The organism is Desulfoconvexum algidum, assembly GCF_055382125.1.
The window spans coordinates 3,323,774-3,381,444 of sequence record NZ_AP042394.1 but is presented as its reverse complement, the minus strand read 5'-3'; the positions used below and the strand labels follow the sequence as shown (position 1 = coordinate 3,381,444).

General features: G+C 45.1%; 45 protein-coding genes (2 of these 45 running past the window's edge). 27 read left to right on the top strand and 18 right to left on the bottom strand.

Annotation, left to right across the window (positions count from 1 at the left end; translation table 11 throughout):
- Positions 1 to 1,326, top strand: partial view of a PAS domain-containing protein gene (locus ACZ45G_RS15490; RefSeq protein ID WP_464179688.1) — the 3' portion only. 1,281 nt of this gene lie to the left of the window's left edge; the window shows 1,326 of its 2,607 coding nt (coding positions 1,282–2,607); its start codon lies beyond the left edge, outside the window; the stop codon is at positions 1,324 to 1,326.
- Here the strand turns inward: ACZ45G_RS15490 and larB are convergent.
- Complete coding sequence (gene larB / locus ACZ45G_RS15485; protein WP_464179686.1) at positions 1,304 to 2,062, bottom strand: nickel pincer cofactor biosynthesis protein LarB; 759 nt, start codon at positions 2,060 to 2,062, stop codon at positions 1,304 to 1,306. The genes ACZ45G_RS15490 and larB overlap by 23 nt on opposite strands.
- A 9-nt stretch (positions 2,063 to 2,071) precedes the next feature.
- A complete protein-coding gene (locus ACZ45G_RS15480) occupies positions 2,072 to 3,238 on the bottom strand; it encodes a ParM/StbA family protein (RefSeq protein ID WP_464179684.1) in 1,167 nt (388 codons plus the stop codon).
- Between the two features lie 185 nt (positions 3,239 to 3,423).
- Between ACZ45G_RS15480 and cmoA the strand changes: the two genes are divergently transcribed.
- The 3 genes from cmoA to ACZ45G_RS15465 all read left to right on the top strand — a co-directional run bounded on the left by cmoA (position 3,424) and on the right by ACZ45G_RS15465 (position 6,241).
- On the top strand, positions 3,424 to 4,149 hold the full coding sequence (gene cmoA, locus ACZ45G_RS15475) for a carboxy-S-adenosyl-L-methionine synthase CmoA (protein WP_464179682.1): 726 nt from the start codon (positions 3,424 to 3,426) through the stop codon (positions 4,147 to 4,149).
- 57 nt (positions 4,150 to 4,206) lie between these two features.
- Complete coding sequence (gene cmoB / locus ACZ45G_RS15470; protein WP_464179679.1) at positions 4,207 to 5,187, top strand: tRNA 5-methoxyuridine(34)/uridine 5-oxyacetic acid(34) synthase CmoB; 981 nt, start codon at positions 4,207 to 4,209, stop codon at positions 5,185 to 5,187.
- A 304-nt stretch (positions 5,188 to 5,491) separates the two neighbouring features.
- Positions 5,492 to 6,241: a flagellin gene (locus tag ACZ45G_RS15465; protein ID WP_464179677.1), complete on the top strand. Its 750-nt coding sequence runs from the start codon at positions 5,492 to 5,494 to the stop codon at positions 6,239 to 6,241.
- A gap of 17 nt (positions 6,242 to 6,258) precedes the next feature.
- Here the strand turns inward: ACZ45G_RS15465 and ACZ45G_RS15460 are convergent, their stop codons facing one another.
- A complete protein-coding gene (locus ACZ45G_RS15460; RefSeq protein WP_464179675.1) occupies positions 6,259 to 8,526 on the bottom strand; it encodes an ATP-binding protein in 2,268 nt (755 codons plus the stop codon).
- A 38-nt stretch (positions 8,527 to 8,564) separates the two neighbouring features.
- Entirely contained in the window at positions 8,565 to 9,248 is a 684-nt protein-coding gene (locus ACZ45G_RS15455) for a histidine phosphatase family protein (RefSeq protein ID WP_464179673.1), read from the bottom strand.
- Between the two features lie 125 nt (positions 9,249 to 9,373).
- Between ACZ45G_RS15455 and rocF the strand changes: the two genes are divergently transcribed.
- The 4 genes from rocF (at position 9,374) to ACZ45G_RS15435 (ending at position 15,442) form a co-directional block, all read left to right on the top strand.
- A complete protein-coding gene (gene rocF / locus ACZ45G_RS15450; RefSeq protein ID WP_464179671.1) occupies positions 9,374 to 10,270 on the top strand; it encodes an arginase in 897 nt (298 codons plus the stop codon).
- On the top strand, positions 10,267 to 13,191 hold the full coding sequence (locus tag ACZ45G_RS15445) for a DEAD/DEAH box helicase (protein WP_464179669.1): 2,925 nt from the start codon (positions 10,267 to 10,269) through the stop codon (positions 13,189 to 13,191). Before rocF ends, ACZ45G_RS15445 begins: the two co-directional genes overlap by 4 nt.
- A 94-nt stretch (positions 13,192 to 13,285) precedes the next feature.
- Positions 13,286 to 13,744 carry a multiheme c-type cytochrome gene (locus ACZ45G_RS15440; RefSeq protein ID WP_464179667.1) on the top strand — a complete coding sequence of 153 codons (459 nt, stop codon included), beginning with the start codon at positions 13,286 to 13,288 and terminating at the stop codon, positions 13,742 to 13,744.
- A gap of 18 nt (positions 13,745 to 13,762) precedes the next feature.
- Positions 13,763 to 15,442 (top strand): methyl-accepting chemotaxis protein, encoded by a 1,680-nt coding sequence (locus ACZ45G_RS15435; RefSeq protein WP_464179665.1) that lies wholly within the window; start codon positions 13,763 to 13,765, stop codon positions 15,440 to 15,442.
- Between the two features lie 86 nt (positions 15,443 to 15,528).
- Here the strand turns inward: ACZ45G_RS15435 and ACZ45G_RS15430 are convergent, their stop codons facing one another.
- Together ACZ45G_RS15430 and murJ are read right to left on the bottom strand one after the other, a co-directional pair.
- Positions 15,529 to 16,326, bottom strand: coding sequence for an SIR2 family NAD-dependent protein deacylase (locus tag ACZ45G_RS15430; RefSeq protein ID WP_464179663.1), 798 nt, complete (start codon positions 16,324 to 16,326; stop codon positions 15,529 to 15,531).
- Positions 16,293 to 17,891, bottom strand: a complete 1,599-nt coding sequence (gene murJ, locus ACZ45G_RS15425; protein WP_464179661.1) for a murein biosynthesis integral membrane protein MurJ — start codon at positions 17,889 to 17,891, stop codon at positions 16,293 to 16,295. Before murJ ends, ACZ45G_RS15430 begins: the two co-directional genes overlap by 34 nt.
- A 141-nt stretch (positions 17,892 to 18,032) precedes the next feature.
- Between murJ and ACZ45G_RS15420 the strand changes: the two genes are divergently transcribed.
- The 8 genes from ACZ45G_RS15420 (at position 18,033) to ACZ45G_RS15385 (ending at position 28,753) form a co-directional block, all read left to right on the top strand.
- Positions 18,033 to 18,308, top strand: coding sequence for a hypothetical protein (locus ACZ45G_RS15420; RefSeq protein ID WP_464179659.1), 276 nt, complete (start codon positions 18,033 to 18,035; stop codon positions 18,306 to 18,308).
- 103 nt (positions 18,309 to 18,411) lie between these two features.
- On the top strand, positions 18,412 to 20,166 hold the full coding sequence (locus ACZ45G_RS15415) for a hybrid sensor histidine kinase/response regulator (protein ID WP_464179657.1): 1,755 nt from the start codon (positions 18,412 to 18,414) through the stop codon (positions 20,164 to 20,166).
- 2 nt (positions 20,167 to 20,168) lie between these two features.
- Positions 20,169 to 21,560 (top strand): M48 family metalloprotease, encoded by a 1,392-nt coding sequence (locus ACZ45G_RS15410; protein WP_464179655.1) that lies wholly within the window; start codon positions 20,169 to 20,171, stop codon positions 21,558 to 21,560.
- Positions 21,550 to 22,008, top strand: a complete 459-nt coding sequence (locus tag ACZ45G_RS15405) for a hypothetical protein (RefSeq protein WP_464179653.1) — start codon at positions 21,550 to 21,552, stop codon at positions 22,006 to 22,008. Before ACZ45G_RS15410 ends, ACZ45G_RS15405 begins: the two co-directional genes overlap by 11 nt.
- On the top strand, positions 22,005 to 23,837 hold the full coding sequence (locus ACZ45G_RS15400; RefSeq protein ID WP_464179651.1) for a UbiD family decarboxylase: 1,833 nt from the start codon (positions 22,005 to 22,007) through the stop codon (positions 23,835 to 23,837). The genes ACZ45G_RS15405 and ACZ45G_RS15400 overlap by 4 nt, the downstream gene beginning before the upstream one ends.
- A gap of 23 nt (positions 23,838 to 23,860) precedes the next feature.
- Complete coding sequence (locus ACZ45G_RS15395) at positions 23,861 to 27,505, top strand: DUF748 domain-containing protein (RefSeq protein WP_464179649.1); 3,645 nt, start codon at positions 23,861 to 23,863, stop codon at positions 27,503 to 27,505.
- 64 nt (positions 27,506 to 27,569) lie between these two features.
- Positions 27,570 to 28,220, top strand: a complete 651-nt coding sequence (locus ACZ45G_RS15390; RefSeq protein WP_464179647.1) for a lysophospholipid acyltransferase family protein — start codon at positions 27,570 to 27,572, stop codon at positions 28,218 to 28,220.
- A 161-nt stretch (positions 28,221 to 28,381) separates the two neighbouring features.
- Positions 28,382 to 28,753, top strand: coding sequence for a hypothetical protein (locus ACZ45G_RS15385; RefSeq protein WP_464179645.1), 372 nt, complete (start codon positions 28,382 to 28,384; stop codon positions 28,751 to 28,753).
- Here the strand turns inward: ACZ45G_RS15385 and ACZ45G_RS15380 are convergent.
- The 7 genes from ACZ45G_RS15380 to acs all read right to left on the bottom strand — a co-directional run bounded on the left by ACZ45G_RS15380 (position 28,745) and on the right by acs (position 41,180).
- Positions 28,745 to 30,241, bottom strand: coding sequence for an ATP-binding protein (locus tag ACZ45G_RS15380; RefSeq protein ID WP_464179643.1), 1,497 nt, complete (start codon positions 30,239 to 30,241; stop codon positions 28,745 to 28,747). The two genes, ACZ45G_RS15385 and ACZ45G_RS15380, sit on opposite strands and share 9 nt — an antisense overlap.
- 144 nt (positions 30,242 to 30,385) lie before the next feature.
- Positions 30,386 to 32,278, bottom strand: a complete 1,893-nt coding sequence (locus ACZ45G_RS15375) for a DUF294 nucleotidyltransferase-like domain-containing protein (protein WP_464179641.1) — start codon at positions 32,276 to 32,278, stop codon at positions 30,386 to 30,388.
- A 4-nt stretch (positions 32,279 to 32,282) separates the two neighbouring features.
- Positions 32,283 to 32,930, bottom strand: a complete 648-nt coding sequence (locus tag ACZ45G_RS15370; protein ID WP_464179639.1) for a LemA family protein — start codon at positions 32,928 to 32,930, stop codon at positions 32,283 to 32,285.
- A gap of 109 nt (positions 32,931 to 33,039) precedes the next feature.
- A complete protein-coding gene (locus ACZ45G_RS15365) occupies positions 33,040 to 35,091 on the bottom strand; it encodes a 3'-5' exonuclease (protein WP_464179637.1) in 2,052 nt (683 codons plus the stop codon).
- 211 nt (positions 35,092 to 35,302) lie between these two features.
- Positions 35,303 to 37,087: a sodium:solute symporter family protein gene (locus ACZ45G_RS15360; protein ID WP_464179635.1), complete on the bottom strand. Its 1,785-nt coding sequence runs from the start codon at positions 37,085 to 37,087 to the stop codon at positions 35,303 to 35,305.
- A 127-nt stretch (positions 37,088 to 37,214) separates the two neighbouring features.
- Entirely contained in the window at positions 37,215 to 39,116 is a 1,902-nt protein-coding gene (locus ACZ45G_RS15355) for a propionyl-CoA synthetase (protein ID WP_464179633.1), read from the bottom strand.
- Positions 39,117 to 39,146: 30 nt separating this feature from the next.
- On the bottom strand, positions 39,147 to 41,180 hold the full coding sequence (gene acs / locus ACZ45G_RS15350) for an acetate--CoA ligase (protein ID WP_464179631.1): 2,034 nt from the start codon (positions 41,178 to 41,180) through the stop codon (positions 39,147 to 39,149).
- A gap of 651 nt (positions 41,181 to 41,831) precedes the next feature.
- Here acs and ACZ45G_RS15345 point away from each other — a divergent pair.
- Positions 41,832 to 42,500, top strand: coding sequence for a lactate utilization protein (locus ACZ45G_RS15345; protein WP_464179629.1), 669 nt, complete (start codon positions 41,832 to 41,834; stop codon positions 42,498 to 42,500).
- Between the two features lie 72 nt (positions 42,501 to 42,572).
- Here ACZ45G_RS15345 and dinB read toward each other — a convergent pair whose 3' ends face one another.
- The 4 genes from dinB to ACZ45G_RS15325 are packed head-to-tail and all read right to left on the bottom strand — an operon-like array spanning position 42,573 to position 45,679.
- Positions 42,573 to 43,751 (bottom strand): DNA polymerase IV, encoded by a 1,179-nt coding sequence (dinB, locus tag ACZ45G_RS15340; RefSeq protein WP_464179627.1) that lies wholly within the window; start codon positions 43,749 to 43,751, stop codon positions 42,573 to 42,575.
- Positions 43,752 to 43,771: 20 nt separating this feature from the next.
- A complete protein-coding gene (locus ACZ45G_RS15335; protein ID WP_464179625.1) occupies positions 43,772 to 44,200 on the bottom strand; it encodes a PilZ domain-containing protein in 429 nt (142 codons plus the stop codon).
- Positions 44,169 to 44,903, bottom strand: coding sequence for an OmpA/MotB family protein (locus ACZ45G_RS15330; protein WP_464179623.1), 735 nt, complete (start codon positions 44,901 to 44,903; stop codon positions 44,169 to 44,171). Before ACZ45G_RS15330 ends, ACZ45G_RS15335 begins: the two co-directional genes overlap by 32 nt.
- A complete protein-coding gene (locus ACZ45G_RS15325) occupies positions 44,900 to 45,679 on the bottom strand; it encodes a motility protein A (RefSeq protein ID WP_464179621.1) in 780 nt (259 codons plus the stop codon). The genes ACZ45G_RS15330 and ACZ45G_RS15325 overlap by 4 nt, the downstream gene beginning before the upstream one ends.
- Before the next feature lie 273 nt (positions 45,680 to 45,952).
- Between ACZ45G_RS15325 and ACZ45G_RS15320 the strand changes: the two genes are divergently transcribed.
- The 3 genes from ACZ45G_RS15320 to ACZ45G_RS15310 all read left to right on the top strand — a co-directional run bounded on the left by ACZ45G_RS15320 (position 45,953) and on the right by ACZ45G_RS15310 (position 49,256).
- Entirely contained in the window at positions 45,953 to 47,839 is a 1,887-nt protein-coding gene (locus ACZ45G_RS15320) for an extracellular solute-binding protein (protein ID WP_464179619.1), read from the top strand.
- Between the two features lie 28 nt (positions 47,840 to 47,867).
- Positions 47,868 to 48,863 carry an ABC transporter ATP-binding protein gene (locus tag ACZ45G_RS15315; protein ID WP_464179618.1) on the top strand — a complete coding sequence of 332 codons (996 nt, stop codon included), beginning with the start codon at positions 47,868 to 47,870 and terminating at the stop codon, positions 48,861 to 48,863.
- Between the two features lie 192 nt (positions 48,864 to 49,055).
- Complete coding sequence (locus tag ACZ45G_RS15310) at positions 49,056 to 49,256, top strand: cold-shock protein (protein WP_464179616.1); 201 nt, start codon at positions 49,056 to 49,058, stop codon at positions 49,254 to 49,256.
- Between the two features lie 73 nt (positions 49,257 to 49,329).
- Here the strand turns inward: ACZ45G_RS15310 and ACZ45G_RS15305 are convergent, their stop codons facing one another.
- Complete coding sequence (locus ACZ45G_RS15305; protein WP_464179614.1) at positions 49,330 to 50,577, bottom strand: NAD(P)/FAD-dependent oxidoreductase; 1,248 nt, start codon at positions 50,575 to 50,577, stop codon at positions 49,330 to 49,332.
- A 239-nt stretch (positions 50,578 to 50,816) separates the two neighbouring features.
- Between ACZ45G_RS15305 and ACZ45G_RS15300 the strand changes: the two genes are divergently transcribed.
- The 7 genes from ACZ45G_RS15300 to glyQ all read left to right on the top strand — a co-directional run.
- A complete protein-coding gene (locus ACZ45G_RS15300) occupies positions 50,817 to 51,782 on the top strand; it encodes an ABC transporter ATP-binding protein (RefSeq protein WP_464179612.1) in 966 nt (321 codons plus the stop codon).
- A gap of 104 nt (positions 51,783 to 51,886) precedes the next feature.
- The gene (locus tag ACZ45G_RS15295) at positions 51,887 to 52,585 is read left to right on the top strand and encodes a peptidylprolyl isomerase (RefSeq protein ID WP_464179610.1); all 699 of its coding nucleotides are present in this window, start codon (positions 51,887 to 51,889) and stop codon (positions 52,583 to 52,585) included.
- Positions 52,578 to 53,513: a SurA N-terminal domain-containing protein gene (locus ACZ45G_RS15290; RefSeq protein WP_464179608.1), complete on the top strand. Its 936-nt coding sequence runs from the start codon at positions 52,578 to 52,580 to the stop codon at positions 53,511 to 53,513. Before ACZ45G_RS15295 ends, ACZ45G_RS15290 begins: the two co-directional genes overlap by 8 nt.
- Positions 53,514 to 53,547: 34 nt before the next feature.
- Positions 53,548 to 54,912 (top strand): magnesium transporter, encoded by a 1,365-nt coding sequence (gene mgtE, locus ACZ45G_RS15285; RefSeq protein WP_464179606.1) that lies wholly within the window; start codon positions 53,548 to 53,550, stop codon positions 54,910 to 54,912.
- A gap of 7 nt (positions 54,913 to 54,919) precedes the next feature.
- A complete protein-coding gene (gene recO / locus ACZ45G_RS15280) occupies positions 54,920 to 55,735 on the top strand; it encodes a DNA repair protein RecO (protein ID WP_464179604.1) in 816 nt (271 codons plus the stop codon).
- Entirely contained in the window at positions 55,732 to 56,772 is a 1,041-nt protein-coding gene (locus ACZ45G_RS15275; RefSeq protein ID WP_464179602.1) for a GHMP family kinase ATP-binding protein, read from the top strand. Before recO ends, ACZ45G_RS15275 begins: the two co-directional genes overlap by 4 nt.
- Before the next feature lie 28 nt (positions 56,773 to 56,800).
- Positions 56,801 to 57,671, top strand: the 5' portion of a protein-coding gene (glyQ, locus tag ACZ45G_RS15270; protein ID WP_464179600.1) for a glycine--tRNA ligase subunit alpha. 20 nt of this gene lie beyond the right edge of the window; 871 of the gene's 891 nt are visible here — the first part of the coding sequence; its start codon is at positions 56,801 to 56,803; the stop codon falls past the right edge of the window.

The following is a 57,671-nucleotide window of genomic DNA, read 5'->3' as shown; positions in this document are numbered from 1 at the left end:
AATTCCCAGATGGGGATGGCTGTATTCCCCAAGTTGGGGGACGCCTGGGAGGTTGGACTTCATCAATGCTCCCATGACCGGATATGGTCACTTGATGCCCAAATATTGTTCAAAGGGATCTGTCAGCGGATTTGTGATGGATTGAGCAGCATGCTGCTTTATCAAAAGCTTGAACAGGCCAAACACTATATTGACAATGTCCTTGATTCCATGCCCTCCATTCTCATGGGGGTCGATCCGGAAGGCCGGGTCACCCATTGGAACAAACAGGCACTAACCATTACCAATGTCTCGGCAAACGAGGCAATCGGCCGGTATTTTTATGAAATTTTCCCAGAGTTGGCCTTTCTTACCCGGAACATAAAAACGGCTGTGACTGATCTGAAAGTTGTTGAAAAAACCAAGGTACGACACGAGATTGCCAACCAGGTGCGATACCGGAATATCATTATCTATCCCCTGACCGGCGGGGAGAGTCAGGGAGCTGTTATTCGCATGGATGACGTGACTGAGCAGATGAGGCTTGACGCCATGATGGTACAATCGGAAAAAATGTTGTCAATTGGCGGCATGGCAGCCGGCATGGCCCATGAAATTAATAATCCCCTTGCCGGCATGATGCAGAACGCCCAGGTGATTCAAAACCGGCTGACAAAGAAGATGCCGGCCAATATAGCGGCGGCCCAAAAGAGTGGTGTCTGCCTTGATAATCTTGGGGAGTATCTGGAAGCCCGGGGGATTAATAAACAGTTTGCGCATATTCATGAGGCCGGTCATCATGCCGCTAAAATTGTTTCCAATATGCTTTCTTTTGCCCGGAAAGGGGAGGGGAAAAAATCCTATGAAAATTTGGTCCGGCTCATGGAGAAAACCATTTCCCTGGCCAAAAATGAATATAATTTGAAAAAAAAGTTTGATGCCAAACAAATGGATATCAAAATGGAAACAGCCGATGGGTTCCCATTTGTTTTTTGCGAGGCCAGTAAAATTCAGCAAGTCTTTTTTAATATTATTAAAAACGGCACCGAAGCCATGGTCTCCGCCAAGGATTCCCATGCCCCCAAATCAGCATTTTTTATTCAATTTTTTGTGGAAAACAAGATGGCTGTCATTGAAATAAGCGACAATGGTCCGGGCATGGAAGAGCAGGTGCAAGAAAAAATATTTGACCCCTTTTTTACGACCAAATCACCGGGGCAGGGCACCGGCTTAGGTCTCTTTGTCTCTTACTTTATTATTGAAGAAGATCACCACGGGAAGCTTAAGGCCGCCTCATCCCGGGTATCTGGCACCACGTTCACGATTAAACTACCGATACATGGTTGATGGATGAGGCCATGTATCCGGCACCAAACCCATTGTCGATATTTACCACTGCAATATTGGAACTACAGGAATTGAGCATGCCCAGCAGTGCTGTTATGCCGTTGAAACTTGTGCCATAACCGATGCTTGTGGGAACTGCAATCACCGGTGCCTTGACCATTCCGGCCACCACACTGGGCAGGGCCCCTTCCATGCCGGCGATCACAATGATCACACTTGCCTCTAAAATTTTGTCCCTATGGGCGAACAGTCTGTGAATTCCGGCAACCCCCACATCAAACAGCGTGTCCACTTCATTGCCCATGGCCTGGGCCGTAAGGGCTGATTCTCTTGCCACTGGAATATCAGAAGTGCCGGCCGAGATGATGAGAATTTTCCCAACCCCTGTGGCAACAGGCGCTTTCTTTTGAATCCTTAAGAGTCGGGCATCTTGAAAATATTGGGCAGCAGGCAGGGCTGCTTTTACATCCCGGGCCTTTTTTTCATTGATGCGGGTCACCAGAATGATGTCCTCTCTTGGGACCATTCGTTCAAGAATTCCAATGATCTGGGCGCTGGTTTTTCCCTGGCCGAAAATCACCTCGGGGAATCCTTTTCGCAGGGATCTATGGTGATCTATGTTGGCAAACTCGATATCTTCAAAGGAAAGATCTTTGAATTGGGTCCTGGCATCTGCCACGCTCATACTGCCCTGGGCCACCTGGGACAATAGCTTGGTAAGTGTTTCCTGGTTCATGGGGTTTTCCTAATTCTGCCGGCGAAGCCAGGAAAGGCCCTTTGAGGAATTATCCTGTTTGGCACCTTCTTGTTTGCCATCCAGGGAGGCATTGGTATCTTCCGGGGTTTTAGCTAATGTTCCAGGCGGCATCGCCTTGGCCTTTGTTTTTTCCGAGATGCTTTTTTCTGCTCCCCATTTGTATTTACCAAATTTGCAGTATCCCTGGACATTGTTAAACCGAGCATCAATGTTTTTTGGAATGGGAATGACATTTCCTTCAATATTGGGGGCGAGGTATTCAGCAAGTTCCACACTGCCGCCACCGGAAAGGATAATAGAATCGATATCCCAGTCGTTTTCCCACAGACGGTTCAGGTCTGCGGCAATGGCAGACGCCGCATGGGTATAGACCCGTTTTTTCAGGTTTGTAATATTATATTCCTTGCCCTTAATCTTGATCATGCCCGCTGCAACAAATTTAAAGATACGGTACAATTCAATGCTAACATTGCTTTCCTGTCGTAATTTGTTGGCAAACACACTAAAGCACTTGGAAATACCGGTGTCCATGGTGGAGGACCCCCGCTCAATATACTGGAGATGGTCAAATATGGAAAAATCAGTGGTTTTAAATCCAATATCCACCACCCCCAGTTTTTGCAGGGCAAGCTTTTTGTCCTTGATCTTACCGAATTCATCAAATATTAAATTAAAAATGGATCCAATGGGTTGGGGAATCACAATGATTTTGTCAATATGAACCCGTTTGGTTTCATCTCGTCCATCGATATTGTGATAGGTGATTTCATGGATTCCCTGGATCATTTCTTTTAAGCGCCGGGAGTCACGTTTCAGGTATCCCACGGGAAGGCCTGTTACCACGTTGATGGGACCTGTTGAATCACTGCAGATCCCAGCAGCGGTGATGGCCAGAATTTTTACAAAATTTTCAATGAGTTTCTCTTGATCCAGGGTGAATTCTGCAATATTGGACTGCTGTTCTGCATAATTGCCCAAAAAATAGGATTTATCATTCAGTGTAATATGCAGGTTTGAGGCGGACTCTTCCTCTCCGAGAAACGAGCGGAACTGAATGTCTGTGGCATCACCAATAAGAGATTTGAAAATGATGGAGTTTTTGCCATTATACGCTTTTGTAAATCCAAAACCGACATCGATTCCCACAACTTCCATGTCCATGCCTCCTGAAATTAATGTGCTGATATTTTTTGAGAAGTGTTTGCTTCAGAAGTAATAGATATCATTTACACTCGAGGATAGTCAAGGAATAATGATCAAGAACAAGGACCTGGTTCTTGCACTTATCGGCTAAATATTATAATAGATTCCCAGCAAAATTTTACAGATTGGAAAGGCCAATGAAACGAGACAATGTGTTTGCACAAAAGAAGGACCGGATAGAACCCTTTGCATTTAACAGCGAAGTTACGGCAGTGTTTGATGATATGCTGAAACGTTCGGTGCCTTTTTACCAGGAAAGTATCCAGCGTCAGGCCCAGATGGCCCGGGCATTTTTCCAGAATAAAACCCGGATATATGACCTGGGATGTTCCCATGGGAATCTTGGGGTTTTAATCGCTGGGCAATTTGACGACACTCCCTTTGCCATGGCGGGGGTGGACAGTTCTATTCCAATGATTGAAAAATACCATGCCCGGCTGGAACGAATTGAAAATGCCCAGGGGATTGATCTTATTTGCGGCCTGCTTGAGGATATTCAAATTGAAAACGCTTCGGTGGTCCTGATCAACCTGACCCTGCAGTTTCTGGAGTTAAACAAAAGAGACAAACTGATTAAAAAAATATACCAGGGGCTCGTGCCCGGCGGCATTCTTCTGGTTACGGAAAAAATAATTCACCCAGCGTCCCCCATCAATGAGCTGGAACAAGATTTTTACCGGCGATTCAAACGGGAAAATGGATATTCAGAGCTTGAAATCAGCCAGAAGCGCGATGCCCTTGAAGAGGTTTTGATCCCCGAGGCCATTGAGGTTCACCAGCAGCGGTTTCTTGACGCCGGCTTTTCAGCGTTCGAGGTCTGGTTGAAATGGTTCAATTTTGCCTCCATGATTGCCATAAAGTAACCAGAGTTGATCCTGCAACCTTCACATATAAAAATTAGGATACAAATTTAAACTATCATGGAACGGTTTTTAAAACAGCACCGGGAATTTAAGTTGGGCCCATGGGTTGAAGAACTTACCCGGATTATTTCAGAAAAAAGGGAATTCCTTGACACTGCCAAGGGTAATGTTCATCGATATAAATTTCTGGTGGAAAGCCTTCCGGATTTTGTCCCGTCTAAAATAGACCTTGGGGGCAACCATGTTCTTGTGGGAGATGAATCCGATATTCCCATGGCGGACAAATCCGCTGGGAAAAAAGATCTCCATGAAAAATTGATCCAGCTTAGCCCCTGGAGAAAAGGGCCCTTTAATCTCTTTGGTGTGGATATTGACACGGAATGGCAGTCCTGGATGAAATGGGATCGTCTGCTGCCCCATCTTCCAAAACTTGCAGGACGGCGTATCCTGGATATCGGATCCAGCAACGGGTACTATATGTTTCGCATGGCCGCTCAAAACCCTTTGTTTGTTTTGGGGCTGGAACCCCAGGGTTCTTTTTACTACCAATATCTGGCCATTCAAAAGTTTTTACGCCAGGACAATGTATTCTGCCTGCCCATTCCCCATGACCAATTGCCCGGGATGGAGCAGTATTTTGACCTGGTATTTTGCATGGGGGTTCTTTACCACAGAAAATCCCCCATCGAAATGCTTAAAAGCATCCATGACTCGTTGAAAAAAGGCGGTCAGATAGTGCTTGAAAACCTGGTACTCGATACTAGGGAGAATCTTTGCCTTTTTCCAAAGGACCGGTATGGTAAAATGCGCAATGTCTTTTTTATCCCGGATCTTCTGGCAATGGAATCCTGGCTGGCCAGAGCCGGGTTTACCCATATTCAATGTGTGGATGTGGCAAAAACAAGCTGCGAGGAACAGCGCAAGACCGATTGGATTCAGACCGAGTCCCTGGTGGATTTTCTGGACCCGGATGATCCGAACAAGACCATTGAAGGGTACCCTGCTCCGGTCAGGGCCGTCTTTATCGCCAGGGCCTGATACCGGATAGCCGGATAGGCCGTGCCTGACCGCATGGTCCTATATCAAAACAAATGGACTTTTATGCAAATAGGAATTTAAACAATATTGTACCATTTTTGTCTTTTTTTTACAAAAAATGTTAATTCGGTTAAGAAATGACGATTGCGGTAGTTTTTAAAAAATATTGTAATAATAGATAGTTAGTTATGGTTTTACCCGATCCTTATCTTTGGTTCGAAAATTGCTTCCAATATGCTTTAAATATTTTGTTTTATTCCAACCTTAATGGATTGTGATAAAACACAGCGTAATTGGAGGTACCATGTCATTGTCTATTAATACGAACACCTTAAGCCAATCTACAGGGAATAATTACAGAGCATTTTCCAATGGTTTTGACAGCTCCCTGGAAAGGATATCATCGGGCAAAGCCATCAACCGAGCTTCCGATGATGCCTCCGGCCTGATCATTGCCGACAGCCTTAATAGTGCTGCCAATAGCATGGGGCAACTGAGTCGCAACGCCGTGGATGATATTTCCATGATTCAAATTAAAGAAGCCGCCCTTGGTCAGGCCACGCAAATCATCCAGGATATCGGCCAAAAAACGATACAGGCTAGTTCTGGTGCCCAAACGTCTGAAACCAGAATGGCCATCCAAGAGGATGTGACAGCTTCCCTTGGTGCCTTAAACGACCTCTATCAGAATACCACCTATAACGGGAAGGCCCTTTTTTCGGATGCGCCGGGACTGGCAGAGCTTGCAGATATGGATCTTTCTTCTATTGGGGGAGCTGAAGCGGCCCAGGAGGCTGTTGACTCAGCCCTTGATACCGTCAGTGCGTCCAGGTCAGCCCTGGGCTCAAGTCAGAACCAGCTTGAACGAGAGATTTCCAACCTGGAAACCCAGAAAATTTCTGCAAGAAGTTCTGAGTCCCAGATCAGGGATGTGGATCTGGCAGAAGAGGTAATGAACTTGAAGCAGCTGGATCTGCTCAAACAAACATCAGCTTTTGCACAAAAACAGGCAGGAAATGTGAATGCCCAACGGGTGGCCACCCTTTTAGGATAGTGTGCGCTTACCTTTTTTTATATGAGTGGGAGTTTGATGATAAATTTTGTTCCTTTTCCCAGGATGGAGTCAACCTCCATTTCCCCTTTGTGGTCATTTACAATAATAAAATAGGAAACCGACAATCCCAGGCCGGTTCCTTTGTCAACAGATTTTGTTGTAAAAAAAGGTTCAAAAATTCGTTTTCGAGTTTGATGGTCGATTCCAGGACCATTATCTTCTATTTCAATGCAAGCGATATTTGTGTATTTTTTTAAACGGAATATGATTTTGGAAGGTTCCTTTTTGCTGTTTTCCCGCATTGATTCAGAAGCATTCTTGATGACATTAAACAAAACCTGTTGAATTTTGCTTGGCTCACATAAAACCGTCGGCACATCAGGCTGGTAGTCTCGAATTATTTGAATCTGTCTAAAATCATAGTGTTTTTTTAAACTATAATCATTTTGGGAAAGCGCTATTGTTTTATCGATCAATTCACTCAAGTTGATTTGTTTTTTATTTGAATCACTTTTTTTTGCAAAGCTTAACATGTTGTTGATGATTTTGGACGCCTGGCTGCCTGCTTTGTGAATACTTTCAAGCTGCTTAAAAATTTCTCGCTTTTCCATGAATAGTTTAATCGTATTCATGGTAGTACCAAGTTCTTCGGCCACCTGAGTATTGGCTTTTATGTTTTGGGTTAACCGGTTTTGAATGACTTGAGAATTTTGCATCATACCCGCCAATGGGTTGTTTATTTCATGGGCCATACCCGCGGCAAGACCACCGACGGACATCATTTTTTCCGACTGAATGATCATCTCATCCAGTTTCTTGCGCTCGGTGACGTTATGTGCAACAACCCTTGCACCTTTGAGTTTATTGTTTTCATAAATGTAATCATTGTTTAAAATAACAGACAGTTTTTGGCCGGTTTTTGTAAGGATTTCATATTCATATTCATTGGGTATCGTTTCACCCCGGATTAGTCGTTCTAATCGTTCCTCAAATTGCTTTTTACTTTCAGATGTTAAAAGATCAAAGGGATTTAAAGTTAACAATTCTTTTTTGGTATAGCCGGAATAGGTAATAAAGGTATCGTTCACATCTGTAAATTGATTTTTTGTAAAATCAATTTCGTACATGCCAACGGGTGCATGGTTGAAAAGATACCGATATTTTTTTTCATTTTCCCGCAATTCATCTTCAGTCCTTTTGCGGTCAATGGCAATGGCGATTTGATCTGAGATGGATGACATTATTTTTAAATCTTGTTCAGTGTATAAATCGGGATTTGTATAACTTTGTACTGCTATCACACCGATAACCTCATCTTTAATCATCAGGGGGACTCCTATCCAGACCACTGGGACGGGACCTTGTACACCATTTTTAGCGGACATTGCTTTCAATGGTTCGCGTTTTAATAAAACCGCCTTTCGTTTTGAAACCACCAATCCCGTTAATGATTCTTCCGGGTTAAAATCTGCGATTGGCAAAAAATCGAGATCGACTGTATCGACATAATAGGGAAAAGAGATGGTATGCTCTTGTTCATTCACCAGGGCAATAAAAAAATTGGTAACGTCGATAATTTCACTCAAGAGGGTGTGGGTCTGTCTGTATAAATCCTCCAGATTCAAGGTGATATTCACAGCATTGGAAATGGCAAATAATGTTTTGTTGATGTTTTCTGAATGTTTTCTTTCCACCAGTTCTTTTTTTAATGACCCCAACACCTGTTTATAAATAGAAAACAAATTAAATGAGATAAAAAAAACAAATGTCATTATTATTAAATTATCAAAAAAATAATCCAACAGCTCTATCATCGTAAGATCAGACGTTTTATGACAATAAAAAACAAAGAAACAAAACAGAACTATATTGACAATGAAATATAATACCATGGGTTTTCTGCTTTTAAAAAACATGAGCGGCATTGCTGCCAAAAGGCCTATAATAAAAACGATGGTATCCATTTTGCTGAACAATGAAATATTGGGTTCTGAAAATAAAACGCCCCAGACAGTTGCAAAACCGAAAATGAGAATAATATGGATGGCGGTATTGTATTTTCCTTTGACGAGCATCGCAAAGGCAAGCAGAATGCTGGTAAATCCGAAAAATTCTGTAAAGACAATAGGATTGTTCAGGCCGGATAAGCAGACCGTGTAAATTATGCTTACAAAAATTGTTAAAAGAACGAATAAAGTTGTAATCAGACTGAATTTTGCTTTAAGAAAAATTTCTTTTTCACTCGGGTCATATTTTTTTAATAAATAGAGTAAAATTGTATTCATTTAATTTTTACCTGCTGTATTTTGGTAAAAATCAAGTCCTAAACGGGACAAGGGTCGCATTGGAAGGAGGTCGCAAAATAGTGACCGCCATTTTCATAGAAAACCACCCCGTCAAGGTAACCCACATCTCCCTTTGTTTCATGGGGAAGCCCTAGCTTGAATTCTTTTAAGGGGAAGATGTTCCAGTCATGGGAGACGCAGACAGCGATTTGGTTGTCATCAATTTCTTTGAGTCGGTCTATCATGTATTCGCTTAATATGGCCGAGGTCTTTTCCGGGTTTTCCATGATCCCATCATCAATCTTATTGTCAAACCAGTTGCGGATAAATTGCTCACTGCCCTGGGTTTCCACCATGTGGATGGCTCGTTCAATATCTTTGATGTAGAAAGGGGCCAGATAATCACTTGTAACGGTGTGGGCCACAGGGGTTTTGTATTGTTGGGTATACCCCTTGTCAATCAGGTAGGCGGTTTCAATGCATCGGCCAAAGGTGGAAGAAAAAAGCCTGGGGACTGGATTGCCCGGAAGGGATTTTCCCAATTCCAGGGCAAAGGATTTGCCCCCTTCGGTCAACCCCATAAAGGGTTCCATCCTGGCTTCTTTGGGAAAAAATCGGTCTGAGTGCCGGATGATAACCGATATTTTTTTGATTCCATTATTTAAAAGACCTGTAATGGTCTCAATGGTCTGCCTGGATCTTACTTCATGTTTTAGTTTCATATATGCCTTCTCCCAACACGATACCTTGAGGATTATCTTTTTATTGAATAGATTTCATACTCTATGGTATAGGAGCTGTCAATACAAACAATATAGGTAAACAATCTAAGTGGAGGGAATTTAAGATGCCAAAACAGATCAGTATTATTGGGGTACCCATGGATTTTGGCCAGCTTCTCAGGGGAGTGGACATGGGACCGGCTGCCCTGAGGTACACGGGGTTGATTTCCCGGCTGCGGGACCTTGGTCATGTGGTGGTGGACCGCGGGGATGTGCGGATTCCCATTCGGGATGCTGATGGACAAACTCCCCTGTCCCAGGATAAATATTTAGATGAAATTACCCAGATTTGTAATGCCATTTATACTGTCGGGCAAGAGGCAATCGGGCAGGGGCATTTTCCACTGTTTCTCGGGGGGGACCATTCCATTGCCGTTGGCACAGTTGCAGCGGCGTCGGGGAAGGACCCCATTGGCCTGGTCTGGATCGATGCCCATGGTGATTTTAACACACCGGAAACCTCCCCTTCCGGGAATATTCACGGCATGCCTTTGGCGGCATTGATAGGGGAAGGCCATCCATCGCTTGTGAACGTGGGAAGGCCCGGCCGGAAGGTGGATCCTGAAAATGTGGTCCTCATCGGTCAGCGGGACCTGGATCCGGTTGAAAAAAAACGCTTGAAAAAATCAGGCTTTACCATTTTTACCATGCGGGACATTGACGAACAGGGAATCTCATCTATTGCCAATAAGACCGTCATGAAATTTGCCCATTTAAAGCGGATTCATCTCACCGTTGACATGGATGCCCTGGATCCTCTGGAAGCCCCGGGAGTGGGAACGCCTGTTCCCGGCGGGATTTCCTATCGGGAGGCCCATTTGCTGATGGAAATCCTGGCAGATTCGGGCAAGGTGGCCTCCATGGACCTTGTTGAGGTCAACCCCATTCTAGATGTGGCCAATAAAACAGCAGAGCTTGCTGTGGAACTGACTCTGTCTGCCCTGGGCAAGAGTATTTTGTGAGTCTTGACGATTATATCCTTTCCCTTAAAAACTATAAAGGGTTTGCAGGGGATATTGTTTGCCACAGAACCATTGCCCCCCGGTTGCCTATTTTTGCCGACCCGGGTCTCAAACTGACCCATGATTTGGGACCTTTGCTTGCGGCCCTGGGGATACCACAGCTTTATATCCACCAGAAACGAGCCATTGCCCTGATAAAAAAGGGCGTTAATACGGTGATTGCCACCCCGACTGCTTCGGGGAAAAGTTTGATCTACAACCTGCCCGTGGTGGATGAACTGTTGGAAAATTCAAAATCTCGGGCCCTTTACCTCTTCCCCTTAAAAGCCCTGGCAAGGGATCAACTGGATACGGTCCAGCATTTGCTGGATCTGGCCGGTTCCCCCAAGATAAAAGCGGGTATGAGACCGGGCATAAAATCGGGCATAAAATCTCCAAAGCTCACGGCCGCCGTCTATGACGGGGATATTACCGCCCATCATAAAGCCAAAATTAGAAGATGTCCGCCCCATATACTGCTGTCCAATCCAGAGATGCTGCATCTGGCCATGCTGGCCCACCATCATCTCTGGGAAGATTATTTTTCAAACTTAAAATATGTGGTCATAGACGAGGTCCATACCTATAGGGGGGTCATGGGGTCCAACATGGCCTGGGTTTTCCGGCGCCTGTTGAGAATCTGCCGACGCTACGGATCTGAACCCGTTTTTATTTTTTGTTCGGCAACCATTGCCAATCCGGCCTCCCTTGCCCAAAAACTGACGGGCCTTGCCGTTAAAGTCGTGGATGAACCGGGTGCTCCCTCAGGGCAAAAAGAGGTTCTCATGATGCGGGGTCTTGAGGGGGCGGCCCAAACGGCCATTGCCCTGATCCATTCGGCGGTTGCAAGACAGCTTCGTACCATTATATATACCCAGTCCAGAAAAATAACTGAACTCATTGCCATCTGGGCATCAAGGAGAGCCAAGGGGTTTGCCGATAAAATCTGTGCCTATCGGGCGGGATTTTTACCCGAGGAACGAAGGATTATTGAAAAAAAACTTGCCTCGGGCGAGCTTTTGGCCGTGGTGTCAACCTCTGCTTTGGAGTTGGGAATTGATATTGGTGATTTGGATTTGTGTGTCCTGGTAGGATATCCGGGCACCATCATGTCCACCTGGCAGCGGGCGGGAAGGGTGGGGCGGAACGGCAAGGCTTCGGCCATGATCCTTATTGCCCATGAAGATGCCCTGGATCAGTATTTTATCAATCACCCGGATGCTTTTTTTAACATGCCTCCTGAAAAGGCCATTATCAATCCGGATAACCCCATTATCTTAAAACAACACCTGGTCTGTGCCGCTGCCGAGTTAAGCCTCAAACAGGGTGAACCCTTCTTGAAAGATGCACAGATTCAAAAAGCTATTACAGATTTGGAATATCAGGGGAAACTGCTTCGAAGCCGGGAAGGCGGGATCTGGTACTCTGCCCGAAAATCCCCCCACAGGGAGGTCAGCCTCAGGGGAACCGGCAATACCATTCCCATTTTTCTGGAAGATACCCAGCAAAATATCGGGAATATTGACAAGCATCGGTCCTATTTTGAAACCCATGAAGGGGCAGTTTATCTTCATGGAGGAAAATCCTATGCGATCACGGTGTTTGACCATGAAAAAGGGGTGGTGGAAGCACGTCAACGAGATCTGCCCTATTACACCCGGGCAAGATCCTCAAAATCCACCACCATTATCCAACAACTGGATTCGTGTATAGTACAGGGAACCCGTGTGGGATACGGCCTTCTTCGGATCACAGAACAGGTGATCGGATATGAGCGAAAACTGACCGCCACCCAAAAATCCATTGGGATTGTGCCCCTGGAATTACCGAAACTTGAATTTGAAACCCAGGGGATCTGGATTGAAATTTCGGATGAAGTAAGGGATAAAATTGAGTCTGACCGGCTCCATTTTATGGGGGGGATCCATGCAATTGAACATGCCGCCATCGGCATCATGCCCCTTTTGGTGATGACAGATCGAAACGATCTGGGAGGAATCTCCACTCCCTTTCATCCCCAGATCGGAAAGGCGGCTGTCTTTATTTATGATGGCATTCCCGGCGGTCTTGGTTTGTCAAAACAGGCCTTTGACAAGGCAAAAGATTTGTTGGAACAAACCCTTGCGGTTATTGTCAGTTGTCCCTGCGAAACCGGGTGTCCGGCCTGTGTCCATTCTCCCAAATGCGGATCTGGAAACCGGCCCATTGACAAGTTTTCTGCTAAAAGCATACTTGAAATGATACTCACAGACAATCACACTCTTTCCCGGGAGAATGCTCAAAAATTAAAGGTGTTGGGTTCTGAAAAACCGGACCAAGGATCAGAATCAATGTCACAATCAAAGCCGGACTTAAAATATGGTGTCCTTGATATTGAAACCCGGCGATCGGCCCAGGAGGTCGGCGGCTGGAACAAGGCCCAGCGCATGGGGGTCAGTTGTGCCGTCCTCTATGATTCAAGCTCAGATGAATTTCATACCTATCTTCAGGAGGATATCGAATCCCTTTGCCAGCATTTGCAGCGACTGGACCTTATCATCGGCTTTAATATTGTTCGTTTCGATTATAAGGTGTTGTCCGGCCTGTCCTCCTTTGATTTCCATGGCCTGCCCACCCTTGACCTTCTCATGAAGGTCCATGAAATATTGGGGTATCGGCTCTCCCTGGATCACCTTGCCCAACAGACCCTGGGGTGCAAAAAAAGTGCAGACGGCCTCATGGCCCTGGAATGGTGGACCCAGGGCGAGATGGAAAAAATTATTGAATATTGCACCCAGGATGTCAGAGTTACCCGGGACCTGTATCGGTTTGGCCATGAAAATCATTTTCTTTTATTTAAAAATAAGACCGGGCACCAGGTAAGGGCGCCTGTTCCATGGTAGGCAGATAAACAGCTTGCATTTTCCGATTTTATCCGTTAATTAAAAAATTCTGATTCAGAATTTGATTTACCTTAAGAGACACATGGGAGGGCGAATGAACAAGGTTTTTTTAATATTATGTGTAGCCATAATGGCTTTGACAACTGCTAACAGCCTATTGGCAGAGGAAAAAACCTATGTGGGATCGGAAAGCTGCAAAGCGTGTCATGAACAAGAACATCATAATTTTATGACGTTTTCGAAAAAAGCCCATTCCTTTGACAGCATAAAGAAAATGGAAAAAAAATTGTCTCCCCAGGAATACCAGACCTGCTTTGAATGCCATACCACGGGCTACGGTAAAAAGGGCGGATTTATTTCGGAATCGCAAACCCCCGGGCTTAAGAATCCAGGATGCGAAGTCTGCCATGGACCGGGCAGCCTCCATGTCGAGTCCGAAGATCCCGATGATATTGTCCGGGAAGTCACCCTGGAAAATTGCACCACCTGCCACAGTGAAGACAGGATTGAAGCCTTTGATTTTAAACCGCTCCTATTCGGCGGTGCCCATTGATTCTTTTGGAGGAAACTCATGTTCAAGAATGTGTTTAGATTTGTAAACAGACGGTTGTGGCTTCGGATACTGATTCCGGTTTCCCTGAGTGTGATTTTGGTGATGACGTTAACCCTTTGGTCCAATATTTCATTTCAAAACAGGCTGGGAACCGATCAGCTCACTACCCAAAATAAGATCATGGCCCAGGCCATTGAAGGGGGAATGTTTGATGCCCTCGCCATTGGCGATAATGATACGGTCAGAACCCAGTTTAAGCGGCTCAACGAAAAAATTACAGGCTTAAAAGTCTTTGTTTATGATTTTAACGGGATTATTTCCTTTAGTTCCGATATTGATTCCGTGGGAAAACCCATCATCAATTATTTGGGAGAAGGATCTGATCAGGACCTTGCCGCCATGCTGGAAACCGGCACGGCTTCCAACGCTTCTTTCCAGGTGACCCTGGACAAGGAGGTCTATTCCATGGAAAATGATCCCATTCTCAACGAATCCAGGTGTTTCCATTGCCATGGTCCCAACAGAAAGGTGTTGGGGGGAATTTCCGTGTTTTCCTCCATGACCTCCATGAACAAGAGCATTCAGCAAGGGAAAAATACCAGCATTCTCATCGGGCTTGCGGGCCTTTGTGTCATTATCCTTTGCGTGTGGACGTTTTTTCATTTTTTGGTAAATAAAAAAGTCGGGCTGGTCCTGGATGCCACGACCCGTTTGCGGGAAAAGGATTTTACCCATGAGGTTACAATCGCCCAGGGGGATGAAGTCAATCATATCCTTTCCAGAATAAATTTGGTCACCCAGGAACTTCGCCAGACCATCCAGCAGATTATGGAAAATTCCGGCACCATCTCTTCTTCTGCAACTCAGTTGAGTGGGATTGCAGATAATTTGAACGGTTCCAGCCGGGAAGCCTCTGAAATGACCAGAAATGTATCGGCGGCTGCCGAAGAAATGAGCGTGGGCAATCAGTCAATTGCATCGGCCATGGAAGATGCCACACAATCTTTGAACGTTGTTGCCGCTGCAGTGGATGAAATGAGCGCCACCGTTAATGAGATTGCCAAGGGGTCTGCCGAATCAAAAAAGATAACCGACCAAGTGGCGGGTGCCTTTGACAGCATTCTTGCAACGGTTGAGCAATTGGGGTCCAGGGCCAATGATGTGGACGAGGTTACAGACCAAATTCGATCCATTTCAGAACAGGTTTCCATGCTGGCCCTGAATGCAAAAATTGAAGCGGCACGGGCAGGGGAGGCTGGAAAAGGGTTTGCCGTTGTTGCCCATGAGATTACCGATCTGGCCGCTGATACCAGCAAGTCTACCATTGAAGCGGATGAAAAACTGGACTGGATCAAGACCACCTCCAGGGAATTGACTGAACGAGTGACAGGACTTGCCGGTCTTCTTAAAAATTCAGATGAGGCCATCTCAAGCATTGCTGCCGCAGTGGAGGAACAGAACGTCACCACCCTTGAAATTGCAAAGAATATCAATGAGGTGTCAGGACAAATTTCCCAGGTGAATGATAGTGTGAACCAGGGTGCCCAGGTGGCCACCGAGATTGCCCGGGATATCACAAAGGTTCAGGATGTCACTGTCCAGGTCCAGGAGAATTCCGGCACTCTCAATGAGAATGCATCGGCATTGAGTCAGCTGGCAGAAAAATTTTTAGAGCTAATGAAGCAATTTAAGGTATAAACATATACAAGGTATAAACATATACAAGGTATAAACATATACAAGGTATAAACATATACAAGGTATAAACATATACAAAGATTAGGTTAACTTAATTTTTTTTCCACCCCATTGGCGATCTTGTCCAGAATCTTTCCGGCCTTGTCCCGAATCAAGATGTCACAGAGGGAGTCATAGGGGGTTTTAGACAGGTTGATGATAACCAGAAATGCCCCGGCATTTCTGGCATATTCTGGCATGAGGGCTGCCGGTTGAACCAGAAGGGTGGAACCCACCACAATAAAAACATCCGCTCTGGCAGACAGCATGGCCGCCCTTCGGGTCTCTCGTTCTGGCATGGCCTGGCCAAAGGAACTGGTGTCGGGCTTAAAATACCCCCCGCAGGTGCATTCCGGGGCTTTGACCCCGGCATTAATCATGACCATTGTTTCTTCCCATGAGATAAGCCGGTTGCAACGCATGCACCGGACCCTGCGGGTATTGCCGTGGAGTTCGATGATTTTGTCGGGAGGGATGCCCGATTCCTGGTGGAGGCCGTCGATGTTCTGTGTAATCAGGCTGGTTAAACATCCCAGCGCATGGAGGCGTGCAATGCTCTTATGTCCCTTGTTGGGTGTTGCGTGTTTCAGGCCCTTTTCCATATCCAGGCGCTGGTTCCAATATTGAATACGGGCTTTTTTTCGGGCCATGAAATCATCAAAATAAATGGGTTGAAATTTGTCCCAGATTCCGCCCTGGCTTCTATAATCTGGGATCCCGCTTTCCGTTGAAATACCGGCACCTGTGAACAGAACCACCTGGTTAGCGGCAAGTATTTTTTGGACCACTCGGTTGATTTTTTCAGTGATTGTTATTTCGGGTTCTCGGCCATTTTTTTGCGCCATGGCAGTATTCTCCTGAAAATTTTGTCATAGAGGATGGAAATCTCTGTGATGCGCAACAAAACCCCGAACAATGGCAGTAGAACGGAAAAAGCAAGGCCTGTAATGGTGCAGATAATCAGGTTTTGGCCCAGGGTTCCAGCGTCAAAAATTTGTCGAAGTCCCATAAGGATCCCCTGGAGAACACCCCCCAGGACAAGACTTATGGGAATGAGCTTGAAGAAAAAATAATATACTTCTTTTTTATGTGTATTCCGGCTTTTCCGGTTCCAGCACTCAAATAGGAGAAGGGAACTTAAGATAACGGACAATGAGAGTCCAAGTGCCACTCCTCGTATACCCAAAAGTTTCATCAACCCATAGATCATGGGCAGACTTGCCAATACGCAGAGGGTGGAAAAGATTGCGGGGAACAGGGTGTTTTGAAGGGCATAATAGCCTCGGGAAACAATGGTCTGGGCGGAGAAAGCAAAGGCACCTGCCATGAAGAAGGGCAAAATGCTGGCTGTCAATTGGGTTGCCTGGAGGTCAAAGGCACCCCGCTGAAAAAGTATCATGACAATTTCTTTTCGAAGGACCATGAAGAGGACGGAAAAGGGCATCACCAAAAAGATGAATTTCAATGTTTGGTTGATCATATGGTTAAGGCGGACTAAGTCTCCTTTGGCGGCTATTTTTGCCATAAAGGGGTAGGAGGCCATACCAACGGCCTGGCCGAAAAATCCCACAAGGATGAACATGATCCGCAACCCGTAGTTCATGGCGGCGATACTCCCTTCGGAAAGAAAGGAACCGAAAAATTTCATCAAAATTTCCGTTGAAAAGGTCATGGTCAATCCCACCATCAGGGGGAGGGTTAAAAGAATATATTTTAAAAAATCGGGATGAGAAATGTTGAAATTGAAATAATATCGCAGTCCGGCCTGCCGTGCACCCACAAGCTGAAGCAAAAAACTGCCAAAAAAAGCGCCTCCAAGAACCCCCCAGGCAAACCCTTCCATTCCAAGAACAGGGTAGAGAAAAATCCCCCCGGTTATGATACCGATATTGTAAATTAATGGGGCCAGGGCAGGAATTAAAAACCGTTCTTTTGTAAATTGAACCGCCATGAAAAGGCCGCCGGTAAAAAAGAAAAACTGAGCCGGAATAATGATCCGGGTCATTTTTACGGCCAGATTAAAGGTGAAGGGATCGGTGATACCCGGGGCAAATATCCTAACAAATTGAGGCGTCCAGGCCATGGTAATGGCAATAAACCCCAGGAGCATCAAACCAAATCCGTTGAAAATAATGGAAAAGACCTGAAACCCTTCCTCATCCCTGTTGTTGGAAAGATAGTAGGCAAAAATGGGAATAAAGGTAATGGATAAAAACCCGCTGGCCACAATATGATTCAATATTTCGGGAATGATAAATGCCACCTGATAGGCATCAACAGAAGCTTTTACCCCACCCATCCAGGCAATGGTTGATTCCCTTACCAATCCGATGATCCGGCTGGCAAATACCGATGCCATCATGATAAAGGTTGCAAAGCCTATTTTTTTTAACGTATTTGATGTTTCCATAACCATTGTCCTTGTGGATTTATCATAAAGAAAGGGGTAATAAAAGGTTGTTGCAACAAAAAGATTTGACTCAAAAATTCCAGGCGAATATGTTATACCATATTTTTAACCAATAAAACCCAAAAGGGCAGGAAAAATACGATGTTCACAAAACTGGGGATATATTCTATTATGGGTGGATTCTTCGTGATTCTTTTCAGCGGGATTTCCAATTTCATGAAAGCAGACAATTTTTGGGTGGATCTGACCATTTCCAGATTTACAGGAGAATATTCAGATACCATTGTTGATGCCATACCGGTTGGTTTTATACAGGACAGCCTTTATTTTTTGGTGTATGAATTGCCCTTTGCCGGAGCCTTGATTGGCCTGGGGATTGTTTTTCTTATTATCGGTGCCATTGTGAAGGAACATTGATGAGCCCATGGGCAGTCTGGATTCTAAAATACCTTTTCAAGGAAAACAGATTTATTTAATCTATGTTCTTGTTTTACTTTTTGCAGGGGCAACAGGATTTTATTTGATTCCGTCAAACTTGGGCCTGTCTTTTTTTTTCCTCGTTATCATGTTGGTTGCCGGGGCCGTTGCCGGGTACAAAATCGAATATGCCTCACGCATGGCCTTAGTATACCAGTCTGCCCTTAAAAAATTGAACCAGGATATTAAAAAACGTGAACAAGATCAGGGATCCGAACTTGTCCGGATGAACAAGAGTCTTTCCCTTGAAATTCGCGCCCATACAGAAGCCGAAGGCCAGCTTCGGGAAAGTGAGGAAAAATATAAAAATCTTGTTAATTCTTTGCCTGAGGCTATTTTTATTGTCCAGTACCAAAAGATTGTCTTGTTCAACCCGGGCCTTGAACGGCTGACGGGGCTGTCGTGCAGTCAATTGTCAGACACCTGTCCCGATAGGCTTTTTCCCAAGTCCTATCTCGGGCGAGACTCCCGGGGGGGCCTTTCGGATTTTATTATTCATCCGGATCAAAGGATAATTTATGTTGAAAAACAATCGGTTGAAATTGTTTATAATGGCTTACCGGCCCTTCTTTTTGCTGTCAGGGACATAACAGAGCAGATAAAAACTCGGCAGGAGCGGAAACGTCTTCAAAAAGAACTTGAAAAGTCAAAAAAAATGGAGGCCTTTGGTTTGCTTGCCGGAGGGGTGGCCCATGATTTAAACAATGTGCTGTCCGGGATTGTGTCTACCCCGGATCTTGTTTTGATGGATCTGCCAAAGGACAGTCCTTTAATCGAACCCATATCGATGATGAAGGATTCAGGGAAACGGGCCGCAATCATAGTAGATGAGCTGTTAACCCTTGGCAGGGGTGCTGCCAAGGTTCTGGAACCGGTTCGTTTAAATGATGTCATTGAAGAGTATTTAGTGTCTCCGGAATTTGATCGGGCGGCCAGGTTCCATGCCGGAGTGACCGTGATCAAACACCTGGATCCCTCTCTTCCCCTGCTCAATGCCTCCGGCCTTCACATAAGAAAGATCATCATGAACCTTACAGCAAATGCCATGGAAGCCATTCAAAACGAGGGGCGGGTGTCTCTGGAAACGAGCCGGGTTCAGTTTAACCGAAAAAGTCTCAAAGGATATGAACATATAAAGGACGGACCCTATGTCAAATTCAGCGTTCAGGATACGGGTCCGGGTATCTCACAGGCAGACCTGGAACGGATTTTTGAACCCTTTTATACGAAGAAAGTTTTGGGTAGAAGCGGCACTGGATTGGGCCTAAGTATTGTGTGGAACGCCGTTCATGATCACAAAGGCTATGTCCAGGTGACAAGTGAGAAGGGAAAAAGTATTTTTCAGGTTTTTTTTCCTGTGACAGATGTCTTGTATGAAGGGGCAGAACCTGATAAAATATACACCTTGAGTGATTATTCAGGGCATAATGAAACCGTTCTTGTGGTGGATGATGTGGCCAGCCAGCGAAAAATAACCTCAAATATGCTCAAACGGTTAGGATACCAGGTCAAGACGGTCAGCAGCGGGGAAAAAGCCATTTGTTTTGTCCGGAAAAACAAGATTGATCTGGCCATTCTGGATATGATAATGGATCCGGGTATCAGCGGCCTTGCGACCTTCAAGGAATTGAAGGCGATTGATCCTGAGATTAGCGTTGTTATAACCAGCGGATATTCAAAAACCAAAGATGTGGAGAAAGTCCAAAAATTGGGTGCAGGTTCGTTTATTAAAAAACCCTATTCCCTCGAAAAATTAGGCCTTTGTATTAAAGAAGAATTGCAGAAAAGGACATCCTAAAAATGAACACGCCTAAAAGAGATACTTTTGGTAAAAATCTACCACTGGGAAGGCACAATACCGGATTGAAACAGGTTTCCCGCAGGAATTTCTTACAATATTCAGCCTTTGGCTATGGACTCTTTGTGGGTCTTCCTTTTTTGGCCGGGTGTGCCCTGGACCCTGTGACCGGGAAAAGCCAGTTCATGATGATGTCCCGGGAACAGGAAATCGGTATTGACAAACAACAATCTGTGTTTCAGTTTTCATCGGATTACGGGGTGACTCAGGATGGCGCCTTGAATCAGTACGTCGGTGAGGTGGGCAAAAGGCTGGTGCCCGGTGTACACCGCTCGGACATGCCCTATAATTTTAATTGTGTCAATGCCGTCTATATCAATGCCTATGCCTTTCCCGGCGGTTCCATTGCCGTGACCCGGGGAATCTTGCTGGACCTTGACAATGAGGCAGAATTGGCCGCCCTTATAGGTCATGAATTGGGCCATGTCAATGCCCGGCATTCTGCAGAGCAGGCTTCTAAGAGTCAGCTCTCTTCTTTGCTGGTTGGCGGGCTTTCCGTATTGGCCGGTACCCAGGGAGCGGGTCTCGGGCAATTAACCCAGCAATTGGGAGCCCTGAGCCAGGGGTTGTTTTTATCGAGCTATAGCCGGGACAATGAGAGGGAAGCCGATTCTCTGGGCCAGGAATATATGGTAAAAGCGGGGTATTCTTCCCGAGGGTTTGTGGGACTTATGGAGATGCTTAATTCCTTGAACAAGGAAAAACCCTCTTCATCCCAAATGTTGTTTGCCACCCATCCCATGAGTTCAGAACGGTTACAGGCAGCGGTTCAAAGGGATAATACCCTTTACAATAAATCCCGGTCCAACCCCGTGAATCGGGAACGCTACATGGATAAAACCGCTTCACTGCGCCAAAAAAAAGGGGCCATCCTGAAAATGCAGGAGGGGGAAAAATATTTGGCCAAGGAAGCCTATGGCGATGCGCAAATTGCATTAAAATCTGCCATCCAGCAGGCAAAACAAGACTATACCGCCCATGTGCTCATGGCCAAATGCCTGCTGATCCAGAAAAAATCATCCCAGGCCCTGTCCTATGCCAATGATGCCAAACAATTATACCCTGGTGAACCCCAGGGATATTATATGGCCGGGTTATCCAATTCGGCACAAAAAAATCACAGCCAGGCCTTTGAAGATTTTAAGCGCTGCGATGAATTGTTGCCCGGCAATCCACAGCTGACGTTTTACAAGGGGTATTCCCTTGATAACAGCGGACAAAGAAAGGGTGCGGCAAAAAACTATGTTGACTATTTAAAACAGACGGATTACCAGTCCAATAAATACTCCAAACACGCCTACAAACGGCTCAAGGCCTGGGGTTATGTCAAGTAAACTTGTCATCTCCCCCTGGAGCAGGCTCATTGACACCTCAAAAGTGATGAGCATTGCTGTGGGCAGCAATGGGGCGGCCTGGTCCGCCCCGGTGTATTATTTGTTTGATGAGAAGAAGTTTTATTTTTTTTCCAATCCTTGTGCCCGGCATATTAAATTGTCTAAAAAGGGCCTGGCAGCCGCATCCATTTTTCGAGATGATGCGGATATGAAGAACCTTGCGGGCATTCAGATGTCAGGAATACTTCTTAAATCTCCTTTGAATGCCAGATCCGTATGGGTTGCAAAAAGATATTGTGCTCATTTTAAAATATCGGAAAATGTCATGGACATCCTGAGTTTTTTTGCATCAAAATTCCATGCAAGTCTGTATTGTTTTGAACCGGAGATGGTGTATTATATGGATAATTCCAAGGGATTTGGTTCCAGGGAAAAAGTGGCATTATGAAGGTGACAAGTTTAAGGGAAACGGTCCAATTCCTGGAAAAACAGGGAGAATTGATCCACATATCCCAACCAGTGGATCCCCATCTTGAAATTGCGGAAATCACCCGTCAGGTGCACGATGCCAAGGGACCGGCCCTATTGTTCACCAACCTAAAGAATACCGGGTTCCCGGCCCTGTCCAATCTGTTCGGCACCTATGAGAGAACCCTGAAAATATTTGAGCCTCAGCTTGCACAGGTACGGTCCCTGGTGGAGCTGCGGTCGGATCCCGGGGCGTTCCTGAGATCGCCGGGAAAATATAGTGGGGCATTAAAGGCCCTGGTCCATGCCCTGCCGCTTCGTTCAGCTAATGCAAAGGTGTTAACCCGCCAGGCTAAAATCGACCAATTGCCCATGATCAAATGCTGGCCCGGGGACGGAGGGGCATTTATCCTTTTACCCCAGGTGTTTTCAAAGGATCCGGACAATGATTCTATTTTCAAATCAAACCTGGGAATGTACCGGATCCAGATATCTGGCAATGCCTATGAACCCAATCAGGAAATCGGGCTCCATTATCAGCTTCACCGGGGGATTGGAAATCATCATAAAAAAGCCCTGGAGCGCAAGCAGCCGTTGAAGGTCTCCATTTTTATCGGTGGCCCCCCTGCCCATACCCTGGCGGCTGTCATGCCGTTGCCCGAAGGGGTTCCGGAAATTGCCTTTGCAGGAGCCCTGGCCGGTCGAAATTTTAGGTATACCACAAAGAACGGCTTTTTTATCTCCAATGATGCGGATTTTTGTATTACCGGAATCCTTGTCCCCAACCGGACCAAACCCGAAGGCCCCTTTGGGGATCACCTGGGGTACTACTCCAATGAACATGAATATCCCTATTTAAAAGTGGTATCGGTCTGGAACAGACCCGGGGCTATATTTCCCTTTACCGTGGTAGGTCGCCCTCCCCAGGAAGATTCAAATTTTGGCAGACTCATCCATGACATTACCCGGACGGCCATCACAGACACCCTGTCTGGGGTAACCGCTGTCAATGCCGTGGATGATGCAGGGGTCCACCCCCTGCTGTTGGTCAAGGCCCATGAGCGGTATCTGCCCTATGAACGAAGAGCGCCCAGGGAACTGTTAACCCATGCCAATGCCATTCTTGGAACCGGCCAGCTCTCCTTGGCAAAATATCTGTTCATTTGTGCCCATGAAGACAACCCAAGGCTGGATGTGAATGATGAACCCTCCTTTTTTGTCCACCTGCTGGAACGGGTGGATTTTTCATCGGACCTTCACTTTTTAACCCGGACCACAATGGATACCCTGGATTATTCTACCTCTGAAATCAACGCAGGCTCCAAGCTTGTTATGGCGGCTGCCGGACCGAAAAGAAGAAAACTGGCCACACTCTTTCCCCAAGGATTTTGTCTTCCCGTCGGATTCTTTGATCCAGGTTTTGCAGCTCCCGGCATGGTGGTGCTGCAAGGACCAAGATTTACCTCCTACCCCTCGGCCAACGAACAGATCAATCGTTTGAAAGAGCATCTTCAAAACCAGACTGGCCTTGAATCTCTTCCTTTGTTTGTGGTGGTGGATGATGCCTCGTTTGCCAGGGATACCTTTGCCAACTTTTTATGGGTGACCTTTTTACGGTCCAATCCTTCCCATGATATATACGGGGTGCAAGAACAAGTTAAATTTAAACATTGGGGATGTGCTGCGCCCCTCATCATTGATGCCCGGATCAAACCCTTTCATTCAGCTCCCCTGGAATCAGATCCAGCCACCGTTGAACAAGTGAAACGCCTGGCCCAAAGGGGTGGCCCCTTATTTGGAATTATTTAATTTGAATTTATAAAGGAAACACCATGACAAGACAAATTCACACCAAACGTATCTTGATTGTTGTAGTTGCTGTTCTGGCTTTGTATACCATTGCAGGCTTTTTTCTGGCCCCCTGGGCGGGGAAAAAAATACTGGTGAAAGAATTGGGAAACAGGCTGGGTCGGCCGGTTGTTATTGGGTCTGTTTCTGTGAATCCTTATCGTCTGGTCCTTGGCATCAAAGACTTTGCCATAAAAGAAAAAGAGGGCGGTGATTTTATATCCGTATCCTCCCTGTTGGTTGATCTGTCCATGGGGTCCCTGTTTAAATTTGCGCCTGTGATTGAAGAATTGACGATTGAATCTTTAGGGGTCAATCTTGTATTGAAAAAGGATGGAAAATTTAATTTTTCAGATTTGATACAGCGGTTTAAAAAAGATCCCAAAGACTTTCCCCTAGCTGATGCTGCCCTGTCTGAACCGGAAACTTTTGGTTTTCTCCTGTCCAATACAAAAATGTCCAATGTAAACATCCATTTTTTAGATCAAATCAGGGGAAAGGAGTATGCCATTGAACATTTTAACTTTGGCCTGCCTCTTTTAAGCAGTATCGAAAAAGACAGGCAGACCAAAACCATTGCCGACATTAATTTTGTGCTGAACCAGGCCGAAATTAAGATCAAAATTGAGAGCCTGCCCTTTACAGCCGGGCGTGATTCTGTTGTGACCCTTAAAACCGGTCCCATTAATCTTTTGCCATATTTAACCTATCTGCCCCTGCCCGAGACGATACTGGTGAAAGGGATAGAGACATCCCTTGATCTGGTCATGACCTATTCCCAGGCCAGTGATAAAGAGAAGCCGTCTTTGATTGTAAAAGGGAATGTGGAAATTGCCAACATTGATATCCAGGATGCCGACCATACACCGGTTTTGGCCATACCCCAAATCGATATTACCCTTGCGCCCTCGGATCTTCTGGACAAACGACTGGGTCTTGCCAGTTTAAAGATTTTATCCCCCAAAGTTTACTTGGAAAGGGATGCCAATGGTAGCCTGAACCTTTTGAAATTACTGGCAGAGGGAAAGATACCCGCGGGAGTAGGGGATACTGCTAAACCAGAAAAAGAAGGGGCAATGGTTTCAGGAGGTGACAAAGAAACCCCTGGGTTTGTCTTTCAATTGGATACCGGAGAGATTGTGGATGCCAGTCTGTCGTTCACGGATGCCGCCAATAAAACACCCTTTAACACCATTTTGTCGCCTGTTACCATCCAGGTAAGGGAACTTGTGGCACAAAATGGAGTTTCGGGTAAATACAGTATTTCCTTGAAAACAGAGGCTGATGAAAGCTTCGCATCGGCTGGGCAATTTTCAACAACGCCCCTGGCACTTGAAGGGTCTGTGATCCTTGAAAAATTGGTTCTTAAGAAATATCTGCCCTATGTTGAAAATCTTATTAATTTTGATCTCCAGGAGGGTCAGCTTGACCTGGATGCCGGGTTTACCCTGTCCGAGGATGCGAGTAAATTAGCTGTTGTGATTAATAATAAGCAGCTGCGCCTTATCGATCTTAAGGTGTGGGACCGGGTGAACAAGGAAATACCAATCTCCATACCGGAAGTGATCGTCACAGGCTCTGTTTTGGATACGGGAAAACAGCGCCTTGATATGGGAAAAATAAAAACTTCCAAGGGTAAAATTCTTCTAAAACGCAAGGCTGATGGGACAATTAATCTGGTGAACAATTTATTGCCAGTCCATATTTCTCAGGGTAATCAAAAGAATACGGACAAGGTTTCTCCGGCAATTGGTGTAGATAAAAACAAGGGTCCTTGGGAGATAGGTCTCAGTGATTTTTCCCTTGGGAAATATGAGATTGATTTTTCCGATGAAATTCACAAAGATCCTGTTTCGATTAACGTGTCTGATATCAGTCTCCATGCCAATAATCTAAAAACAGGGGGTAAGGAAAAGGCTGGGATTTCAGTTGGGATGATTCTGAACAAAACAGGTGAAATACAGGTAAAAGGGGATCTGGTTCTGTCAGACCTGGCCGCAAACCTGGCGGTTTCTCTGGATAAGATAGATATACAATCCCTCCAGCCATATTTTACGGAACAGGTGAATATTCTTGTCACCAAGGGTTTCTTTCAGACCCAGGGGCAGCTGTCTCTTTCCATGCGAGAAAAAAATAAACCTCGGGTTTATTTTAAAGGAAAATCATCGATCACTGATTTTGTATCCCTGGGGAAATTTTCGGGCAAAGAATTTTTTAAATGCAATTCCCTTTATCTCGCCGGTATGGACATCTCCCTATTACCTGTGAAGGTGGCTGTTCAAGATATTTCCCTCACTGATTTTTATTCCCGGGTGATCATTTCTGAGAAGGGAAATATCAACCTCAAACAGGTAATGGCGGGCAGTGAACGAGACAAATCCGGTTCCCAGGTTGAACCGGCACCGGCAGCTAAAAAGGCCAATACCAGCCCTCGCCCTGAGATAACCATTTCCAATGTGACCCTCCAGGGAGGGGCGATTTATTTTGAAGATAATTTCACCCAACCCAATGTTTTTGCCGACATGAAAGAGATTGGAGGCCAGATAAAGGGACTGTCCTCCATGGAAGGGACTGCGCCTGCCGACCTGAAACTTCGTGGGCTGCACGGGCAGTCATCCCCCCTGGATATTGTAGGGCGCATCAGCCCTTTGACCCAGAAACATTTTTTGGACCTGAATATTTCTTTTAAAGACATTGAGCTGACCCGCTTTTCGTCCTATTCAGCCAAATACATCGGGTATGAAATCGAAAAGGGAAAAATGGTTCTGGATTTGAATTATAAGATAAACGGAAATCTTCTGGAAGCCCGGAATCGCTTTTTTTTGGACCAGTTTACCCTTGGGGAAAAAGTGGATAGTAAGGATGCCACATCCCTGCCTGTCCCGCTTGCCATCTCCCTTTTAAAAAATGTGGATGGTCAGATTAATCTGAATGTGCCTCTGAGCGGAAATCTCGATGATCCTGAGTTTAGTTTTTCCGTTGCCTTTTTGAAGGTCCTCGGAAACCTGATCATGAAAGTGATCACATCGCCCTTTAAAGCTTTGGGCGCAATGTTTGGGGGAGGAGAGAATCTTGGATTTGTAAATTTTGAGTATGGGAGTGATGCCATACCGGATAATCAAATTCAAAAGATCAATACGCTCATTGAAATATTGGAAAAGAAAAAAGAGCTTAACTTGGAGATTGAAGGAACCTATGACAAAATTGCGGACGGGCAAGCCCTTCATAAAAAAAAGTATGATGCCTTCATAAAATCTGAAAAACTAAAAATTCTGGCAGCAAAGGGGACACCGGCATCGTCTCCTGAACAGATAACGCTTCTCCCGGAAGAGCGAGAGTCTGCTGTTCTGGCAGCCTATGAACTGGCAGATTTTCCCAAACCCAGGGAAGAAGATGGTAAGGAAAAACAGATCAACATAGAGGAAAAGGAAAAACTGCTGTTCACCCATATGGATATTAATGAACAGCAGTTAATGAGGCTGGCCATGGCCCGGGCTGGAAATATAAAAAATCATATCCTGTCCACGGCCAAGGTGGTGCCGGAAAGAATTTTTCTCCTTAACCCTGGCGAGGCTGAAGCCATTCCAGACCAGGAAACGTTTGGCCGGGTGATTTTTTCAATCAAATAATTAAGGTTGCTTTCCCGGAGATATCTGTTAGGTTGCCTAGGATATTTTCATTGGGGATTTATGAATGTTTAAAAGATTAAAATTTATTATATACACCCGGCCTTTCATTGTATTTGTCTATTATTTTATCCGGATTTACAGCATGACCCTCCGGTTCAAAATTGAAAATGAGAATCACTGGCAGGAACTGAGGGAGCAAGGGAACAACGTTCTTTTAGGTGCATGGCATCAGCAGTTTTTTTCCGCTATTTTCCATTTTAAAACCTATACCAAATTTAATCCCGGTCTGATGATCAGCCAGAGCAAGGATGGGGATCTGATTTCAGGGGTGGCCAACAGGAGCGGCTGGCATACACTGCGGGGATCCTCTACCCGGGGGGGGAAAAAAGCCATGGATGCCATGATTGATCATTTAAAAACCCATGGATTTGGTGCCCACATTCTGGACGGACCCACAGGTCCCATTGGCAGGGTCAAGCCCGGAATCATTAAAATGGCCCTTGAAGCAGATGCGGTTGTGGTTCCCTTGTATACCTCGGCTGAAAATGCCTGGTTTTTTAATTCATGGGATCGATTTATGCTGCCAAAACCCTTTTCCCGGGTTTCTATCACCTTTGGCCAGGAGATCCGGTTTGAACCCTTTGACCAACGAGATGGGTTTGAAAATCAGCGTCTTTTACTTGAAAAAACCATGAGACCCGGATTATTACCATAAACAAGGGATCATACAATTTTCTTGTTTGCCGGGAAAAAACCGGAGATAGGATAAAGGCAAGAAAAAAATAAAAGATAATTGACATTGGCCTAAAATTTCGCGAGAAGATATAAGGATAAGAAAAGCGCATATGAATTAACTTTTTTAATGGAGTCTGCTCAATGGAAGAAAAATCCTTGAAAAGTGTCTATTTTCATTTTCGGTTTAAATTTCTCGCAGTTACGTCCATTGCATTTCTGCTCTATGTCATTTTGTCCGGATCCGGTGAATTTGATCAATTTTCCGCCAGTATTCAGTTCAAGCTCATCGGCCCTTTTTTTGTGTTTGCAGGTATCTCTTTTTTGATTTTCAGGAGATTCCCCATTAAATGTCCGAATTGTCACGCCCTGGTCGCGACGAGGAAAGATTGGGAATGCACCTATTGTCATAAATCTCAAGGGAAGGATCGGTACCTGATTGATAAGTGTGTTCACTGCCGGCAAGTCCAGGCCACGGCCTTTTGTGAACATTGTAAGGAAGAATTTTTATTGTAGGGGCGTTGTCTCTTCCACCGGCAATAGAACCCTCACCGTTGTTCCCTGGTTGAGAGAACTGGTAACTTTTATATCACCGTTACAATTTAGTATTACACTTTTGGCAAAGGTCAGTCCAAGCCCCTTCCCCCCTTTTTTAGTCCCGGTGAAATAGGGTTTGAAAATATGGGGCAGATTGTCATTGGAAATTCCGCAGCCCAGGTCACTAATGATAAGGATGATATCGGGATTCAGATACTGGCATGAGATTGAGACGATCCCATGGGATTTTATTGCCTGGAACGCATTTTCAAGCAGGGCGTTGAGCGCCCTTTCCATATGGCGAGAAGGAAGAGAAACCATGGGAACTTTTTCAAGATCCAATTGGATATCAATTTTTTTATGGGGATCTTTTACCCTTGCAGCTACAGCGTTTTCAAAAAGAAGGCGAATATCTGTTGGTTTGCAGGGTTCTTTATCTATGGAAACAAAAAGTTTGATATCAGAAACGATAGTTGAAATCTGTTCAATTCCCATTACAGCTTCCGTGATGATCTTAGGATAATTTTTAAGGAGGGTGTCAAAATCTATTTGGATCTTATAGTCTTCAATTCCTTGGATGGTCTTTGTGAGCTTTTCCTCCAGATTTTCTCCCTTGTTTGAGGTGATGATGTCTTCAAGGAGATTGTAACGTTCAAGCAGCAGAGCCATGGATTGGCTATAGTGGTCTATTTTTTTGAGGTCGGATTTAATCTTGGCGTTTGATGTGTCAAGGGTATCAATGGAAACAGTTGAAATTTCAGATGGTATGGCTGTTTTTCGGGTCTTTTGGAGTTCAACTTTTGTCATTTTCAGGGTAAGAATGGCTTCTTTCAAACGGCTGGATTTATTTTCGATCATTTTTTCAAGACTTCTATTGTATTTTGTCAGATTGGATTCTGCCACAATTCGTCTTGCGATTTCATCATTGAGGCGAATATTTTTTGTTTTAATTTCTGCTTGTTTCGCTTCAAGTTCTTCCAGATGTTTATAGGATCTCAGGGCCGTTGTGATGGTGGTAAACAACTTCTGGTCTGTCAGTTCAGTTTTTTCTTTATAATCATTGATATCATAGTTTAGAATGATATCTTTTTCCGGTGCTTTTCCAGGCTGTCCGGTTCTTAATATGATCCTCAGCTTTTTATTTTTTTCATCTTCCCTGATAAATCGAGCCACTTCAAGGCCTGCATCCTTGGTTTCCATGACCACATCCAGCAGGCAGCAGGCGATATCCGGGTTTTCTTTGATAATTATTTTGGCTTCTTCCCCGTTAAAGGCCGACAAAAATTTCAGCCTGGCACCCTTATACATATAGTCGGCCAATACCAGTTTTGTCATCACATGAATTTCATTTTCATCATCTACAATGAGTAGTTTGAGGTAATTTTGATTTCCAGGAACTCGGATTTCAGATTCTTTTGCAAAAAGCAGGGTGTCTTCATTTAAATGATTTTCGTGCGATTTTTCCATGAAATCTCCAAAATGAAAAAAATATTAAAATAGTTATAAGGTTTTATATGATACGATATCGTAGATTCTATTTGATTTATGGACGAGTGTCAATCTGCTAATTTTAAAAGACGGGAGGGTTTACAGGGAATATGACAGGAAGCGTCAGGCGATTCCCGTAAAATCGTAGTGGAGTTTTTGCTGTAATTTTTCAGTCATTTTAAAAATTTCCCTGAGCATCTGCTGGTCCAGGTAAGAGAGATTTCCCGGATTGATATAATTGTCCGGTTTCGTTTCCTCATCCATGATGGTGGTGATCTGCCTGCGGAATCTTAAATCCATCAGGTAATTATAGGATTGCACAATGTCATGGTATTCTTTGTTGGTCAGGATATTTTTGGTGTATAGTCTGAAAAGCCGTGTCAAAGTATTGGTTTGTGTAATTTTATTTTTCAGGGCATAGACCCGGGTAAAATCGATGAGGGGAAGCATGGCCTGCTTGATATCAAAGGCATCCTTGTTTTCTCCCTCAGAATCTACCAGAAATTTTCCAAACCGGCCGATGGGGGGTCTGAAATAAAGGGCATTTTCCGTCAGATGCCTCAGGAATCCGGACCACCCCTGTATGGAATTTAAAAGATAGGTTTTAAGGCTGTCGGAAAGATGAATCTCCCCCCAGGTTCCCCGGAAATCAAAAAAGATACTCGAGTATAGGAGGTCTTCAGGATTTCCGGTTCTGATCCATCGGGTAAAGTTTTGCTTCCAAACGGACAGGGGTTGACACCATTTTGGGTTCTGGGCCATGTTATCCCCGTCGCAAAATTGATATCCTGCCATGTCCAGGCGGGTACAGATGAGTTGGGATAGATGGTCAAAATAGGTTTTTGCAGATTTTACCGCTTCAATGTTGCCAAGGTCTTCAAAAATAAGGGCATTGTCCTGGTCGGAGATCAGAGTTTGCTCTTCCCGGCCTTCCGATCCCATGGTCAAAAAAACAAATTTACAGGGCGGTGGACCTGCTTCTGCCAGGGAAAAGGTGATTACCTTGTCGATGATGGCATCGGAAAAAGTGGTGATCAGCCGGGTAATGTATTCTGCACTGGCCCCGTTCCGGATGGGGTCCAACAGCATGATCTCCAGTTTGGAATGGATATTTTCAAGCTCCGCCATCGTTTGGGCAGCTTTAATGGATTTGATTAACAGAAAAGTGGACCGGGTCTGGGCGGATATCAGGTCTTTTTCCGTTATAATTCCGGATATGTCGCCGGATTTTCCATATACGGCCAAATGGCGCTTGTCCTTTTGAATCATGGCTAAAAAGGCTTCAAATACCTGGCTGTCCGAGGAAATAGACATAAGGGGTGCAGACAAGATTTCGGATACAGGCGCTAACGGGGAAATATTTTGGGCCAGCACCTTCTCTCGCAGGTCCGCATCGGTCACAATCCCCTGGATCTCGTGGGTATCGGATTTAACGAGAATGGCACTGGAATTGTGTTTACTCATTTTTAAGGCCGCTTCATGAATGGTGGTAAGATCTGTGCAGGTGGCAATGTTGGGTCTGAAAATAGCAGAGATGGGCTGATTGAAAAATGGCAGGTTTAAGGCTTTATTCAATACCTGTCTGGCAATAATATGGGCAAAGGTTTTGTTGAGCATGCAGCGGCCAAATTCATTGGTAAAATATTCTCGGAAACCCTTGTTCTTTTTACACAAGCCTGCAAAAGCGGTGGTATCGATGGTTAAAAAAACGGTTTCTTCAAGTGGCCTTAGGGTGTGTATGGCCATTGCATCGTTAAATAGGATTGAAAGACCGCCAAAGCAGTCCCCTGGTAAGAGTGTCCCTTTTAAGGGTTGGGTGTTGTCTTGTTCAAAATAATAGGCAACCGATCCCTTGGAAATAATAAATAATTTTTCAACCCGGGAAATCTCCTGGACAAAGACAAGGGTACCTTTTTTGTATTTCTCGTAGGAAAAGGCGTTATAAAGGGTTTGTTCCTCGGATTTGGACAAGGTTGAAAAAGCAAAGGCTGCTTTTTTTTCTGATTCCAAAGACACGGTATCAACTCCTTAGTTTTTCTGGTTTAAACAGATCTGTATTGATTTCATAAATATGGAGTTTTTCAAGTTTGAAAAGTTTTGCAATGAGAAACCCGGGAAATATTGATTTCCTAATGTTAAAATATTGGGCTTCTTTGTTGTATTGAGTGCTGTGGTAAAAAATCGTAATTTCAAGGTCATTAAATTTTTTTTCCAGATGAATCAAGGCTTGGGATTTCTTTAGTTTATTCTCTTTTTTTAACCCCATGACCAGACCGATAATTTCCTGACTCAGATGGACCTGAGATTCTTCAAAGGCCCGGATCAATTCCTTTTTCAGGGGTTTTTTTGGGGCATTGATCCGGGTCAATATGGTTTTGGTTTTAAGGGCACCCTGCTCTAACTGATCCAGATGGGCCTGGTCCAGGTTGGTCTGATTTGAATTGTTCGGGTCAACTAGGTTAAAAGAATCGGTTTTGCGAACCAGGGCCACAAGGTTCGGGAGAAGATCCAATTGTTTTTGGCATTCAACGGTTACCAGTATTTTGGCATCTCTGGCCCTGTTCTGGGCCCGGTACAGACTGCTGTAACTGCCAAAAATTACGCTGAAAAGGATAATACCCAAAAATATCGCACTGAAGATGGAAAGTGAAAGCAATGGTCTTTTCATGGTGAGATTCTCCCGTTTAAGATTATAGATTATAGCCTATCATTTACCAATCAAATTGAACAACTCTTTTCCTGCCGGCGATTATACAAGGGTTCATTGTCATAATGGGTCAATATTTTAATCTGGCATAATAGGTTTTCTGGGATGCCTTAATGGCATCTTTCAGGGTCAATATGCCGTTGCTGTTTAAAATAGGAATTAATCGTTTAAATATTTCAGCCGTTGTGATGGCGTCCCCAAGCGCGGTATGTCTTCCAATAATATTCACGCCCAGGCGTTTGGCAATATTTTCAATGTCATGTTGTTCATGGACGGGATGGAGCACGGCGGAGAGCAGCAAGGTGTCCAGGGTAGGGTTGTTAAACCGGATGCCCGTTGACTTTTCTTTGACTTTGAGCATTTTCATGTCAAAGGCGATGTTATGCCCCAGAAGAACGGTATCAGCGGTGAATTGCCTGAATCGTGGCAACACACGTTCAATGGGGTCTTTTCCCATGACCATTTCATAATTAATACCGTGGATCCGGTAGGAGTTCATGGGAATATCGCGGTTGGGATTCACCAGTTCCTCAAAAAAATCCTGGTACACAATTCGGTTGTTCACAATTCTGACCGCACCGATGGAAACGATTTCATCTCCTCCGTCGGGATTTAAGCCGGTGGTTTCCGTATCAAACACCGTATAATTTAACTCTTTCAGGCTAGTATCCAGGAGATTTTTTGACGGTGTGTCCACACTGAACAAGTCAAAATCATAAAATTCAGGTCGGCTTCCTGCCATGACCGGTGCTCTTTTTTTAAAGGGGAGTAGAGATTTTTTCCCCGCCTTTGCTATAATATTGATGCCGGAACAGGTGTCCTTGTCCGGAGAAACGAGGGTAATCCGGGCATTATTGAATTTGAGGACATAACCAAATCCGGGAAGGGCATTTATCCTCTGGTGCATGACAGCATCAATATCAACCAGCGGGCAGATAGTTTCATCCCAGGAAATGGCAAAGCCGATGGCGCTGGCCGGGTAAGAGATAACCAGGTTAAATTCTGTCTGTGCCAAGAGACTTGATAAATTTTGAAATAAAAAAATAAAGGCCCGGGTCAGGGAATACGCATCTGCAAGAAGCCGTGTATTCCACTGGTCATTGAATATATTGATCCGGATGTCGTATTCATGGCCCGCTTTTTTCTGGAGGGTTCGTAAAAAGTTCCTGAGGTTAAGGGTTGTCAGGGGAAGTCTTAACAAAGAAAGATCACGGATAATGGTGGAAATTTGGTTGTATTTTTTTTCAACCCTGTCAAAATTTATTCCTGATATTTCGGTTTCCAATGTGGCCTGGAATTCAGACAACTGGGTGTCGATGGTTTCATATTTTTGAATATCCGGTGAAATATCCTGAACGGTCAGGATAAAACCGGTCATTGCACTATCGTTGTCCAGAATGGGAATGGCTTCAACGCTGATGAGGTCTCCGGTATAAATGGGGGTGATAAAAAAAGAACTTACGCTTTTTTTTTGACTGTTAAGCCGTTCCTGGATTTCGCCAATGGCATGGGCAATCAAGTTTTTATCAAGGAGGTGGAAAATAGATCTGCCAAGCCCGATGAAATTTTGTGTTTCATGGGCACTCGTTCCGGGGGTGAATAATTTTTTGGCAAGGGAATTAAAAAGCAGAATCCGTCCGCTTTTGTTGCAGATAATCACCCCGTGGGGGAGTTCGGACATGATGGCTGCCAGAAGGTTTCTTTCCTTTTCCGTCTCCTTTCTGGCGGCAAGAATCTGTTCTGTGATGGTTTTATTTAAGTTTTCAAACATGTCGGCAAAATCATTGATGACCCGGGCGAGGGTGATAATATCTTTGCTGCCTTTTATTCTGATCCGGTGGGACGGATTAGACGCATAGATAACACCGGCTTCCGCTGACATTCTTTTCAAGGGCCGGATATAGGTGTTGTAGGTAATATCAAAAACCACCCAGAGGGATCCAATCACCAGGAAGGCAAGCCATAAAAGCGGGTAAATATTTTCCTGCTCAATGGTAATGAGCAGGTCTTCCTGGACAGGGCTCAGCCGAAGCCAGATAAAGGTCAGAAGACCTGCAGCCATCAAAAAAATGCCTGTGGCACTTGCGAACACAAATTTCCAGAATCTGTTTGTTTGGGTCATGGGTAAAACCAAAGAAGAATTCTGAACCCTAAAAACAGGGTTCAGAATTCTTCTCTATTAAAGGTTAGTTGTTTTGAGGATGATTATCCCCACCATCCCCAGCCAAAACTGGCAACAAACAAAAGGCAAAATGCGATGGTTACGATGAGATATTTATCTTCTAGGGCCATGATATGTCCTCCATAAAAGGTTTGAAAAAGTGTTATTATGATCAGGCATCTGCTTCCTTGGTGACATCCATGAGCTCAACATCGGCACGCCTGATCTGTTCTTCAGAGGTGGTGGACATCTCCGCTTTAAAGCAAAGGGCCCACATCATCACAATACCCACGATCCACCAGACAATCTGCCATGCCCAGATGGCAGGAAATCCGCAGAAGGTAAAGGCGGAGTTACCCAGTAAAATTCCAGGTCCCAGGGCGAAGAAATACCAGATGGGAACAATAATTTTCATGCGGGAACGCCAGACCTTACCTTTCTCGCTGGGGCCATCAATACTGTTGAGCCAGTCCCTGACCTCTTTTTGCCGGTCAATGGTTTCCTGGGTGTCTTTGATGCCCAAGCCCCGGCAGCCATAGGCCACAACAAAGCCTGCAAAAAGACCCCAGAAGGCGGTATGCATGGACAGCGGGTATTTCCAGACAAAGTAGGTGAGCATATTAACAACAATCCCGGCCAAAAGACCCAGAGCGGCCCCTGTGCTCGGAAATTTAAATCCCCAGTGAACACCCACGAGCATCAGGTACATAATGGTGCCGAATGTGGTGGCAAACCCGCCGATCATAACAATGGCATCCGATGATGTCAGGCTGACCACAACCGCGGCCAATGTCAGCAATGTGGCAAATACCCGGTTGGTCCAGATCTGTTCTGAATGGGATCCACCCTGTTTTCTAACATACCGCCACCATACATCACGCTGGAGGATGGTGCCGCCAGTTCCGATATAAGGAGCCGAAGTGGAGTGAATGGCCGCAATGGCGCCGAGAAATACAAGACCGAGAACTGGGCCTGGCAAAAATTTTGTCATCAATTTGGGAACCACATCGCCGTTGTTGGCAATGATCATTTCACCGGACATTTCAAGTATTTTAGCTCCCATGCCCTGGAAGGCGGAAAAGAAGAACAGGCAGAGACCGACCACAAAGGTGGACATGAAAACCTGCTGCCAGGCCAGGGGTTTGGGAGATTTAATACCAAAGTTCCAGAGAATAAAGGCAGGAGATGACTGAATCCCCATGAGGGCAAACATATAGGTGAGGATCATCACCGCTGTCCACCCGCCGCCAATGCCAAAGTGGATCAGCCCGGGAACCTGGCTTAATTTGGGATCAAGTGTTTTTAAAGAAGCGGTCATGCCGGACCATCCGCCGATGATGGGGGACTTGATAACATAAAGCCCCAACAAGAAAATACCGCCGACCAGGAGCAAAAATTGGAGAACACCTACCCAGGTGCTGGCTTTCAACCCGCCGGTGACCACATAGAACCAAACAATAAAGGCCATGAAGATAAGCCCGATGGTCGGAGGCACGCCAGCCACCCAGTAAAAAAGTTTTGATGCGGCAATCAGCTGGATGCCTGAATAAAATATGGAGTATAACAGGGCTGCCAGAACCGTAAGCCACCGAACCAGTTCGTTGTTATAGTAATAGGCAAACATATCGCCGGGGGTGATAAACCCGTAGCGTTTTCCCATGAGCCAGTTTCTTTTGGCAAAAAAGGCACCGGTAATGGGAATGGTCAATACATAGAAAGAGGCAAAGGCATATACCAGCCCTACCTTCCAGATCAAACCCGGATGCCCGACAAATGTCCAGCCGGAAAAAGAGGCGGCCGTGGCAGCCATCAAAAATGCGATAAAGGGAATGGAACGACCTGCAATCCCGTAACCTGATGCGGTTTTTTCAGAAAAGAAACCTTTTAACCCCCACCAGAAACAATAAACTATGTATATTATCAATAATCCCCACACCCACATTACTTTTGAATCCATAAAATTTTCCTCCTAAATCATCTTTTATTGAGTTGATCGGATTTTCCTGTAATTATCTTCGTAACAGGGACATCAGGGCATACCACACCACCTCCTTTAAATTTATATAGTTTTATATGAACAAACCTTATGCTTTTTTGCCATATCCGATCTTACCCAAGGATGCTTCTATTTCATCCAGAATGGCATAATCATCTATTGTTGCCGGTACTTTATATTCTTTTTGATCTGCAATGGACCGCATGGTTCCCCGTAAAATTTTTCCGGATCTTGTTTTGGGAAGCCGTTTCACCACGGTGGCGGTTTTAAAGGCAGCAACCGGTCCTATCTGGTCCCGGACTCGTTGGATCACTTCCTTGACCACATCGGCTTCATCTCTGTCCACGCCTGCGTTGAGAACCAGCATCCCTAGGGGAACCTGGCCTTTGAGCTGATCTTCTACCCCCATGACCGCACATTCCGCCACATCGGGGTGCCCTGCGATGGCCTCTTCCATGGCGCCTGTGGACAGCCTGTGGCCGGCCACGTTAATAATGTCATCGGTTCTTGCCATGACAAACACATAGCCGTCTTCATCAATATACCCGGCATCGGAAGTTTCATAATATCCCGGGAAGGCGGACAGATAGGCGGATTTATACCGTTCATCATTATGCCACAGGGTGGGAAGCGTTCCCGGCGGTAAGGGCAATTTGGCCACAATGGCCCCGATATCTCCCTTTGCTACCGGTTTCCCATCCCCATCCAGAACCGCCATGTCCCAACCGGGGGCAGCCTTGGTGGGGGAGCCGGGTTTAACCTTAAACTGATGAAGCCCGACGCAGTTGGCGGCAATGGCCCAACCAGTTTCCGTCTGCCACCAATGGTCTATTACCGGTATTTTTAGAGAGTTTTCCGCCCAGGACAGGGTATCTGGATCTGTTCTTTCCCCGGCCAGGAAAAGATATTTGAATTGTGAAAGGTCAAAATTACCCATGAGTTTGGCTTGTGGATCTTCCCGTTTAATGGCTCTGAAGGCCGTAGGAGCTGTAAACATGGTTTTTACCTTGTGTTCTTCAATGATTCTCCAGAAAACCGACGCATCCGGGGTGCCCACGGGTTTGCCTTCAAAGATGATGGTGGTGCACCCTTTTAACAGCGGCGCGTAGACAATATAGGAATGACCCACCACCCATCCGATGTCCGAGGCGGCCCAGTAAACATCCCCCTGGTTCACCCCGTAAATGGCACTCATACTCCATTTCAATGCCACCATATGGCCGCCGTTGTCCCTTACAATCCCCTTTGGCTCGCCCGTAGTACCGGAAGTATAGAGAATATACAAAGGATCGGTTGCCATAACCGGTACACAATCGTGGGGGGCTGCCTCGTCCATGACATCTGCCCAGTCAAAATCCCGGCCGTCTATCATGGCGGCCTTTGCCTGGGGACGCTGAAAGATGATGCAGGCTTGCGGCTTTTCTGTGGAAATGTCGATGGCTTCGTCCAGCATGGGTTTATATTCAATCACCCGTTTCACCTCTATGCCGCAGGAGGCAGACACAATGACCTTGGGTTTGGCGTCATTGATTCTTGTTGCCAGTTCATTGGGGGCAAATCCGCCAAAGACCACCGAATGAACCGCACCGATCCTGGCGCATGCCAGCATGGCGAAAGCGGCCTCGGGTATCATGGGCATGTAGATCAGTACCCTGTCACCTTTTGCCACGCCTTTGGCGGCAAGGGCCCCTGCAAACAAGGAAACCTGTTCTTTCAGATCGTTATAGGTATATTTTTTAATGGTGTCTGTGACCGGACTGTCATAGATAATGGCCATCTGTTCCCCAAGGCCGTTCTCCACATGAAGATCAACCGCATTGTAGCAGGTATTGGTCTGTGCGCCGGTAAACCAAAGATAAAAAGGTTTGTTGGAATCATCCAGCACCTTATCCCAGCGTTTATACCAGAAACAGTCTTCTGCAATGGGACCCCAGAACCCTTCCGGGTCCTGGATTGATTTTTCATGGGCTTCAGCATACAAATTGGACATGAATCTCTCCTCAAATTAGATCAGCGTGAATTATTTGTCTTGAACCATGGTTCTAATTTCTTCAACAATTTCCGGGTTGGCCAGGGTCATGACATTACCCACGTCGCCTCTATTAGAAATAGCGCCCAATACCCGTCTCATGATCTTACCGGAACGGGTTTTTGGCATATCCGGCACCAGCCAAACCTTTCTGGGTTTGGCAATTTTACCGATTTGTTCACAGATGGCATCGGAAATTTTTCGGGCCAGGGCTTCCGTGGGATCAACCCCTGTTTTAAGGGCAACGTAAAGATCTGGTTCCTTGCCTTTGATTTCGTGGGCCACGGGCACAACGGCAGCTTCAGCCACTTCATCCACCACAAGCGCTGCAGACTCAATTTCTTTGGTGCCAAGCCTGTGACCGGATACATTGATCACATCATCAATTCGTCCGAGGATCCTGAAATAACCGTCCTCTCCCATGGTGGCGGCATCGCCTGCCAGATAGGGCCAGTCTCTCCAATCCTTGCTTGAAGTATCTCTGCAGATATCGGTAAAATAGGTGTCCACAAATCGCTGGCGATCCCCCCATATGGTCTGGAACATACCGGGCCATGGGTTCTGGATGCAGATATTACCGGCAATTCCGACTTCTTTGATCTCTTTGGCGTCTGAATCCAGGATAAAGGGATGGATGCCGGGTACACCCGGACCTGCACTGCCCGGTTTCATGGGTTGGATGCCAGGGACTGTGCTGCAGAGAAATCCACCCGTTTCCGTCTGCCACCAGGTGTCGACAATAGCAGCTTCCCCTTTGCCCACAGCAGATTCATACCATTTCCAAACGGCGGGTTCGATGGGTTCTCCCACCGTGGTCATATGTTTAAAGTGGTAATTGTACTTGGCGGGTTCGTCCGGTCCCAGTTTTCTCAGGGCGCGGATGGCGGTGGGGGCGGTGTGGAAAATGTTGATATCCAGGTCCTGGGCAATCCTCCAGGAGCGGCCTGCATCGGGATAGGTGGGGACGCCCTCGTAAATAACCGAAGAGGCACACAGGGCGAGCGGTCCGTATACAATGAAGGAATGGCCGGTGATCCAGCCGATATCCGCCATACACCAATACACATCTTCGGGGTGAATATCCTGAATATATTTGGACATGGCCGTCACATAGGCAAGATAGCCGCCGGTGCCGTGCTGACAACCCTTGGGTTTTCCCGTGGTGCCGCTGGTATACATTAAAAACAAGGGATCTTCGGACAGCATTTGTTCTGGTTCAATCCGAGCGCCGTAATGATTCTTTAATTCTTCGTTGACAAAGACATCCCGTCCGTCAACCATGGGGGTATCTGCGGAATATTTGCCGGGGTACCGCTGCCACACGAGAACCTTGTCAACTACCTGGCCCTGTTCGGCTGATATTCTTGCCGCATCATCGGCGTGTTGTTTGTGGTTGAGAAGCTTTCCTGACCGGTAATAGGCATCCATGGTAATGAGCACCCGTGAATTGGAATCCACGATCCGGTCGGCACAGGCGGAAGCGGAGAATCCACCGAATACCACAGAATGGATGACCCCAAGTCTTGCACAGGCCAGCATGGTAATGGGCAGCTCGGCTGACATGGGCATGTGGATGGTGACACGGTCTCCCCGTTTGAGTCCGGCAAAATTTTTGAGCAAAGAGGCAAACTCATTGACCCTGACATAGAGTTCCTGGTAGGTGATATGGTCGACTCTTTCTTCTTCGAGTTCTGGGACAAAGTGGATGGCGGTTTTATTTTTATTGTCTTTCAGATGACGGTCGATACAATTGTAACTGGCATTGATCTTACCGCCCTTAAACCATTTGTAACAGGGGATATCACTGGAATCTAAAACTTCATCCCAGGATTTATACCAGGTGAGCAGATCTGCAAATTCTGTGAAACAATCCGGGAAGTTGTCCAAACTGAACCGATCAAAAATATCCGGATCTGTCAGGTTGGCCTGGCCTATAAATTTTGTTGACGGATAATAGAGTTCTTCTTCTTTCCAGTGGACGGCGATTTGAGCCTCTGTGGTTTCGACAACTTCTTTTTTACTCATTGGTCATCTCCTTTGGGGGGTTATATTATTAACTATTTGAAATTATAAATATTTTTCAGATAAATAATAAAGCTGTACCACCTCCTTTTCCCATAAAAAATGATGTTAATATGAAACTCGAATTTGGTTATATTACTTTAAAAAATGCTTAATGCGCTTGGTCAGCTTTTTTTCTTAAGTTAAGACTGTAAAAACCAGGGCAGGAGTGAACAACGTGCTACTAAGTGAGAAGGAAAATCGCAGTTATTTAGTGAATACAATTTATATTGTACCTAAATCAATATTAAGATCTTAAATTTAAGTCAATAGAAAAATTTGGTTTATTCACAATTTCTTTTGACCTAATAGCTTTAAAAAAAGGAAAAATCGGCCATATCATAATGGCATAAAAGGGTTAACACACTATAAATATGAGAAATTTGCTTAGTAAACATGGTTTGATGGTTTTAAACCCGGTATGAAACGAAATCGTTAAGAAAATAAAGCCGTTCTTAGAAAAAAAATGGTTTTAGGGCAGGATGAAATTAATATTTAAATTATTCCTTGGAATTCGTCGTCTATGAAATAGAAATAATCATTGCAAGGCAAAGGCAAAAATAGGTATAAATTGAGTTTAAAAGAGATTAACATTTAATTTTAAGGAAAATTCATATGACGGATTCCGTTAAAACAAGCCCTATTGATACCTATTGGAATTTAAAACTTGAAGCAGTTAAAGAAAATTTGGAAAATAATAAGTTTGAGGTGTTTATAGCCCAGACAGCTCAAGCGGCCAAAGATATTGCATTGGATCAGATTATCCCTAAACTTGATATCAAAAGTGTTTCCTGGGGCGGTTCCATGTCTTTTATCAGCACGGGTCTTTTCCATGCCCTGAACAGTAACAAGGACCTTGAGGTGATTAATACCTTTGACAAGAGCCTGTCCATGGAGGAAATGCTGGAACGTCGACGCAAATCGCTCATGGTGGATTTGTTTGTCACGGGCACCAATGCCATTACCGAAGCTGGACATTTGGTCAACCTGGATATGATCGGGAACCGGGTGGCAGCCATCACGTGGGGACCTAAAAATGTTCTTTTGATTGTCGGAAGGAATAAACTTTGCTGTGATCTTGAAGATGCCATGTTCCGGATTAAAAATTATGCAGCCCCGGTTAATGCAATAAATCTGAATAAAAAAACCCCTTGTGCAAAAACAGGCGTTTGCCAGGATTGTGCAAGTCCCGACAGAATTTGTAATTATTGGAGCATTACGGAAAAATGTTTTTTAAAGGGTCGGATAAAAATTATTCTTGTGAATGAAGAGTTGGGATTCTAAAAAATATAAAGGATATCAACCCTAATTGTTCCGTTATTTTTCTTGTTTATTTTTCTTGTTTATTTTTCTTGTTTATTTAGGTTTTTTTCGGGTTGGAGTTGCTAACGAGGCTTTTTTTACCATATCAGATCCAAATTTTTCCATGATGGAATCCACTGCCATGTCAACGGATTCCCATTGTTTTTTTTGCTGTTCACCGGGCGCGCTGAGCAACTCCATCTGAATGGGTGCATTTTTTTCTCTGAAATGGGAAACCCCCACGCCCAACAGCCGGATTTTTTTCTTTAACACCACCTGCTCATACAGGGAAAGGGCTTCATTGAAAATGGCAGCAGAAGAATAAATCCAAGGTTCGATTTTTTTGCTCCGGGTAATCTGGGTGAAGTCTGAAAATTTAATCTTGATAGAAACGATGCGGCAGGCCCATTTTTTTTTCCGCAAATCCCGGCCCACCCGTTGGGCGAGGGACAATAATACTTGTCTGGCACTATTGATATCACAAATATCCTGGTCGAGGGTTGTCTCGCTGGAAATTGATTTGCGGGTATGATTGTTTTCCACCTGGGCTATGTCAATCCCCTGGGACAGTTCATAAAGCCTGTTTCCCATTTTACCCAATTTTTTGTTCAGCAAATCAGGGTCATGTTTGTGAATGTCTCCCAGGGTCACAATTTTTAAAGTCTCCATCAGTTTCATGGCTTGTTTGCCCACCCCGGGAACCTTGGCAATGGGCAGGGTGGCAATAAAGGTGTCCATTTTATCTTGGGGAATAAGGGTAATGCCGTTGGGTTTATCCATGTCAGAGGCAATCTTGGCCAAAAATTTGACCGGTGCAATCCCAATTGAACAAGTTAGAGAAACCGCTTTGAATATGGCTGCCTTGATTTTTTGGGCCATTTCTTCGGGAGGACCGAATAATTTCTCACATCCACGGATATCCACATAGGCTTCATCAATGGATACCTGTTCCATAAGAGGAGAAAAGCCGGAAATGATGTTCATGATTTTTTGGGATTCTGCTGCATATTTATGCCGGTTGCCCGGAACAATGAAAATCTCGGGGCAGCGTTGTTTGGCCTGAAAAACCGGCATGGCAGAATGAATCCCAAATTTTCGGGCCTCATAGCTGGCAGTGGCCACGACGCTTCGTTTTGAATTACCTGCCACAATGATGGGTTTATTTCGAAGACTTAAGTTGTCCCTTTGTTCAATGGCAGCAAAAAAAGCGTCCATGTCAATGTGAAGGATCATTGCATTTGTTTTCTGATCATTTATTTTCTGGTCATTTGTTTTTTGATCATTTGGTTTCTGAACTTGGTTATCATCTCTTTTTTCTGCATTTCAAGCACATATTTGTGGAGTATCTCGTACTTTTCAATGGTGCAATTTTCAAAAATACAATGACAAATGCCCTGGCTGGAGATGTCCAGGATTCTGAGCTGGGCTGAAAAAAAGGGTTCTCCCCTGTAATTGGGTATATCAAGAACAAGGGTTATCTGATCAACATCATATCGTGTAAATCCCTCATCTCTAAAGGACATACCCCCGGCACTGATATTGATTACTTGTACCGGTTTTTGTTTGAAGTCCATGGAAAAACCAAGGTCTCCTTTGAAAATATAACGAAAGGTTTCCCGCTGGTCTTCTATTTCCAGTGGGTCTCGGATATCAGTAGTTTGTTTCGGTTTTTTCCAGAACAAATTCGACCCTCCTGTTTTTGTTTCTATTAATATCCGTGGTATTGGGAACCAGGGGCATGATATCTGCGTATCCAGTGGCGGTAAGTCGCTGGGGGCTGATTCCCTTTGAGATCAGGTATTTTAAAACCGTTGTGGCCCGTATGGCAGACAATTCCCAGTTGGAGGGAAAGGCCGGGGTTGAAATGGGGATATTATCTGTATGCCCTTTAATATTGATGGTGTATTCGGGATACTCATCAAATATTTGTATCATTTGATCAAAACTTGGCAAGGCATTGGCATTAAAGCTGGCTGAGCCGGAACTGAACAGCGCCTCTCCGGATATGATGATCATGATTTTTCCATTTCTGGAAAGAGTGGTGATCTTTTTGTGCTGGTCGGATTTTCGGGCCATCTTGTTAATTTTTTTAAACAGGGCTGTTTCCCGTGATCGAAGGCCTGTAAAATCTTCAAGGCTGATTTTGGGGTCCAGATTACCCGACAGGTTGAACATTTCCATGGACCCTTTGGGTTCCTGGTCTTGTTGTAGCTGGCGCGTCATGACTTCAACCCTTGATTCATATTTTTCTTTCTCAAAAAAAGCAAGAGAGTAGAGCAGAACGAAAAAGACCAGTAGGATGGTCATCAGATCCGCATAGGTAATAAGCCAGGTCGCATCATCATCATAGGTGATAAATGAGCTGTTATAGGAGGTGTCTTTCATTGTTTAAGCTTTTTTCCCATCTGATTCATGGGTTTGCGTCGTCTGGAAGAAATAAAGCTGGACAATTTCTCATAGATAATAACCGGGTTGTTGTCGTTGATGATGGAGATGGCTCCTTCCCGGATAATTTCAAGATGGATAATTTCTTGAACGGTTCTGGATCTGAGTTTGCCTGCTATGGGGAGAAAAAACAGGGTGGACAACAAGGAGCCATAAAAGGTGGTCAATAATGCGGTTGCCATGGCAGGACCGATATTGGCAGGATCCTGGAGCTTACTGAGCATCTGGACAAGGCCGATTAATGTGCCGAGCATGCCAAAGGCCGGGGCATAAATTCCCATTTTCCGGAATACATCCTGTACAATAAAATGGCGCATCTGAAGGGATTGGATCTCTGTGGTAAGGGCAGCCCGGATGACCTCTTCTGAAGATCCGTCGGCCAATAACCCACAGGCTTTTTTTAAGAACAGAGATTTTGTTTTAAATTTTGCCAGGTTTAAAAGACCCTGGCTCCGGCTGATGCGGCTGAGGCGAATCATGGTGGCCACGGCATCGTTGGGATCCTCCTTGTCTTTTGAAAAAACAAAATAAGCGGCATTAAAGGCGGCAAATACATCCCTGAACTGGAAGGTGATCAATGTGGTGGCAAGGGTTCCTCCAAAGACAATCATGAGACCCGGGACATTGATGAAGTTGTAAATATTCCCCCCAAGGAAGATGGCGGAAATTATCAATGATAAGCCGGAAATAATACCGATAAAAGAGGCAATATCCATATGAACTTATGTATCCTTGAAAATATTATATTATAATCATATCTCTGTGCAATGGTCCCTATATTGTTCCATATTCAGGTATCTATGCTATTATATTACATCTATGGGGTCAAGATTTTATAGCCTTCCCTGTCAATTTGATTTTAGCAATTTAAAAAAGAAACATTGATCATTGGTTTGGGAATTTGATATGGTTTGTCAATACTCATGAGAAAAGTTGCACCGGAAAAAACCTTGGTGATGCTGGGTGTTCTGATAAAATATGGAGAGAAAATGCGCGTAAACCAAAGGTTTCATTTTTGTATAGTTCTGATAGTTGTCCTGGTTTTGATCTGCTGCTCTGGGTGTAACAGCCCGGAAAATAGAGAAAACCAGGAAATAGGCCCTAAACCTGTCGCTATGGCGCCAAAGAAACGCGTATATGAAAAATTACCCGAGAATATTGAGTGGCTGACCAATGAGGCTGATCCTGTTTTTGCTTCTTCGGATGCTAAAAAAGGAGGAACCTTCCGATCAGCCCTTCTGAGCTTTCCCATGACCTTCCGCGTGGTGGGGCCCGATTCAAACGGATCATTTCGGGGGGCGATTCTGGACAATCAGCTGTCTTTGATCAATATCCATCCCAATACGGAAAACATCATTCCAGAACTTGCCACCCACTGGGCATTTGGGAAAGACAAAAAAACCATGTATTTCAAACTGGACCCAAAGGCAAAATGGTCGGACGGGATTCCGGTCACGGCCTGGGATTATGTTTATACCCTGACCTTTATGCGCTCCGAGCATATCATTGCCCCCTGGTACAACGATTATTATGCCAAGGAAATTGAGTCTGTGAGGGTGTTTGATGATTACACCATTGGGGTAACGAGCACCAAGGCGGTTCCGGACCTGCATTTAAAACTGGGAATTTCTCCCACGCCCGAACATTTTTTTGATCCCCTGACAGCCCAATTTATTCAGGATAATAATTGGGCTGTTGTTCCCAATACCGGTGCCTATCAGATTCAGGAATTTAAAAAAGGCCGGTTTATCAAATTCAAACGAAAAACAGACTGGTGGGCCAGGAAGAACCGCTATTTTCAAAACCGGTTTAATGTGGATTATGTCCTCTATACGGTCATTCGGGATTTTAATCTTCAGTGGGAGCATTTTAAAAAAGGCCGCATTGATGCCTTTGGTCTGAGCCTGCCCAAATACTGGCATGATAAAACAAAGACCCGTGTATTTGAAAATGGGTATGTGAACCGCATCTGCTTTTACAATGATCTCCAGCGGCCTTCCCATGGAATGTGGCTCAACCAGGATAAGGAAATTTTCAAAGACAAGCGGGTGCGAGAGGCCTTTGCCCATGCCATGAACGTTGAAAAGGTCATTGATAAGGTGCTCAGAGGTGATTATCTCAGGCTTGCCCAGGCCTTTGTCGGATATGGAAAATACACGGATTATACCATCGTCCCCAGGACATATGATATTGGACGAGTGGAGTCCCTCATGGGGGAAGCCGGTTGGAAACGGGGCAGTGACGGTGTCTGGCAAAAAGATGGCCAGCGATTTTCTGTAACCGTCACCTATGGGTTTGAGGAATATATGCCCAGGCTTGTGGTCCTCAAAGAAGAGGCACTAAAGGCCGGGATTGAGCTTGACCTGGAAAAATTGGATTCCACTGCCACCTTTAAGAAAATTCTTGAAAAGAAACATGATGTGGCCTGGATGGGCTGGAGCACCAATTCAAGACCCTCCTATTGGCAGGGGTGGCATTCGGATAATGCCCACAAATCCCAAACCAATAATATTACCAATACAGATGACCCGGAACTGGATGCATTGATTGACCAATACAGGGCCAGCCTGGATGAACTGGAGCGTGTCCGCTTGTCCCTTGTGATTCAAAATAAAATCCATGACATCGCCGCCTTCGTTCCCACCTTTATGATGCCCTATGTGAGAGTAGGATATTGGCGATGGTTGCAGTTGCCCGACTTCCATGGCACCAAATTGTCCGAAGGTCTGTTTGATCCTTTTTCTTCCACAGTGGGGGGACTTTTCTGGATTGACAGAAAAATCCGGGAGCAAACCCTGGAGGCCATGGACCAGGGAATCGGGTTTGAACCCAAAATCATTGTGGATGAGCAATTTAAAATTAAAGTTGTCAATTAATGCAGGGAAAAGAAGGCAGGAAAAGAAATTGAATCAAACGACATCTGAAAAGAGCAAAGTGAGTATATTGCGGCTGGAAAATTTGGTGGTGGCCTTTGATACGGAGCAGGGACCCATCCATGCAGTGGATGACATCAGTTTTACCATGAATCAGGGAAGTATTCTGGGAATTGTAGGGGAATCGGGATGCGGAAAATCTGTCACCGCCCTGAGTATTCTGCGCCTGCTTCCCAAACCTGTCTCCCGCATTGTTTCAGGTAAAATCTGGTTTAAGGATCAAAATCTTCTGGATCTGCCCATTGAACAAATGCAGAAGATCCGGGGAAAAAAAATAGCGATGATATTCCAGGAGCCCATGACGGCCTTAAACCCGGTCCATGCAGTGGGGCGACAGCTGGTTGAAGTCTATCAGCTGCATTTTCCCCAAATGACCTCCTCGGATATGGAAAACCGGTCGGTTCAAATGCTTGCGCGAGTGGGAATTGCGGATCCTGTCCAGGTCATGAAAAAATATCCCCATCAATTGTCCGGGGGGATGCGGCAGCGGGTAATGATTGCCATGGCCCTTGCCTGTGAACCAGATATCCTCATTGCCGATGAACCCACCACAGCCCTTGATGTGACGGTTCAGGCCCAAATTTTGGACCTGATCAAAGCCCTGCAGGTTCAAACCGGCATGTCGGTTATCCTGATCACCCATGATCTGGGGGTTATTGCTGAAAACTGTGACCAGGCGGTGGTGATGTATGCCGGGAGAATTGCGGAAACAGCCACTGTGACGGATTTATTTAAAAATCCCCTGCATCCCTATACGAAGGGTCTTCTAACCTCCATTCCTTCCCGTGCAAAGAAACCTAAAACCATTTTGCCCACCATAAAGGGAAGTGTCCCCTCTTTACTGAATATGCCAACGGGCTGTAGGTTTGCAGACAGATGCCCACTGGTTGAGGAAATCTGCCGGCAGAATTCCCCTTTGGAGCGGTCCACTGGAAACCAGAGAACAGCCTCTTGTCATTTTGTTTAACTACTCAATTCTAATAAAAAATGAACTTTTTTAAAAAAACACTTGATTTTTAAATAAAAGTTAATAATATACAGAAAAGTCAATGGAGAAGGGCTTTTAAGTTTCGTTCTAAAGGATAGACCCATTTGTTGAAGTGGCAGAACCTGAGGTTTGAAACTACTATTATTTACCTAAAGTAAGGAGAGCGTCACAATGGCAAATGGGATTGTAAAATGGTTTAATGATTCAAAGGGTTATGGATTTATCGAACAAGAAGATGGTCCGGACGTATTTGTTCATCACTCTGGTATTAACGCTTCTGGTTTTAAATCATTGAGTGAGGGAGATCGGGTGACTTTTGATGTTGAGGACGGTCAGAAAGGACCGGCGGCAGTAAATGTGACCGTACAATAATAAAAATTTTCAGCATATTTTTTAAGCGAGGGTTTTGCTACATACTATTGCAGCAAAACCCTTTCTTTATGGGTTAAAATCGGTCAAGGCCAAAGGGGCCTATATTAATATCCGGGGTCTTGTCGTATACCATGTCTGCCACAATTTTTCCGGTTCCCGTTGCCAAGGTCAATCCGAGCATGCCGTGGCCCGTTGCAATGATCAGGTTTTCCTGTACGGGGGATCGGTCTATGATGGGCATATCATCGTAGGTCATGGGTCTCAAGCCTGCCCATTCCTCAATGACCGGATGCCCTGTTGGATCCTTCAAGTATTGGGTCGCACCATTGATAAGCTTTGACAGGCGACGGGTATTTAAGGTGGTGCTGTATCCTGAAAACTCCATGGTGCCGCCCAAGCGGTATCCACTCGTCCAGGGGGTAACCACCATGTTTTTTTCGTAGAGGAAACAGGGCATACCCGGGCAGATCCCGGGCCGTTCCATGGTAATGCTGTATCCTTTTCCGGGCTGAACCGGCAGGTGCAATCCCAGTTGTTTGGCTGTCCTAGGCGCCCAGGCGCCGGTGGCCAGTATAAAGGTATCTGCCGCAAATTTTCCTTGTACCGTATTCGCATGGGTAATGGTATTGCCCGAGATTTCAAAATCAAGCAGTTTTGCATGTTCTTCAATAATCAGGCCGCGTCGGGTCAGGTTTTGTCTCCAGGCGGTCATGAGCATGTCCGGCCGTAAATGCCAGTCAAACGTACTATGCCAGCCGCCTGCAATACTTGGTTTTAAGGCCGGTTCCAGTTCCAGCAGCTGGTCACGATCAAGAGGTGTGTACCCAATGCCAAACGGCTTTAGAAAATCATTTTTCCCCTTCAAATTATTCAAATTTTTGGGATCGTTGCAAATGGTTAAAATGCCGGTTCGTTCAAAATCGCATCCCAGGTCCGGAAGTGCCAGCAGCTGTTCAAACAGGCCAATGGAATAATGGAGTATTTCATTTTTTTGTGTGGCTGTGCGAAGCATTGTTCGGGGGCGGCATCGCGCAGCAAATTTTAATAACCAGGTGAAAAGTGTGAAGTCCAGAGTGGGTTTGATATAAAGGGGGGAGGTGCCGCAAAGAGCCCGGTAAATTTCATGGCTGACCGCTCCCGGGGCACACAGGGGGATCAAATCTGAGAAATAGAGCAGGCCGCAGTTGCCATGGGAGGCACCATCACCGATTCCATCCCGTTCAATGATTCTGACGCTTGCGCCTTGTTCGAGTAAATAGTGGGCACAGGCCAGGCCGATGACACCTCCGCCGATGATGATGACTTCTTTTTTTGATTCCATAAAGGGTATATCCTTAAACGGCATTAGAAAACTATGGCAGTTTATAAAAAAATAAAGGCCAGCTTATTATTGTTCGGTTAGAAATTCAATTAAAAATTGATCGGGTGTCCAAATATTGTAACCCCCTATTTTTTGTAACCTTCAGGTTATTTGTTTTTTTACGGGACGGAACATGGTATATAATTCCTTGCTTTTGGCTGGGCGAACATCCCAAAATTTATCAATGACAAGGAAACACTATGCCCATAATTGAGGTTAAAAATTTAAAAAAATATTTTCCGGTAACCGGCGGGGTATTCCTTCGCCGTACCGGATGGGTATATGCGGTGGATGATGTTTCCTTTACGGTGAACAAAGGCGAAACCCTTGGGATCGTTGGCGAGTCCGGCTGTGGTAAAACGACTCTGGGACGGTGTGTCATGGGGATGTATGATTTCACCCATGGCGAAGTGGTCGCCTGTGGTCAGAGGGTTTCCAAACTCAATTCTACCCAGAGGCGAAAGCTTGCCTTAAACCTCCAGATGATTTTTCAAGATCCCTTTGAGTCCCTGGATCCCCGGCAGACCGTGGGTCAGACGCTGGAGGAAAAATATCGAATCCATGGACATGCAGGGGATGATCTTGACACAGTCATCGGCACCTTGATCGAACAGGTGGGGCTTTTACCCGATGCCCTGTCAAAATACCCCCATGAGTTTTCCGGAGGACAGCGCCAGAGGATCGGCATTGCCAGGGCCATCAGCATGGAACCCGATATCATCGTCTGTGATGAACCTGTATCTGCCCTGGATGTCTCTGTCCAGTCCAAGATTTTAAACCTTTTGCTGGAACTTCAGGAACGAATGGGATTGACCTATATTTTTATCTCCCATGATTTGTCTGTTGTTCGACATATTTCAGACAGGATAGCCGTGATGTATCTGGGGAAAATCGTTGAAATCGGCGAGGCACAAACCATATATAACCACCCCTGTCACCCCTACACAAAAGCCTTGTTGTCTGCTATCCCGAAGCCTGACCCAACATCAGATAAAAAACGAATACTTTTAAAAGGGGAGGTGCCTTCGGTTGAAAATCCCCCTCCTGGATGTCGTTTCAACACCCGGTGCAGCTATGTACAAGAAATTTGTAAGAGAACAGAACCCCCGCTTTTTGTCAATGAAACTGACCCTTCCCATTTGACGGCCTGCCACTTTTTTTCATGAAAAATTGTCAACCAAATTGACTTGCGAAAAAATGTCTGGAGTGCTAAAGTTCCCCCCTTATTGGGAACGTGGTTTTTTAACATAGATTAAAGGGGAAGGCTTGCATGCCGGGTCTGTATCGAATTCGAATTTTTATTTTTTTTCTCTGGGGGCTGCTTTTATTGGCAACTTTCGGCTGCACGGAACCGCCCGATACTTCCGCACCTGATTATCTGATAAAGACAGGGTCGATTACGCTTCTTCCAGTGGAATTTGCCGAAGAACTTGATCTGAAACTTTCGGCCTATCCCTATGATTATAACAAAAATCCAATAAAATACAATCGACTGGTATTTGATCTTGTTTCTATTTTGTCCGAGGAAAGCGTCCTGCTTGCTGCTGCCCATGACAGCAATATTCTGGTAAGTGATTCGGAACTGGCTGCCAAAGAATCTTTTTACCGGGAAGACTACCCCGAAGACAGTTTTGAACAAATGCTGTTGGAAAATGCTATTTCATACCCCTATTGGAAAACAAACCTTAAAAACAATCTGGTCATCGACAAATTTATCCAACAGGAACTCAAGGACAAAGTTGAAATTTTACCCGAAGATGTTGTCTCCTTTTACAACCGGCACCGACTACAGGAAGCTGTTTCAGATGAAAAGAAACTGGTATCCCATCTTCGAAATGAAAAAAGCCAGGAATATTACGACCAATGGATCATGGAGTTGAAAAAACAATATCCTATCGATATTAACAAGACGGCCCTGGCCCGGTTTTTGATAAAAATGGAAAATAATAAAGGACAGATAAATGATTAAAAAAACAAAAATAGGGATATTGTTGATACTGGCCATCGGGATTTGCACAATTGCTTCTGCTGAAGTTGTGGACCGCATTGTGGCAGTTGTCAACAATGAGATCATTACCCTCAGTGACCTCAACAAGGCAATCCTTCCTTATAAACACAATATAGACGCCTCGGAAAATTCCAGTGAAAAAAAACAAGAATTGATCCAAACCCTTAAAAGAGATGTGCTTCAACAATTGATTGACAGATCTCTTAGTTCTCAGGAGGCTGTCAAATATAATATTGTGGTATCCAAGGAAGATGTTGATTCTGCTATTCATAATTTTATGACAACCAATAAAATGGACCCGGAAGAACTTGAGGCGGCCCTGGCAGCTGACGGGCTCACCTTGAAGGATTATCAGTCAAAAATGAAGAAAGAAATTCTTCAATCCAGGCTGATCAGCAGGGCAGTCAGGTCCCAGGTAATTATTACGGATACTGATATTAAAACATATTATGATTCCCACTTGGATGCCTTTACAGGGGTTAAAAAATATCATTTGCGAAATATCCTTATGGACGCTAAAGCCGATCTTGCGGCAATTGAACCAAAGATAGGCAACCTGTCCTCTTTTAAAAAATTGGCAAAGGAACATTCTATTGCCAGCAACGCAGCAGACGGTGGTGATCTGGGGGCCTTTGATATTAATAATTTTAGCGAAGAGATCAAAATAAGTCTACAGGCCCTGGGAAAAGGGGATCATACCTCTGTTCTTTATGTGGGCCAGGGATATCAGATTCTCTTTGTGGAAGATATTCTTATGGAAGGAAATAAAACCCTTGACCAGGCCCGGGATCAGATCGAAAATATTTTATACAAAGAGCAGGCGGAAAAGCGGTTTAAAGAATGGATTGAATCTTTAAAGACACATGCCCATATCAAAAATATGCTGTGATACATGACCAGAATTCACCTATCAGGGGAAAACAATGCGAAATGAACAGATACTGATTTTGACGGTCAGCATAAAAAGGTTGTTGCGCCGCGGGGCAACCAAGCAATTGATAAATATTATCAACAAGACCCATATGGCGGATCTTTCCATTGTTTTTGATGAGCTTTCAACCCTTAATCGACAAAATTTATTTCAGCTCATCAAGGACCCGGAACAAATTGGTATCCTTTTTTCAAAGTTAGACGAGCCCATTTTCCTTGAGTTCGTTAAAAATATCGAAATAGAAAAATTGGTAGTGATTTTTAATCACATGCCCTCCGATGATGCCGCAGAGCTCTTGGGTCTTTTAGATGAAGAATTGTCGGATCAGATTCTTGCCAAGATGCAAAAAGAAGAGTCTGACAATGTCGAGCAGTTGATGAGTTATGGAGAGGATACGGCTGGCTCCATAATGGTTACCGATTTTATCGCCCTGGAAGAAGATGTCACTGCCAAGCAGGTCATTGAATCCTTGCAGAATCAATATCTGGATGTTGAAATGCCCTTTTACATCTATGTGGTTGACAGCTATGGCAAGCTTGTGGGGGTCAGTTCCTTGAGGCAGCTTGTGGTGGTCCATCCGGAAAAGCCCCTGAAAGAATTCATGGCCACCGACCTTGTCTCTGCAAAAACCTATACCGACCGGGAAGAAGTCGCCCGGCTGGTATCCCGCTATGATTACCTGGCCGTACCGGTGGTGGATGACGAGAATCGAATGGTGGGCATTGTGACGGTGGATGATGTCATTGACATTCTCCATGAAGCTGCCACTGAAGATATGTTGAAAATGGCAGGAGTAGGCGATGAATACGTGGAAACCCAGACCGTTATCAAGGGTACCAGAATCCGGCTGCCCTGGTTGTTTGCCAGTTGCCTTGGCGGGGTGGCGGCTTTTTTTATCATTGGCGGGTTTGAAGATTCCCTGGTGAAATTTGCCGGGCTTGCCGCCTTTATTCCTGTTATCATGGGCATGGGGGGAAATATCGGCACCCAGAGTTCCACCATTGTGGTCCGGGGGATTGCCATGGGCCGAATCAATCTACAGGATTTTTCCCGGGTGGTGACCAAGGAACTGGCCGTGGGATGTATTCTCGGGGTGACCTATGGCACTTTGATAGGGGTTGTGGCAAAATTTGCATATACAAATGAACCCTTTTCCTGGGCACTGGCGCTTGCCGTCGGGCTTGCCATTCTGGTATCCATGTCGGTTGCGGCACTTGTCGGATCAGCCGTTCCCTTGATTTTCGAGCGATTCCACATAGATCCTGCCGTGGCCACGGGCCCCTTTGTGACCACTTCCATTGATATTGTCAGTGTGTATTGTTATTTTATGATCGCAAAAGTTCTGCTGGATATATAGGCAACCCATGTCGGATTTTTGTACAGACGCTATTTTATTGCGTAAAATTGAATATGGGGATCACGATTATATTATTACCTTTTTGACCCGGTCCCGGGGAAAGATTTGCGTGATTGCTAAAAATGCCAAAAAAAGTGTGAAACGGTTTTCAGGCGCACTGGATCTATTCTCGGTCAACCATATCCAGTGTACCTTTCCCAAAAAGAATAAAGACGCTTTGATTATTCTTGCCCAGACCGACCTTGAAAACGGATTTGGCAATATCCGGTATGATGTTTTTAAAACCACCTATGCCTGTTATTGGGTTGAACTGATTTACCTCTGGCTCGAAGAGGGAAAAGAACAAACCGAATTATATGACCTGCTCTTTTTTGTTTTGGATATGCTAAACCAGTCTGAAATTCGAATGGAGGTTCTAAGTCTTTTGTTTCAAATTCGGTTCATGGGAATTTCCGGGTTTAATCCCAACCTTGAAGCCTGTGGGACTTGCAGCACCCCGGTGGACGATATCCATCAAAAAAATATTTATTTCGATTTTAAGGAAGGCAGAATCCTCTGCCACAATTGCCTGAAGAAAAAATCAGGACCAGAATCTGGATCGGGATCTGGATCTGGATCGGGATATGGCATGGGGGTTTCAAAGGGGACCTTAAAACAGCTTGTATGGATCAATACGGCAGATCTCCATAGGGCAGACCGGATTAAGTCTTCCCTTTTCGCCATCAAGGAAGGAGAAATCCTTTTGGAATCTTTTATTCCCTTCCACATCGGTCGGGAGTTCAAGAGTTTGAAATTTTTAAGACAATTGAGACGGGAACGATGAATTTTAATCAACTATTAGAAAAAAAACCAATAGAAACATCCGTGCCCTGCCGGGTGGATTTTGGCGGGACCTTGGATATTTCTACCTTTTATTTGCCCCTGGCCCACACAAATCCTGCCAGTTTTAATATGGCACTTAACCTGCGCACCTTTGTTACCCTCACCCCCTGGACCAAAAACCGGATAAAAGTATCTTCCCGGGGATTTGAATCCATTGAGGTTAAGCAGGACCAGGTCCGGTTTGATCATCCCATGGGACTGATGTTTGCCGTGGCAAGTTTTTTTAATGCCCATGGGGTTCATATCCATATTAACTCTAGTTCTCCTCCGAGAAGTGCCCTGGGCGGATCTTCATGTGCGGCCGTGGCCTTAATATCAGCCTTTTATGCAGCCCTTGGGCAAGAAATAAAGCCGGAAAAAATTGTATGGCTGGCCCACACCCTTGAAGCTTCTGTGGCAGGGGTCCCCTGCGGGGTTCAGGACCAGGCCGCCGCTGCCTTTGGCGGGGCAAATCTCTGGGAATGGAAGATGGGAGAAACTGGACCGAAATTTAATCAATTGAAGGTTTTTGACACTGCCAGGGACTTGGAAGGGTTTAATGATCATATCCTTGTTGCCTATTGCGGTATTCCACATGTCTCAAAAGATATTAATAAACAATGGGTTGACTCCTTTATTCAAGGAAAAACCATTGCGGTTTTTGAAAAAATTGTGGATATTACAAAAGAATTTTATCTGGCAATAAAGGCTAAAAACTTCGATCTGGCAGGGCAATTGATGGTCAAGGAGACCCGGCTGAGGCTTGGAATGACACCAGAGGTCCTTGACAACACCGGTAAAAAGTTGTTTGAAAGGGCTGTTGCATTAAATTGCGGTGCAAGGTTTACCGGGGCCGGCGGGGGCGGCTGCCTCTGGGCAATTGGAGAACAAGATAATATTTCCAAGCTGGCAGATGCATGGAAGAGCTTACTTGACCCCATTGAAAACGCAGCGCTTCTGGATACAAAGATAGATCCAAACGGTATTGTAATTTTATAACCAACTTATATATAGAAACGGGAGTAAGATGAATTTTCAAGATGTTATTTTAAACCTGAACAATTTCTGGGCAAAAAAGGGGTGTGTCCTGATACAATCCTATGACATGGAAGTGGGTGCCGGTACGTTCCACCCCACAACCCTGTTGAAAGCCCTGGGACCTGAACCCTGGAAGGTGGCCTATGTCCAGCCGTCAAGAAGACCCACCGACGGCCGGTATGGTGAAAACCCCAACCGACTTCAGCATTATTATCAATACCAGGTCATCTTGAAACCCTCTCCCCCTGATATTCAGCAATTGTACCTGGATTCTTTAAAAGTTTTGGGGGTTGATCCCCTGGAACACGACATACGATTTGTTGAGGATGACTGGGAATCACCGACCCTGGGCGCTTCGGGTCTGGGCTGGGAAGTATGGCTGGACGGCATGGAAGTCAGCCAGTTTACCTATTTCCAGATGACAGGATCTGTGGAGGTAAACCCCATACCCGTTGAGCTCACCTACGGGCTGGAGCGGATCTGCATGTATCTGCAGGGGGTGGACAATGTGTTTGATCTCAAATGGAACGATACCATCACCTATCGGGATGTCTACCACCAGCAGGAGGTGGAGCAGTCCACCTATAACTTTGAAATAGCCGATGTGGATCTTCTCTTTGACCTGTTTACCAAATATGAGGCAGAGGCCCACAGGATTATTGAAAAAGGGCTTGTGATTCCTGCCTATGAATATGGTCTCAAATGTTCCCATACCTTTAACCTGCTGGATGCAAGGGGAGCAATTTCTGTGACGGAACGGACAGGCTTTATCAAACGGATCCGTGATATTGCACGGGCCGCTTCCAAAGCCTATCTTATCCAGCGCGAAGAGATGGGCCATCCTTTGTTAAAGGATCAGT

Bases quoted from the DNA above. Each gene is read 5' to 3' on its own strand.
- larB (WP_464179686.1), bottom strand. From the start codon at position 2,062: ATGAACCAGGAAACACTTACCAAGCTATTGTCCCAGGTGGCCCAGGGC.
- ACZ45G_RS15480 (WP_464179684.1), bottom strand. From the start codon at position 3,238: ATGGAAGTTGTGGGAATCGATGTCGGTTTTGGATTTACAAAAGCGTAT.
- cmoA (WP_464179682.1), top strand. From the start codon at position 3,424: ATGAAACGAGACAATGTGTTTGCACAAAAGAAGGACCGGATAGAACCC.
- cmoB (WP_464179679.1), top strand. From the start codon at position 4,207: ATGGAACGGTTTTTAAAACAGCACCGGGAATTTAAGTTGGGCCCATGG.
- ACZ45G_RS15465 (WP_464179677.1), top strand. From the start codon at position 5,492: ATGTCATTGTCTATTAATACGAACACCTTAAGCCAATCTACAGGGAAT.
- ACZ45G_RS15460 (WP_464179675.1), bottom strand. From the start codon at position 8,526: ATGAATACAATTTTACTCTATTTATTAAAAAAATATGACCCGAGTGAA.
- ACZ45G_RS15455 (WP_464179673.1), bottom strand. From the start codon at position 9,248: ATGAAACTAAAACATGAAGTAAGATCCAGGCAGACCATTGAGACCATT.
- rocF (WP_464179671.1), top strand. From the start codon at position 9,374: ATGCCAAAACAGATCAGTATTATTGGGGTACCCATGGATTTTGGCCAG.
- ACZ45G_RS15440 (WP_464179667.1), top strand. From the start codon at position 13,286: ATGAACAAGGTTTTTTTAATATTATGTGTAGCCATAATGGCTTTGACA.
- ACZ45G_RS15435 (WP_464179665.1), top strand. From the start codon at position 13,763: ATGTTCAAGAATGTGTTTAGATTTGTAAACAGACGGTTGTGGCTTCGG.
- ACZ45G_RS15430 (WP_464179663.1), bottom strand. From the start codon at position 16,326: ATGGCGCAAAAAAATGGCCGAGAACCCGAAATAACAATCACTGAAAAA.
- murJ (WP_464179661.1), bottom strand. From the start codon at position 17,891: ATGGAAACATCAAATACGTTAAAAAAAATAGGCTTTGCAACCTTTATC.
- ACZ45G_RS15420 (WP_464179659.1), top strand. From the start codon at position 18,033: ATGTTCACAAAACTGGGGATATATTCTATTATGGGTGGATTCTTCGTG.
- ACZ45G_RS15410 (WP_464179655.1), top strand. From the start codon at position 20,169: ATGAACACGCCTAAAAGAGATACTTTTGGTAAAAATCTACCACTGGGA.
- ACZ45G_RS15405 (WP_464179653.1), top strand. From the start codon at position 21,550: ATGTCAAGTAAACTTGTCATCTCCCCCTGGAGCAGGCTCATTGACACC.
- ACZ45G_RS15400 (WP_464179651.1), top strand. From the start codon at position 22,005: ATGAAGGTGACAAGTTTAAGGGAAACGGTCCAATTCCTGGAAAAACAG.
- ACZ45G_RS15395 (WP_464179649.1), top strand. From the start codon at position 23,861: ATGACAAGACAAATTCACACCAAACGTATCTTGATTGTTGTAGTTGCT.
- ACZ45G_RS15390 (WP_464179647.1), top strand. From the start codon at position 27,570: ATGTTTAAAAGATTAAAATTTATTATATACACCCGGCCTTTCATTGTA.
- ACZ45G_RS15385 (WP_464179645.1), top strand. From the start codon at position 28,382: ATGGAAGAAAAATCCTTGAAAAGTGTCTATTTTCATTTTCGGTTTAAA.
- ACZ45G_RS15380 (WP_464179643.1), bottom strand. From the start codon at position 30,241: ATGGAAAAATCGCACGAAAATCATTTAAATGAAGACACCCTGCTTTTT.
- ACZ45G_RS15370 (WP_464179639.1), bottom strand. From the start codon at position 32,930: ATGAAAAGACCATTGCTTTCACTTTCCATCTTCAGTGCGATATTTTTG.
- ACZ45G_RS15365 (WP_464179637.1), bottom strand. From the start codon at position 35,091: ATGACCCAAACAAACAGATTCTGGAAATTTGTGTTCGCAAGTGCCACA.
- ACZ45G_RS15360 (WP_464179635.1), bottom strand. From the start codon at position 37,087: ATGGATTCAAAAGTAATGTGGGTGTGGGGATTATTGATAATATACATA.
- ACZ45G_RS15355 (WP_464179633.1), bottom strand. From the start codon at position 39,116: ATGTCCAATTTGTATGCTGAAGCCCATGAAAAATCAATCCAGGACCCG.
- acs (WP_464179631.1), bottom strand. From the start codon at position 41,180: ATGAGTAAAAAAGAAGTTGTCGAAACCACAGAGGCTCAAATCGCCGTC.
- ACZ45G_RS15345 (WP_464179629.1), top strand. From the start codon at position 41,832: ATGACGGATTCCGTTAAAACAAGCCCTATTGATACCTATTGGAATTTA.
- dinB (WP_464179627.1), bottom strand. From the start codon at position 43,751: ATGATCCTTCACATTGACATGGACGCTTTTTTTGCTGCCATTGAACAA.
- ACZ45G_RS15330 (WP_464179623.1), bottom strand. From the start codon at position 44,903: ATGAAAGACACCTCCTATAACAGCTCATTTATCACCTATGATGATGAT.
- ACZ45G_RS15325 (WP_464179621.1), bottom strand. From the start codon at position 45,679: ATGGATATTGCCTCTTTTATCGGTATTATTTCCGGCTTATCATTGATA.
- ACZ45G_RS15320 (WP_464179619.1), top strand. From the start codon at position 45,953: ATGCGCGTAAACCAAAGGTTTCATTTTTGTATAGTTCTGATAGTTGTC.
- ACZ45G_RS15310 (WP_464179616.1), top strand. From the start codon at position 49,056: ATGGCAAATGGGATTGTAAAATGGTTTAATGATTCAAAGGGTTATGGA.
- ACZ45G_RS15305 (WP_464179614.1), bottom strand. From the start codon at position 50,577: ATGGAATCAAAAAAAGAAGTCATCATCATCGGCGGAGGTGTCATCGGC.
- ACZ45G_RS15300 (WP_464179612.1), top strand. From the start codon at position 50,817: ATGCCCATAATTGAGGTTAAAAATTTAAAAAAATATTTTCCGGTAACC.
- ACZ45G_RS15295 (WP_464179610.1), top strand. From the start codon at position 51,887: ATGCCGGGTCTGTATCGAATTCGAATTTTTATTTTTTTTCTCTGGGGG.
- ACZ45G_RS15290 (WP_464179608.1), top strand. From the start codon at position 52,578: ATGATTAAAAAAACAAAAATAGGGATATTGTTGATACTGGCCATCGGG.
- mgtE (WP_464179606.1), top strand. From the start codon at position 53,548: ATGCGAAATGAACAGATACTGATTTTGACGGTCAGCATAAAAAGGTTG.
- recO (WP_464179604.1), top strand. From the start codon at position 54,920: ATGTCGGATTTTTGTACAGACGCTATTTTATTGCGTAAAATTGAATAT.
- ACZ45G_RS15275 (WP_464179602.1), top strand. From the start codon at position 55,732: ATGAATTTTAATCAACTATTAGAAAAAAAACCAATAGAAACATCCGTG.